Annotated in this window: 43 protein-coding genes, 1 pseudogene and 1 riboswitch; of the genes and pseudogenes, 42 read left to right on the top strand and 2 right to left on the bottom strand. The window is 56.5% G+C overall.

Features of this window, described 5'->3' with window-relative positions; translation table 11 throughout:
• Positions 1-394: 394 nt before the first annotated feature.
• The 18 genes and pseudogenes from PACILC2_RS07915 (at position 395) to PACILC2_RS26570 (ending at position 18,557) form a co-directional block, all read left to right on the top strand.
• Complete coding sequence (locus PACILC2_RS07915; RefSeq protein WP_213528464.1) at positions 395-1,414, top strand: substrate-binding domain-containing protein; 1,020 nt, start codon at positions 395-397, stop codon at positions 1,412-1,414.
• Positions 1,415-1,435: 21 nt separating this feature from the next.
• Positions 1,436-3,235, top strand: a complete 1,800-nt coding sequence (locus tag PACILC2_RS07910; RefSeq protein ID WP_213528463.1) for a cache domain-containing sensor histidine kinase — start codon at positions 1,436-1,438, stop codon at positions 3,233-3,235.
• Positions 3,236-3,238: 3 nt separating this feature from the next.
• Positions 3,239-4,459 (top strand): response regulator, encoded by a 1,221-nt coding sequence (locus PACILC2_RS07905; RefSeq protein WP_213528462.1) that lies wholly within the window; start codon positions 3,239-3,241, stop codon positions 4,457-4,459.
• A 102-nt stretch (positions 4,460-4,561) separates the two neighbouring features.
• Entirely contained in the window at positions 4,562-5,686 is a 1,125-nt protein-coding gene (chvE, locus tag PACILC2_RS07900; RefSeq protein ID WP_213528461.1) for a multiple monosaccharide ABC transporter substrate-binding protein, read from the top strand.
• Between the two features lie 78 nt (positions 5,687-5,764).
• A pseudogene (gene mmsA / locus PACILC2_RS07895) lies at positions 5,765-7,296 on the top strand (multiple monosaccharide ABC transporter ATP-binding protein).
• Positions 7,296-8,459: a multiple monosaccharide ABC transporter permease gene (mmsB, locus tag PACILC2_RS07890; protein ID WP_213528472.1), complete on the top strand. Its 1,164-nt coding sequence runs from the start codon at positions 7,296-7,298 to the stop codon at positions 8,457-8,459. The pseudogene mmsA and the gene mmsB overlap by 1 nt, the downstream one beginning before the upstream one ends.
• 309 nt (positions 8,460-8,768) lie before the next feature.
• The gene (locus tag PACILC2_RS07885; RefSeq protein ID WP_213528460.1) at positions 8,769-9,089 is read left to right on the top strand and encodes a PfkB family carbohydrate kinase; all 321 of its coding nucleotides are present in this window, start codon (positions 8,769-8,771) and stop codon (positions 9,087-9,089) included.
• Positions 9,086-9,700, top strand: coding sequence for a carbohydrate kinase family protein (locus tag PACILC2_RS07880; RefSeq protein WP_372447076.1), 615 nt, complete (start codon positions 9,086-9,088; stop codon positions 9,698-9,700). The genes PACILC2_RS07885 and PACILC2_RS07880 overlap by 4 nt, the downstream gene beginning before the upstream one ends.
• A gap of 33 nt (positions 9,701-9,733) precedes the next feature.
• Positions 9,734-10,588, top strand: coding sequence for a class II fructose-bisphosphate aldolase (locus PACILC2_RS07875; protein ID WP_213528458.1), 855 nt, complete (start codon positions 9,734-9,736; stop codon positions 10,586-10,588).
• A gap of 27 nt (positions 10,589-10,615) precedes the next feature.
• Positions 10,616-12,199 (top strand): xylulokinase, encoded by a 1,584-nt coding sequence (locus tag PACILC2_RS07870; protein ID WP_244863349.1) that lies wholly within the window; start codon positions 10,616-10,618, stop codon positions 12,197-12,199.
• Positions 12,123-13,166: a galactitol-1-phosphate 5-dehydrogenase gene (locus PACILC2_RS07865; RefSeq protein WP_213528457.1), complete on the top strand. Its 1,044-nt coding sequence runs from the start codon at positions 12,123-12,125 to the stop codon at positions 13,164-13,166. Before PACILC2_RS07870 ends, PACILC2_RS07865 begins: the two co-directional genes overlap by 77 nt.
• Before the next feature lie 104 nt (positions 13,167-13,270).
• Entirely contained in the window at positions 13,271-14,059 is a 789-nt protein-coding gene (locus PACILC2_RS07860; protein WP_062490106.1) for a DeoR/GlpR family DNA-binding transcription regulator, read from the top strand.
• Positions 14,060-14,328: 269 nt separating this feature from the next.
• The gene (locus PACILC2_RS07855; RefSeq protein WP_244863348.1) at positions 14,329-15,762 is read left to right on the top strand and encodes an ABC transporter substrate-binding protein; all 1,434 of its coding nucleotides are present in this window, start codon (positions 14,329-14,331) and stop codon (positions 15,760-15,762) included.
• A 30-nt stretch (positions 15,763-15,792) separates the two neighbouring features.
• Positions 15,793-16,698 (top strand): carbohydrate ABC transporter permease, encoded by a 906-nt coding sequence (locus tag PACILC2_RS07850; RefSeq protein ID WP_213528456.1) that lies wholly within the window; start codon positions 15,793-15,795, stop codon positions 16,696-16,698.
• Between the two features lie 19 nt (positions 16,699-16,717).
• Positions 16,718-17,509 carry a carbohydrate ABC transporter permease gene (locus PACILC2_RS07845; protein ID WP_244863347.1) on the top strand — a complete coding sequence of 264 codons (792 nt, stop codon included), beginning with the start codon at positions 16,718-16,720 and terminating at the stop codon, positions 17,507-17,509.
• A gap of 27 nt (positions 17,510-17,536) precedes the next feature.
• Positions 17,537-17,836, top strand: coding sequence for an alcohol dehydrogenase catalytic domain-containing protein (locus PACILC2_RS26575; RefSeq protein WP_244863346.1), 300 nt, complete (start codon positions 17,537-17,539; stop codon positions 17,834-17,836).
• Positions 17,770-17,952, top strand: coding sequence for an alcohol dehydrogenase catalytic domain-containing protein (locus tag PACILC2_RS29260; protein ID WP_372447075.1), 183 nt, complete (start codon positions 17,770-17,772; stop codon positions 17,950-17,952). The genes PACILC2_RS26575 and PACILC2_RS29260 overlap by 67 nt, the downstream gene beginning before the upstream one ends.
• Positions 17,949-18,557: a zinc-binding dehydrogenase gene (locus PACILC2_RS26570; protein ID WP_244863345.1), complete on the top strand. Its 609-nt coding sequence runs from the start codon at positions 17,949-17,951 to the stop codon at positions 18,555-18,557. The genes PACILC2_RS29260 and PACILC2_RS26570 overlap by 4 nt, the downstream gene beginning before the upstream one ends.
• 89 nt (positions 18,558-18,646) lie before the next feature.
• On the opposite strand, the gene PACILC2_RS27940 is transcribed toward PACILC2_RS26570, so the two are convergent.
• Together PACILC2_RS27940 and PACILC2_RS27935 are read right to left on the bottom strand one after the other, a co-directional pair.
• Positions 18,647-19,351: an extracellular solute-binding protein gene (locus PACILC2_RS27940; RefSeq protein ID WP_213528455.1), complete on the bottom strand. Its 705-nt coding sequence runs from the start codon at positions 19,349-19,351 to the stop codon at positions 18,647-18,649.
• The gene (locus tag PACILC2_RS27935) at positions 19,249-19,890 is read right to left on the bottom strand and encodes an ABC transporter substrate-binding protein (protein WP_213528454.1); all 642 of its coding nucleotides are present in this window, start codon (positions 19,888-19,890) and stop codon (positions 19,249-19,251) included. Before PACILC2_RS27935 ends, PACILC2_RS27940 begins: the two co-directional genes overlap by 103 nt.
• A 245-nt stretch (positions 19,891-20,135) precedes the next feature.
• Here PACILC2_RS27935 and PACILC2_RS07825 point away from each other — a divergent pair, with 245 nt between their 5' ends.
• The 24 genes from PACILC2_RS07825 (at position 20,136) to PACILC2_RS07710 (ending at position 46,046) form a co-directional block, all read left to right on the top strand.
• On the top strand, positions 20,136-20,708 hold the full coding sequence (locus PACILC2_RS07825; RefSeq protein WP_213528453.1) for a response regulator: 573 nt from the start codon (positions 20,136-20,138) through the stop codon (positions 20,706-20,708).
• Positions 20,705-21,478 carry a hypothetical protein gene (locus tag PACILC2_RS07820; protein WP_213528452.1) on the top strand — a complete coding sequence of 258 codons (774 nt, stop codon included), beginning with the start codon at positions 20,705-20,707 and terminating at the stop codon, positions 21,476-21,478. The genes PACILC2_RS07825 and PACILC2_RS07820 overlap by 4 nt, the downstream gene beginning before the upstream one ends.
• Positions 21,373-21,711: a helix-turn-helix domain-containing protein gene (locus tag PACILC2_RS07815; protein ID WP_244863344.1), complete on the top strand. Its 339-nt coding sequence runs from the start codon at positions 21,373-21,375 to the stop codon at positions 21,709-21,711. Before PACILC2_RS07820 ends, PACILC2_RS07815 begins: the two co-directional genes overlap by 106 nt.
• Positions 21,712-21,815: 104 nt before the next feature.
• Complete coding sequence (locus PACILC2_RS07810) at positions 21,816-23,438, top strand: sensor histidine kinase (protein ID WP_213528450.1); 1,623 nt, start codon at positions 21,816-21,818, stop codon at positions 23,436-23,438.
• Positions 23,439-23,572: 134 nt separating this feature from the next.
• Positions 23,573-24,646 (top strand): sorbitol/xylitol/iditol dehydrogenase GutB, encoded by a 1,074-nt coding sequence (gene gutB / locus PACILC2_RS07805; RefSeq protein ID WP_244863343.1) that lies wholly within the window; start codon positions 23,573-23,575, stop codon positions 24,644-24,646.
• A 59-nt stretch (positions 24,647-24,705) separates the two neighbouring features.
• On the top strand, positions 24,706-25,443 hold the full coding sequence (locus PACILC2_RS07800) for an FGGY family carbohydrate kinase (protein ID WP_213528449.1): 738 nt from the start codon (positions 24,706-24,708) through the stop codon (positions 25,441-25,443).
• A complete protein-coding gene (locus PACILC2_RS07795) occupies positions 25,431-26,204 on the top strand; it encodes an FGGY-family carbohydrate kinase (protein ID WP_213528448.1) in 774 nt (257 codons plus the stop codon). Before PACILC2_RS07800 ends, PACILC2_RS07795 begins: the two co-directional genes overlap by 13 nt.
• A gap of 70 nt (positions 26,205-26,274) precedes the next feature.
• Positions 26,275-27,270, top strand: coding sequence for a zinc-dependent alcohol dehydrogenase family protein (locus PACILC2_RS07790; RefSeq protein ID WP_213528447.1), 996 nt, complete (start codon positions 26,275-26,277; stop codon positions 27,268-27,270).
• Positions 27,271-27,478: 208 nt separating this feature from the next.
• Entirely contained in the window at positions 27,479-28,609 is a 1,131-nt protein-coding gene (locus PACILC2_RS07785; protein WP_213528446.1) for an L-threonylcarbamoyladenylate synthase, read from the top strand.
• 205 nt (positions 28,610-28,814) lie between these two features.
• Positions 28,815-29,330, top strand: coding sequence for a manganese efflux pump MntP (locus PACILC2_RS07780; protein WP_372447078.1), 516 nt, complete (start codon positions 28,815-28,817; stop codon positions 29,328-29,330).
• A 93-nt stretch (positions 29,331-29,423) separates the two neighbouring features.
• Complete coding sequence (locus tag PACILC2_RS07775) at positions 29,424-30,176, top strand: low molecular weight protein arginine phosphatase (RefSeq protein WP_213528466.1); 753 nt, start codon at positions 29,424-29,426, stop codon at positions 30,174-30,176.
• A 42-nt stretch (positions 30,177-30,218) separates the two neighbouring features.
• A riboswitch (ZMP/ZTP riboswitch) is annotated at positions 30,219-30,300 on the top strand.
• Between the two features lie 129 nt (positions 30,301-30,429).
• Complete coding sequence (gene rpiB, locus PACILC2_RS07770) at positions 30,430-30,888, top strand: ribose 5-phosphate isomerase B (protein WP_062490149.1); 459 nt, start codon at positions 30,430-30,432, stop codon at positions 30,886-30,888.
• Positions 30,889-30,904: 16 nt separating this feature from the next.
• Positions 30,905-31,501 (top strand): TIGR01440 family protein, encoded by a 597-nt coding sequence (locus tag PACILC2_RS07765; RefSeq protein ID WP_213528445.1) that lies wholly within the window; start codon positions 30,905-30,907, stop codon positions 31,499-31,501.
• Between the two features lie 69 nt (positions 31,502-31,570).
• Positions 31,571-32,818, top strand: a complete 1,248-nt coding sequence (gene glyA / locus PACILC2_RS07760; protein ID WP_213528444.1) for a serine hydroxymethyltransferase — start codon at positions 31,571-31,573, stop codon at positions 32,816-32,818.
• A 109-nt stretch (positions 32,819-32,927) separates the two neighbouring features.
• Positions 32,928-33,269, top strand: a complete 342-nt coding sequence (locus tag PACILC2_RS07755; protein ID WP_213528443.1) for an MmcQ/YjbR family DNA-binding protein — start codon at positions 32,928-32,930, stop codon at positions 33,267-33,269.
• Positions 33,270-33,335: 66 nt separating this feature from the next.
• A complete protein-coding gene (locus tag PACILC2_RS07750; protein ID WP_213528442.1) occupies positions 33,336-33,788 on the top strand; it encodes a hypothetical protein in 453 nt (150 codons plus the stop codon).
• 550 nt (positions 33,789-34,338) lie between these two features.
• Positions 34,339-35,262 (top strand): ArsR/SmtB family transcription factor, encoded by a 924-nt coding sequence (locus tag PACILC2_RS07745; protein WP_213528441.1) that lies wholly within the window; start codon positions 34,339-34,341, stop codon positions 35,260-35,262.
• 282 nt (positions 35,263-35,544) lie between these two features.
• Positions 35,545-36,951: an ABC transporter substrate-binding protein gene (locus PACILC2_RS07740; RefSeq protein ID WP_244863341.1), complete on the top strand. Its 1,407-nt coding sequence runs from the start codon at positions 35,545-35,547 to the stop codon at positions 36,949-36,951.
• A gap of 99 nt (positions 36,952-37,050) precedes the next feature.
• Positions 37,051-37,947 carry a carbohydrate ABC transporter permease gene (locus PACILC2_RS07735; protein WP_213528440.1) on the top strand — a complete coding sequence of 299 codons (897 nt, stop codon included), beginning with the start codon at positions 37,051-37,053 and terminating at the stop codon, positions 37,945-37,947.
• A gap of 15 nt (positions 37,948-37,962) precedes the next feature.
• A complete protein-coding gene (locus tag PACILC2_RS07730; protein WP_213528439.1) occupies positions 37,963-38,802 on the top strand; it encodes a carbohydrate ABC transporter permease in 840 nt (279 codons plus the stop codon).
• A gap of 5 nt (positions 38,803-38,807) precedes the next feature.
• A complete protein-coding gene (locus PACILC2_RS07725; protein WP_244863340.1) occupies positions 38,808-41,174 on the top strand; it encodes a glycoside hydrolase family 43 protein in 2,367 nt (788 codons plus the stop codon).
• A gap of 32 nt (positions 41,175-41,206) precedes the next feature.
• On the top strand, positions 41,207-42,970 hold the full coding sequence (locus PACILC2_RS07720; protein WP_213528437.1) for a glycoside hydrolase family 2 protein: 1,764 nt from the start codon (positions 41,207-41,209) through the stop codon (positions 42,968-42,970).
• A gap of 72 nt (positions 42,971-43,042) precedes the next feature.
• Complete coding sequence (locus PACILC2_RS07715) at positions 43,043-44,638, top strand: sialidase family protein (protein WP_213528436.1); 1,596 nt, start codon at positions 43,043-43,045, stop codon at positions 44,636-44,638.
• A gap of 10 nt (positions 44,639-44,648) precedes the next feature.
• Entirely contained in the window at positions 44,649-46,046 is a 1,398-nt protein-coding gene (locus tag PACILC2_RS07710; protein ID WP_213528435.1) for a glycoside hydrolase family 32 protein, read from the top strand.
• Positions 46,047-46,253: the final 207 nt, after the last annotated feature.

The following is a 46,253-nucleotide window of genomic DNA, read 5'->3' as shown; positions in this document are numbered from 1 at the left end:
GTCGTTTATCCGCAGCTTGTTCGTCTAAAAAGAATAGCAAGCCGCTTGAAGCTGTCCCGGAGGTTGGGTAAACCTGCGGGGCAGCTTTTCTTTTTGTCCCATCAAGGATTAACGCGAAACGAGGACGATTTACATCCTTGACGGCCGGTGAAAAAGTTTTCCAGGCAGGCCTTTCCCGCGATTTTATCGAATTACCAGTAACATGACTTGTGAATGATCATAAGTAGAGCATGATTTTCCCATCGTTCCGACAGCACTTCGAAGCCGTCCTGCAACCGATTTGCAAGCGCTATCATTCGTTTGCCGAAAGCAAAGTCGCTGCCGGTTTAAGAAAAAGCGATCTCAAACCGGTGCTTCGGCATGCCGAAAAATAACCGCTCGAGGAGGTTTTCCCTTGAAAAAGTCTTTGTTGCTGTTCGTGTATGGATTACTGACGTTGTCCTTTTTGCTTTTTCTTTGGCAATACGGCATCCGGAACAGCGGAGAGGACGGCCTTGGCAAGCCGTCCGACGGTCTGGTCGGCGACGTGGAGGAGCAGTACGTGATGGTGACGTTTCAGTCGAACATCGACTATTGGCGGCCCGTTATGAAAGGGTTCGAGGATGCCGCCGCAAAGCTGAATGTCGCGGTCGATTTCCGGGGGGCGACGCAGTACGATCCGATCGAACAAATTACGGTGCTTGAACAGGTGATTGCCAGAAAGCCGGCCGGAATCGCCGTCACGGCGATCGATCCGGAAAAGCTGAACGAAGCGATCGGCAAGGCGGCGAAGGCGGGCATTCCGCTTGTGCTGTTCGATTCGGGAGCGGAAGGAAGCGGCGCGCAGTCCTTTGTCGGAACGGACAACTACCGCGCCGGGGCCGTCGCCGCCCGCGAATTGGCCAGGCGACTCAGCGGCCGTGGAACCGTCGCGGTCATTACGCAGCCAAACCAGTTGAACCACCGGCAGCGGACCGAAGGTTTCCAGGACACGATCGCCAAGGAGTTTCCCGGCTTAAGCATTGTGGAGGTGGCCGACGGGAAAGGGACGATCGACGCCTCCAGGCAAGCGGCCGAAGACATCGTCGCGCGCCATCCGGAACTCGACGGCTTCTTCGCCACGCAAGCCAATGGCGGCGTCGGCATCGGCCAGGCGATGAAGAAGCTGAAGCTGCCTAGCCGCAAGATCGTAATCGGCTTCGATACGGACAAGGGAACGCTGGACATGGTCAAGGACGGGACGATCGACGCCACGCTCGCGCAAGGCACCTGGAATATGGGCTACTGGTCGCTGCTGGGTCTGTTTCATCTGCGGCACGGGATTGTCCAGCCGAGCAGCGAGGAGAAAGGCGGCGTTCACCCGCTCCCTCCCTTTATCGATACCGGCATTACGAACGTCACCCAAGACAACGTCGAGCTTTTTTACGCCAGGTAGACGGGAAAGGAACGGGAAGATATGAACGGATATGAAGGTGTCCCTTTTTTCCAGCGTTTGCAGATGAAGCATTTGCCGATCCGCTACAAGCTGCTTATTCATTTTCTGTTCATCACGATCGTCCCGTCGCTGATGCTCGGCGTCCTGACGGACTGGGTCGTCAATCGGGTCATCGAACGGCAATTGAACGAAAATACGCTGCAGCTCATTGCGAAAGTGAACAAGTCGCTCGAATTTTACATGAGCAGCGCCCAAAACACGACCTATCTCCTTTCCTACAACCCGGAAATTCGCCAGTTTCTGAGCCGGGAACCGCTTGATACGGCCGCCAGAGAGAAAGCGCTGCAATTTCTGCGCGGCTTTCCGACGCTGCAGACCGAAATCGCCGGACTGATGGTCGTCAACGCGAGAGGGGAGTATTTGAGCAACGACATGTACGCCAAAGCTCCGGGAGATCTGACGCTGGAGACATGGTACCAGGAGGCGGTAGCCGCAAGAGGCATATTCAAAATCGTCGGCCATCCGTACAAGCGGAGCGTGACGACGCACGCCAACTACAAGGACAGCGAAGTCGTGTCCGCCGTCAGGGCGATTCTGGACCCGGAGACGCAGAAGGTACTGGGCGTCGTGTTAATCGACCTGAAGCTGCGGGTCGTCGCGGAGACGGCGAAGGATGTTCGCTTGGGCAAAACGGGGGTGCTGATGGTGCTGGACGAAAAAGGCGATCCGATTTATGTGCCGAAGCAGCTCGGGTTTCAAAACATTCCGAACCAATGGCTGAACGGGCAGCTGTCCGGCGAATTCGTGAAATCGGTTAACGGGCGAAAGCTGCAGTTTATTTTCCGGAAATCCCCGTTTACGGGCTGGTCGACGATCGGCGTGTTTTCGACGAAAGAGGCGGCTCCGGAAGCGCGGCGGATCCGTCTGTATGTCGGAACGTTCGTGTTCGTGGTCTGCTTCCTCGGCATAACGGCTTCATTCGCACTGTCGCATTCCATCTCAAGGCCGATTCATCGGTTGATGACGTTTATGCAGCGGGCGGAGGCAGGCGACTTGACGACGCGTTATTGGGGGGACAGCCGGGATGAAATCGGGATGCTTGGCCGCAGCTACACGAGCCTGCTGACCAAAATTAACGATTTGCTGCAATTGACCGAGAAGCAGGAAAAGCAGAAACGGGAAGCGGAGCTCCGCATTTTGCAGGCGCAGATCAAACCTCATTTTCTTTACAATACGCTCGATACGATCCAGTGGATGGCGCGCAAGCAGGGGGCGGAGGATGTCTCCGAGATGGTGCAGTCGCTGTCCCGCCTGTTCCGGATCGGGCTGAGCAAAGGAAACGAATTCGTCCCGCTTGCCGAGGAGTTCGAACATGTCCGCAGCTATTTGCAAATCCAGAAGCAGCGGTACAAAAACAAACTGCAGTATACGCTCGATCTCGATCCGAACATTGCCCATTGCTCCGTGCCGAAGGTCATCCTCCAGCCGATTGTGGAAAACGCCATTTACCACGGTATCAAGGAACGGAGAGGGCCGGGAAGCGTCGCGGTCAAAGGCGAGCGGCAGGGAGACCGCATTGTGCTGACGGTCGCCGACGATGGCGCGGGAATGGACAAGGAAACGCTCGGAGACATTCGCCGCAAGCTGGATCGCGGGACGGACGCGCAAATGGAAACGTCACGTTCCGGGTACGGGCTGGCCAATGTGCAGGCGCGGCTTAAACTGACTTACGGCGCGGAAGCGGCCGATCTGTTCATCGAGAGCGAACGCGGGAAAGGCACGGCGGTCAAACTGGTCTACCCGCTGACGGAGGAGGAATGACCTGTGAATGGATATAAATGGAAGGTTATTATTGCAGACGACGAACCGATCATTCGCGAAGGGCTGCGGGATGCCGTCGATTGGGACGAAATGGATTTTGCCGTGGCCGGCGAGGCGGAGGACGGCGAGGAGGCGCTGGAGCTGGCGCTAGAGTGCAGAGCGGATCTGATGCTCGTGGACTTGAATATGCCGATCATGAACGGCATGGCGCTCATTCAGGAGGTCAGGCGCGAGCTGCCGGACTGCCGGATCGTCATCGTGACGGGGCATGACGAGTTCGGTTATGCGCAGCAAGCGATTCGTTACGGTGTGGACGATTATATTTTGAAGCCGGCAACCCCGGAGCAGCTTGCCGAAGTGCTGCGCGGCATCCGGGATCAGCTGGAGCGTTCCCGGACGCAGGAGAAGCATCTGAAGCTGGCGTCGCAGCAAATTCGCAAAAACATTCCGCTGCTGCGCGAACGGTTCTGCCACGAATGGATCGAGAACGCGATCAGCGTTCAGGAAGTCGAAGAGCAGCTCCGTTTTTTGCTGCTGCCCGACTCGCCCCCGGCGATGGTCGGGATCGTACGCTGGCCGGAAGTGGACTTGGGGCAGTCCGTCCGCTCGGAACGCGACCGGCAGCTTATGCTGTTTGCGATCGAAAATATCGCCGAAGAACTGATCGCCCCGTCCCCGCACGTGCTGTTCCGCGATGATTTCGGATTCATCTGCGCTATCGTATGGGAATCATCCGATACCGCTTTGTTCGCTTCGGTCGAGCAAGCGGTCGTCCGCTATCTGAAGCTGCACGTGGTGGCGCAGGCCGTACCGGTGGAAGGCGGCTTTCGGGGAGTGGAGTCCGCCTATCGGAAAGCGCGGGGAGGCGTATACAAGGAAACGTCGATCTCGCCGGTCGTTCGCAGGGCGCGGCAATATTTGCGCGACCATTATGACGATCCGCAGCTGTCGCTGGAAAGCGTGGCGAAGGCGGTCGGGGTGTCTTCCGTCTATTTAAGCCGCCTGTTCAAGCAAGAGCTGGGCACCACGTTCGTGGCCTTGCTGACGCAGATTCGCATTTCGAAAGCGATCCAGCTGCTCGGGTCGACAAACCGCAGCATCGCGGACATCGCGGAAGCGGTCGGTTACGAATCGCAGCACTATTTCAGCACGGCGTTCAAAAAAGCGGTAGGCGTATCGCCGAACCGTTACCGGAAAGGCGAAGCCGCCGGCGAGGATGCATAAGAAAAGCTATATTTTCTTAAAAAGGTGTCGTTTTAGTCGAAAGACGATGGAAGCGCTGCCATGATAAAGTTTTCTCAGTCAAAACGAAAGGGGAGTTTTGAAGTGAAGAAAACATTACCGGCAGCAGTATGGATCATCGCGCTCGCACTCGTACTCGCGCTCGCCGCTTGCGGAAGCGGCCATGACGGCGGCGCTCAAGGGACCGCTTCGGACGGCTCTTCCGGCGGCAAGAGCGGCGGCAAGGGCACCATCGGGATTGCGATGCCGACCAAGTCGTCGGAACGGTGGGTGAACGACGGCGCCAACATGGTGAAGGAGTTCGAGGCGCTCGGCTACTCGACGGACCTTCAATATGGCGAAGACATTATCGAAAACCAGGTTTCCCAGATCGAAAACATGATCACCAAAGGTGTCAAGCTGCTTGTCATTGCCTCCATTGACGGAGAAGCGCTTACGGACGTCATTCAGAAGGCGGCCGATCAGAATATTCCGGTCATCGCTTACGACCGGTTGATCAAGAAAACCGAGCATGTCAGCTATTACGCCACGTTCGACAATTTCAAGGTCGGCGTGCTGCAAGGCTCCTATATCGAAGAAAAGCTTGGCCTGAAAGAAGGAAAAGGGCCGTTCAACATCGAGCTGTTCGCCGGATCGCCGGACGACAACAATGCGTACTTCTTCTTCGACGGGGCGCTGAGCGTGCTTCAGCCGTACATCGATTCCGGCAAGCTGGTCGTCCGCAGCGGACAGACGAAGTTCGAACAGGCGGCCACGCTGCGCTGGGACGGCGGCGTTGCGCAATCCCGGATGGATAACCTGCTCAGCGCCAACTACACCGCGGAACGGGTCGACGCGGTCCTGTCCCCGTATGACGGCATCTCGATCGGCATTCTGTCCTCTCTCAAAGGCGTAGGCTACGGTTCCGCCGACAAGCCGCTGCCGATCATCACCGGCCAGGACGCGGAGCTGGCTTCCGTCAAGTCGATTATTGCCGGCGAGCAGACGCAAACGGTATTCAAGGATACCCGGGAGCTGGCCAAAGTCGCCGTCAAAATGGCCGATGCGATTCTGAACGGCCAGACGCCGGAAGTCAACGACGAGAAGACGTACGACAACGGCGTCAAAATCGTCCCCTCCTACCTGCTCACGCCAGTATCCGTGGACAAATCCAACTACAAGGAAGCGCTTGTCGACACGGGTTACTATACCGAAGACCAATTGAAATAATGCAGGAAGCTGCGGGCCGGGGTTATTTCCGGCCCCGTTTTAAATCATTTCCTGAAGGAAGAAAGGCCGGGTGACGAGATGATGGACGCGATCCTGGAGATGCGGCGGATTACGAAAACATTCCCCGGCGTCAAGGCGCTGGAGAATGTCAACCTGAAGGTTAGGGCAGGCGAAATTCACGCGCTCTGCGGCGAGAACGGCGCCGGCAAGTCGACGCTGATGAAGGTGCTGAGCGGGGTATACCCGCACGGCTCCTACGAAGGCGAAATTCTGTTCAAGGGCCGGATTTGCCAGTTTAAAGACATCAAGCAAAGCGAACAGATGGGCATCGTCATCATTCATCAGGAGCTCGCGCTCATTCCGTATCTGTCGATTGCGGAAAACATTTTTCTCGGCAACGAGCAGAAGCGCGGCGGTTTTATCGACTGGAACGAGACGTTCGTCAAAACGAAGGCGCTGCTGGAAACCGTCGGTTTGAAGGAGCATCCGAACACATTGATTCAAAGCTTGGGCGTCGGCAAGCAGCAGCTGGTCGAAATCGCCAAAGCTCTGTCCAAAAAGGTGCAATTGCTCATTCTGGACGAACCGACGGCCGCGCTCAACGAAGAAGACAGCGAAAATTTGCTGAAGCTGATCCTGCAGCTTAAAGCGCAGGGCATCTCCTCGATTATCATTTCGCACAAGCTGAACGAAATTGCCAAAGTGGCGGATTCGATCACCATTATCCGGGACGGAAAAACGATTGAGACGTTGGATATGCGGGCGGACCATGTAACCGAAGACCGGATTATTAAAGGGATGGTAGGCCGGGATTTGACGAACCGTTATCCGGAACGAACGCCCGACATCGGAGAAACGATCTTCGAAGTCCGCAACTGGAATGTCTATCATCCGCAGCAGGACCGCAAAGTGATCGACGACGTCCATTTTCATATACGCCGGGGCGAAATTGTCGGCATTGCCGGGTTGATGGGAGCGGGACGAACCGAACTGGCCATGAGTATATTCGGCAGGTCGTACGGCCGCCAGATCAGCGGACAAATCTACAAGAACGGCCGGGAGCTGCGGATTCGCACCGTCAGCGACGCGATCGACAACGGGATCGCCTACGTAACCGAGGACCGCAAGCAATACGGTCTTATTCTGATCGACGACATCAAGCGGAACATAACGCTCGCCAATCTGGTCCGGATTTCCCGCAATACGGTCGTGAACGAAAACGAGGAGTTTGTGGTCGCCGAGACATTCCGCCGGAAAATGAACATCAAAACGCCCTCGGTGCTGCAGAAAACGGGCAACCTGAGCGGCGGCAACCAGCAGAAGGTCGTGCTCAGCAAGTGGATTTTTCCGAACCCGATATCCTCATGCTGGACGAACCGACCCGGGGGATCGACGTCGGCGCCAAATATGAAATCTATACGATTATGAATCAATTGGCCGCGGAAGGAAAGGGCCTGCTGCTCATCTCCTCGGAGCTTCCGGAAATTCTCGGCATGTGCGACCGGATTTACACGATGAGCGAGGGCCGCCTCACCGGCGAAGTCCGGCGCCAGGACGCAAGCCAGGAATTGCTGATGAAATATATGACGAAAGGCAAGGGGAATGAATGATGGACGTCATCAAGAATGTGTTCCGAACGAACATCCGGCAATACGGAATGATCGTCGCGCTGGTGTTGATCACGCTGCTGTTTCAGTTTTTGTCGGACGGCATTTTGCTGAAGCCGCTCAACGTGACGAACCTGATTCAACAGAACAGCTACATTCTGGTGCTTGCCATCGGGATGGTCATGGTGATCATTACCGGCCACATCGATTTGTCTGTCGGTTCGGTCGCCGCATTCGTCGGCGCGCTGTCCGCTATTATGATGGTGGATTACGGCATGCCGTTTTACGCCGCGACGGTGCTGTCGCTGTTGATCGGGGCTGCCGTGGGCGCTTGGCAAGGGTTTTGGGTCGCCTATGTCAGAATTCCGTCCTTCATCGTTACGCTTGCCGGCATGCTGCTGTTCCGCGGCCTCACGATGATCGTGCTGAACGGCCAGTCGATCGCGCCCTTTCCGAAGGCGTTTCAGAAGATCAGCACCGGTTTTCTTCCGGATTTCGGCAGCAACTCCGTTCATATGCTGACGATTGTCGTCGGCGCTGCGCTCTCGCTCGTGACGGTTGTCCAGGAACTCCGCAGCCGGCGCACCCAGCAAAAGTACGGGTTCGACGTGCTGCCGATGCCGTGGTTCGTCCTGAAGCTGGCGGTTATGGTAGCGGTGATCAATATTTTCACGTTTGTCCTTGCCCGGTACAAAGGTATACCATTTATTCTGATTCTGCTGTTCGCGCTTGTCGTGGTATATACGTTCGTGATGAAAAGGACGGTCATGGGGCGGCACGTCTACGCGATCGGAGGCAACGAGAAGGCCGCGAAGCTGTCGGGCGTCAAAACGAAGAAGGTGACGTTCTGGGTTTTCGTCAACATGGGCGCGCTGGCCGCGCTTTCCGGCCTGATCTATGCGGCAAGGCTGAATGCCGCCACGCCCAAGGCGGGCGTCAACTTCGAGCTGGACGCGATTGCGGCGGCGTTTATCGGCGGCGCCTCGGCTTCCGGCGGCATCGGAACGGTCGTTGGCGCCATTATCGGCGGTCTCGTGATGGGCGTCATGAACAACGGGATGTCGCTGATCGGCCTCGGCATCGACTGGCAGCAGGGAATCAAGGGGCTCGTTCTGCTGCTTGCCGTCAGCTTTGACATTTACAATAAAAACAAGAGCGGGGCTTAACGGCATACTGGAACAGCTGAACAAGCGGGCGGTTTCGAGGTCTGGACAGACCGGCGGAACCGCCCGCTTTATTGCGATCCAGGAAGAACTTTCGAAAATATTTTTTTCGAAATAAAACGTAATTGTTGACAGAGGTTAACGTGCAGTCTTATTATAAAATCGAAACAAATCGAAATTATTTAAAATGATTCGTAACTTTTTGACCGCGATTGATCAAGTTCGCGATATCGCGAACATCGATCTCGCGAACTTACGGCGAACGGCGATATCATCAAAGGCGCCGTCAGGCAGCCTTGAGGGGTGATGGGCGTGAATCGGGTGTTTACAATCGGCGAGATGCTGGTCGAAATTATGCGGACCGAGACCAATTGCCCGCTTTCGGAGCCGGGGCTGTTTGCCGGGCCTTATCCGAGCGGGGCGCCGGCGATCTTCATCGATGCGGCGGCCAAGTGGGGATTGCAGGCCGGCATCGTCGGGGCGGTAGGCCAGGATGCGTTCGGACGCTGCCTCATCGATCGGCTTGAGCGAGATGCCGTGGACTGCTCTTGCGTTTACCGCAGCGCCAGGACGACCGGCATGGCATTTGTCACGTATTTCGACGACGGCTCGCGCGAATTTTGTTTCATATGAAAGATTCCGCCGCCGTGGACGTCCGGCATCCCGCGGACGCCCGATATTTGGCCGGAACGAAGGTATTGCATATCAGCGGCACGAGCCTGACGGTCAACGAAGCTTACCGCAGCCTCATCTACGATGCGATCGGTCAGGTCAAGCAAGACGGCGGCATAGTGACCTTCGATCCGAATTTGCGGCCTGAGCTGGCCGAGGACCGAAGCTGGCGGAGCTGGTACGATCCGGTGCTTCAACATACGGACATCCTGCTGCCGAGCGGGGAGGAGCTCGAATGGCTAACGGGCTGCGACCGTGCGGATGAAGCGGCCGCCCGGCTGCACGAGCAGGGGATCGGCACGGTCGTCAGGAAGATGGGGGAGAAGGGCAGCATGGTCTATCTCGACGGCGCCGCTTCCGTATCGGCGCCGGGATTCCGGGTCGATTGCGTCGATCCGACCGGGGCCGGCGACATCTTCAACGCGGGAGTCGTATACGGTTATTTGCATGGCTGGTCCTGGGAAACGACGCTCCGTTTCGCGAACGCGGCGGCCGCGCTCTCGACAACGGCGAGGGGGCCGATGGAGGGCATCCGGGATATACGGTCGATCCAAGCCTTTGCCGGCCTCTAAAAAAATCGAATTGCAGAAAGGAAGGCATCCGCCATGGCTTTGGTTTCTTCAACTCCGTTACTGATCGAGGCCAGACAACGGGGCTACGGCATCGTCGCCTTCAACGTCCATACGCTTGAAATGCTGCAGGCTGTCGTGGAAGCGGCCGAGGAGAGCCGTTCTCCATTGATCTTGCAAACGACGGTCGGAACGGTCAAACATTTGGGCATCGAGTATATTGTCGGTGCCGCGCAGACGGCGGCCAGGAGGGTCAGCGTGCCGATCGCGCTGCACCTCGATCATTGCCAAGACTTCGAGCTGATTTTGCAATGTATGCGCGCAGGCTACACTTCGGTGATGATCGACCAGTCGATGCATCCGTTCGAGCGGAATGTGGAGATGACCCGCAAGGTCGTCGAGGTCGCGCGCGCGCTGAACGTCAATGTGGAGGCGGAGCTGGGCAAAGTCGGCGGCGTGGAAGACGACATCCGTGTGGAAGACGATAAGGCCACGCTGGCCGATCCGGAGGAGTGCCGACGATTCGTCGAACTGACGGGGGTTCCGACGCTGGCTCCGGCCATCGGCACCGCGCACGGCATTTATAAAGGCGAGCCCGACATCGATTTTCGAAGGATCGAGGACATTGCCGGTAAAGTCGAAGTCCCGCTGGTGCTGCACGGCGGCTCCGGCATTCCGGAGGCGCAGATCAAACGGTGCGTATCGCTCGGTATGGCCAAAATCAATGTGGCGACCGAACTGAAGAACGCATTTTCATTGTCGCTGCAGCAATCGTTTGCCGCAAACCCCGACGATCTCGATCCCCGTTCGTATATGTCGGCAGCCAAACAAACCGTCAAACGTTTGGCGCAGGAGAAAATGCGGTTGAGCGGATGCGCGGGCAAAGCGTAGCCGGCCCGGTAATCGGGAAAGGGGGCGATGGACATCGCGAATTCTTTTTTGGTCGGCATCGACGTCGGGACATCGGGCTGCAAAATCGCATTGTTTACGCCGGACGGCGACATTCTGTTCCAGGGAACGACCCGCTATCCGACGCATTACCCGCAGCCCGGCAGCGTCGAGCAAAATCCCGGGGACTGGTGGAAGGCCGTTTGCGACGGCCTCCGTCAAATGTTTCACCGTACCGGTATTCATCCGGCACATATCAAGGGCATCGGCGTGGACGGCATGAGCGGGGCGGCCGTTCCCGTGGACCGGCAAGGCCGGGCGCTGCGCAACGCCATGATTTGGCTGGATCGGCGAACGGTCAGGCAGTGCGAAACGATCGCGGAGCGGATCGGTGCGGAGCGATTGTTCGCGGTATCGGGCAATCCGATATCGCCTTCGTACGTTACGGGCAAAGTGCTGTGGATCAAAGAGAACGAGCCGGATATTTACAGCCGGACGGAGAAGGTGCTTCAATGCAACGGCTATATCGTCTATAAGCTGACCGGCCGCTATTCCCTGGACGTATCGCAGGGCAACGGGTTTCATGCGTTCAACATCGAAACGCTCGCATGGGACGAGACGCTGTGCGAGCGGATGGGCATCGCCCCCGAGCTGCTCCCGCCGATCTATCGGTGCAGCGATGTAGTCGGCGAGGTCACGCTTGCGGCAGCTGCGGAAACCGGACTGGCAGCCGGGACGCCTGTCGTCGCGGGCGGATTGGATGCGGCATGCGCCGCACTGGGAGCCGGCGCGGTTCTGCCGGGCGAGGTGCAGGAGCAAGGCGGGCAAGCCGGCGGCATGAGCATTGTGATGGATCGCCCGGTCAAAAACGACAAGCTGATTCTCAGCGGCTATGTGCTGCCGGACCGATGGATTCTTCAGGGCGGAACGGTCGGCGGCGGCAGCCTGAATTGGCTGAAAAGGGAGTTTGCCGGCGATGCGCAGGACGATTTCTTCGCAGCGGCGAACGAAGCGGCTTCGCGAATCCGCCCCGGCAGCGAGGGGCTGCTGTTTCTGCCCTACATGGCGGGCGAACGCTCGCCGATCTGGGACCCGCATGCTCGCGGCGTGTTTCTCGGCTTAAGCTTCGAAACGACGAAAGGCCATATGATCCGGGCGATCATGGAAGGCTGCGCCATGGCGCTGAGGCATAATCTGGTCACGGCCGAAGCGTCCGGCGTTCCCGTGAATGCGCTGCACAGCGTCGGCGGAGCGGCCAACAGCACGCTGTGGACGCAGATCAAAGCGGATGTCACCGGCAAGACGTTTAAAATTCCGTCCTCCGATTCGGCGGCGGCCTTGGGCGCGGCCATTTTGGCCGGTATCGGCTCCGGCGTTTACAAGAACGGCGAGGATGCGGTCGCAAGGACGGTTCGGATGCAGCGCGAACAGACGCCGATCGCGGACAACGAACGGATTTACCGCGACGTCTTCGAGCTTTATCTGGAATGCTACGAACGGCTGAAAGATCTTTTCCAAGGATGGGTGGGTGACGCATATGAAAGCAGCGGTGCTGCATGCGCGGAATGTAATCCGGGTGGAGGACGTTGCGGTTCCGTCTCTTCAGCCGCATGAAATTTTGGTGAAGGTGAAGGCGACAGGCATTTGCGGTTCGGACCTGCCGAGAGTGCTCGGCAATGCGGCCCATCATTATCCCATCGTGCTCGGTCACGAATTTTCCGGCGTGGTGGAACGGATCGGAGCAGGCGTTTCCAGGGTGAAGGTCGGCGATCGCGTAGCGGGCGTGCCGCTCATGCCTTGCTTCCGCTGCCACGATTGTCAGGCCGGAAATTATGCGCAGTGCAAATCTTACTCGTTTATCGGTTCGCGGGTGAACGGAAGCTGGGCGGAATACGTCGTCCTGCCGGAAATGAACGCGATCCCGCTCGACGATGCGGTCAGCTTTGAAGAAGCCGCCTTCGTCGAACCGTCCTCCGTGGCGCTTCATGCTCTGCAGCACATTCGTTTCGAAGGCGGCGGACAAGTGGCCATTCTCGGCGGCGGCAATATCGGCCTGCTGGCGTTGCAATGGGTCAAACTGATGGGCGCCCGGGAGGTCACCGTGTTCGATATTGACGATGACCGGCTGGCACTGGCCCGAAAGTTGGGCGCGGACTATGTGCTGAACAATCTGCGGGCTGCCACTGAGGAAAGCTGGAGACAGATTACGGGCGGCAGAGGTTATGAGGTCGTTCTCGAAACGGCCGGTTCCGATGCGACGATAAAGCAAAGCTTCGAGCTCGCCGCGAACAAGGCGAAAGTTTGCTTTATCGGGACGCCTGTGCGGGATTTGACGTTTTCTCCGAAACGGTTTGAGCTGATGAACCGCAAGGAATTTACGCTGACCGGCTCGTGGATGTCCTACAGCGCCCCGTTTCCCGGCAAGGAATGGGAGACGACGCTGCATTTTCTGAAGCAAGGCAAATTGAATTTCAAGGATCTGATCGACCGGACATTTCCGCTTGATGAAATTAACGCGGCCTTCGATTTGTACCGGACGCCCGGCGGCGTCAAAGGCAAAATGATGCTGCTTCCCGGCTGATTGCCTGCCTGCTTCAAATTTCCTATACTAGAAACTGTGCCGCAACGAAACCCTCCGGAGCCGATCGATGGCGTCAGCTCGGATCATGGAAAGGAAAATCAGCGATGGGCGAGCAGCGGAAGCAACGAAAGATGCGCAGCCTGGAAAGGCAGCAGTTTATTCTCGATTATTTGAAAAGCCATAAAAGCGTCGATGTGTCGTTTCTCAGCTCCGCGCTGTCGGTGTCCGAGGTGACGGTGCGAAAAGATCTCGAGAAGCTCGAGCAGGACAATTGGCTGATCAGAAGTCATGGCGGGGCTGTGCTCAACGAGAAGCTGTTTATCGAACCGTCCTTTGTCGAGAAGGAGGATCGGCTGGCGGCCGAGAAATCGGCGATTGCCGCCGAGGCCGCCAAGCTGATTCGGGACGGAATGGTCGTGGCGATCGCTCCGGGAACGACCGCCGGCCGGATAACCGAGCATATTCGGGACCGTTCCTCGCTGACGGTCGTCACCAACGCGGTCAACGTGGCCACGGCGCTTATGGGCCGCCCCGGCATCGAGTTGTTTATGACAGGCGGCCGTTTGCGGCCCAACACGTTCGCGCTGATCGGCGAAACGGCCGAGAAATCGCTTGACGGCGTCTATACGGAGTATGTGTTCTTCGGCGCGAACGGCTTCGGTGTGGAGAAAGGCTTTACTACGCCCAGCATGGAGGAGGCGAGAGTGGTGCGGAAGCTGATCGATAACGCCAGGCATGTCGTGGCGCTTGTCGATCATAGCAAATTCGACACGTTCGCCTTTTACCGGATCGTGGACTCCCATCAAGTACACACCGTCATTACCGACTCGAAGGCGCCGCCGGATCAGCTGGACCAGCTTCGAGAGCGGGGCATTCGGGTGATTGTAACCTGACATACTTACTTTCAAGACTCTTTCCTGGCGTCGTCCAACGATAGAAAGTGGCGATGACCCGAAAGGGTCTTTTCTATTATTTGGTAAAATATTTTTGGATCATTGATGCACTTCATGACGCACTCCAGTATACAAAATGTTAAATAAAACGCTTTCATTTTATAAAAAAATCGTATATCAATTCCAAAACGCGTTCATTTCAACCCCTTTCATCCTAAATTATGATGGAGCTAAGGTTAACGCCTTAATTAAGCTATGGGGGAATGAAAATGGTGCAGAGATTCAAAATGTTAAGTGCGTTGCTGCTCGTGTTCGTCCTGGTCCTCGCCGGTTGCGGCACATCAGGCGGCGGCAACGGAGGCAGTAGCGAAACGAACGCGGGCGATCAGGCAGCAAACCAATCCGCCGCGAATAAAAGCGATAACAAGAAGGAATTCGAAGGTGTGACGCTAACTCTTGCAACCGTTAACAATCCGGATATGAAAATTATGCAGAAGCTGACTCCCGTTTTCGAAGAACAAACGGGCATTAAAGTCAACTATGTCGTCCTGCCCGAGAACGATCTCCGCAAGCAAGTGACGATGGACGTCTCTTCGGGAGCCGGCAAATTTGACATCGTGACGATCGGAACCTACGATACGCCGATCTGGGCGAAAAACGGCTGGATCGAAAATATGGATCCCTATTTGTCCAATATGTCGGACGAAGAGAAACAAGCGTACGATCTGGAAGACATATTCCCTTCCATCCGCGACGCGCTCTCCTATGACAACCATCTTTACGCCATTCCGTTCAACGCGGAGAGCAGCATCCTGTACTACAACAAGGAGAAGCTGGCGAAAGCCGGTGTCGAAATTCCGAAAAATCCGACCTGGGAGCAAGTGGCCGAAGCCGCAAGGCAAGTGAAAGCGGCAAACAACGAACCGGGCATTATTATTCGCGGTCTCCCGGGCTGGGGTGAAATGCTGGCGCCGGTCAACACGATTATCAATGCGTTCGGCGGCCGCTGGTACGATGAAAACTGGAACGCGCAGCTGGACAGTCCCGAAACCGTAGCGGCGATCCAATTCTATGTCGACCTTCTGGCTGCGGCCGGACAGCCGGGGGCGACGACGACCGGCTTTACGGAAGCGTTGACGCTGATGCAGCAGGGAAAAGCGGCCATGTGGTACGATGCGACGACCGCTGCCGGCTTCCTTGAAGACCCGAAGGTTTCCACGATTGCGGGTAAAGTAGGCTATGCGCTGGCGCCGAGCCAGGCCAAAGACAACAACGGCTGGCTGTGGTCCTGGGCGCTCGGCATCGAAGCATCCAGCAAAAACAAAGAAGCCGCGTTCAAATTCGTGACGTGGGCAACAAGCAAAGAATACATCCAGCTGGTCGGGGAGTCGGAAGGCTGGGTGGTCGTTCCCGGAGGAACGCGGAAATCGACGTATGAGAACGAGAATTACAAGAAAGCGGCTCCGTTTGCCGACATCACGCTGGAAGCGATGAACAGCACGAACTATAAGGAACCGTCCCTGAAGCCGGTGCCGTATGTCGGCATTCAGTATGTCGCGATCCCGGAGTTTCAGCAATTGGGCACCGAGGTCAGCCAGGATATCGCCGCAGCGATCGCAGGCAGCAAAACGGTGGAGCAAGCGATGAAGGATGCGCAGGCCAGGGCGGAACGAGTGGCCGTTGACGGCGGATACAAGAAATAGTGTAAAAATAATGAACCAGGGTTGATGAATATGCATAAACCAACAGGCATCCCGGACAAAAAAGGGTTCGCTCCGCCGGTGAGGCGGCTGCTGTGGCCGAGCATTATTTTCGTTGCTCTCATTACGCAAATCCCGTTTTTGGTCACCATTTATTACAGCTTGCACGATTGGAACCTGATGCGGCCCGACAAAGGGATCACCTTCTCAGGTATACGCAACTACTCGAAAATTTTGTCGGATGCGGCTTTTTATGAGGTATTGGGGAACACGTTTCTGTTGACGGGCGGAGCGCTGATCGTATGTCTCGTCGTAGGTCTTGTTTTCTCGCTCTTGATGAACCGGGATTTTTTCGGCAAAGGAATCGTCCGCACGATGCTGGTGTCGCCATTCTTTATTATGCCGGCCGTGGCAGGCATTGTGTGGAAAACGATGCTTTTAAATCCGAGTTTCGGATTGACGGCTTACTTTGCTTCGCTGTTTCATTTTCCGTTGATCGATTGGCTGGCGTCTTATCCGTTAATGACGATCGTATTGATGGTCGCCTGGCAATGGATTCCGTTCTTTATGCTGATTTTATTGGCGGGTCTCCAGTCCGTGCCGGATGACGTCATGGAAGCCGCTCACCTGGATGGGGCAAACGCCTTGCAGCGGTTTCAGCATGTGATATTGCCGCACCTGCTGAAATATATCGAGGTTGCGGTGCTGCTCGGATTGATCTTCATTATGCAAACCTTCGGCGAAATTTACGTGACGACGGCCGGGGGGCCGGGCTATGCGTCCACGAACCTTCCGTATTTCGTATACCGGGTCGGGTTCCAGGGCTGGGACGTCGGCGGAGCATCCGCAGTCGGCGTCATCATCGTGCTGATGACCATCGTGCTGATGACAGCGCTGTTCAAGTTTTTACGCAAAACGTTTCAAGGAGAGCTGACATGAAAAAGTCGTTGCCCCGCTGTTGACGCTGCTGACCTATGTCATGGCCGTCGTTTACTTCTATCCGGTGCTCTGGATGCTCATGACCGGGTTCAAATCGGAGGGCGATGCCGTCAAAATGCCGCCTTCGCTGCTGTTCTCTCCGACCATGGAGAACTACCGGCTTATTTGGGACAGCGGAGTGGCGGCCTTCTTCGGCAATTCCGTCATCGTGACGCTGACCTCGACGCTGTTCGCGTTGCTTTTGGGTGTGCCGGCGGCTTACGGTCTGGCCATGTTCAAGCTGAAACGTTCCGAGGATGTGTTGTTCTGGTTTATGTCCACGAAATTTTTGCCGGTGGCGGGCATTATTATCCCGCTCTATATGCTGCTTAAAGAAATACGTCTGCTGGACAATTTGTGGGCGCTGTTTTTCCTATACACGGCGATGAACGTACCTCTTGTAGTATGGATGATGCGCTCTTTCTTCAAGGAGGTTCCGCTCGAAGTGATGGAATCCGCGCGAGTGGACGGCGCATCCGATACGCGGACATTTTTTCAGATTACGCTGCCGCTCGTCAGACCGGGCCTGATTTCGACGGCGCTGTTGTCGTTTATTTTCGCCTGGAACGAATTTTTCCTTGCCGTCAGTTTAACCGCCACGAATGCGGCGACGATGCCGGTTCACATGGCATCCTTCATGACCCAGCAGGGGCTCTTCTGGGCCAAAATGTCGTCGGTCGCGTCCATTGCGGTCGTTCCCGCGCTGCTATTGGGGTGGTTCACGCAAAAACAGTTGGTTCGCGGGATGACGATGGGAGCTGTAAAAGGGTAATCAAATAGCGATGCGGAGGTAACGGAAATGACCATTCGAACGATGAGAGCGCTTGTGATTGAGGAACCGCGAAAGGCGATCGTGAAGCAGGTTCCCTACCCGAAGCCCGGCAAACATGAGGTCACCATCAAGGTAGACAGCGTGGGGATTTGCGGAACGGATATTCATATTTTCGAAGGCGATTTTATTTCCCCTTATCCGATCATTCCCGGGCATGAATTTTCCGGTACGATTCATGAACTGGGGGAAGGCGTATCGGGATGGGAGATCGGGGAGGCGGTGAGCGCGGATCCGTCGCTGTTTGCGGTTCCTGTCCGTTCTGTCTGACCGGCCGCGGCAATCAATGCGAGAACTGGGGAGCGCTGGGGAATACGACCGCCGGAACGATGGCCGAGTATGTTGTCGTTCCGGCCAAAATCTGGTGCGGATTCCGCCGACGATGACGATGTCGGAGGCGGCGTTTATCGAGCCGCTCGCCTGTGTCGTGCATGGGATGAATCGGCTGCAGATCAAGGCCGGAGACCGGGTGCTGCTGTTCGGCGCAGGCGCGATGGGGCAGCAGCTGGTGCAGGCGATCGCCCGCTCGGGGGCATCGGAGCTTGTCGTCGTGGATGTCGCCGAATCCAAGCTGGAAATGGCATGCCGATACGGCGCAACCAAAGGGGTTCTAAGCCGGGATGTCGGAGATGCGCTGTCCAAAGCGAACTATCCGCACGGCTTTGACATCGTCGTGGATGTGACCGGCATCCCGGCCGTCATCGAGCAGGCATTCGATTATTTGGGACCGGCAGGAAAATTTCTGCAGTTCGGCGTGACGCCGGAAAAGGCCAAGGTGCAGGTAAGCCCCTTTAAGCTTTACAACAAGGACTGGACGCTGCTCGGCTCGATGGCGATCAACAACACGTTCATTCCGGCGTATCACTGGCTGAAAGATAAACGAATCGAAGTCCGGCATCTGGTTTCCAAACAGATCTCGCTGGAAGAAACCGTATCCTTTTTCCACTCTGTCCGCGATCCGAACCTCTTCAAAGTGCAAATCAAAATCTGACCGGCGGGCAGTGCCCGAAACCCGCGGCATGACGGTCAGTTTGGGTCTCTTACCGGACTGACCGTTTCATGCTTTCCGGACAACTGCCTTTACTGCGACGTTCCGGCTTTGTCCAACAGGTTGTCGATTTTTCGCTTCAGCTCGTCCAGACCTTGCCGGGTGTCGGCATACTCGCCGTTGACCATCTTCTTCAAGGCGGAGGCCCACTCGTTCGTCGTATCGAAGAAGGAAGCGTGCGGCGTAAACAGCGTCCTCGCGTTCTCCAACTGCTCATTCAACGTTTGTTCCAAACCTTCGACTTTTCGGATATGCCTTACATAATCTTTGTCCGCCATAACCGATCGGCGTGCGGGATGAACGAGGTTGGCATTTAGTGCGGCCCAACGGATAAAGTCTTTCGAGGTGAAGTACTGCATGAACAGCCATGAAGCTTCCTTGTGATTGGACGCATTGTTCATTCCGAGTCCCCATGCCCATAAATTGGAGGCGACCTTGACGTTCGGATTGACTAACGGAGCCGGAGTAAAGACGATATTGCCCGATTCTTTGGAGTAACCTTCGACATTTTGCATATAGGCGTTGATGTCGGCGTCGAACAGCATGGCGACCTTGCCTGCGCCCAGATCGGCGCTCGCCTCATTCCATGGATTTTGCCGCCAGGAACTGACGGAAGAACAGCTGTGAACCAGCTTTACCCACATCTCGGTAGCTTCCACGGCTTTGTCCGAATTAACCGCCGAACGGAGCCGGCCGTTCTCCATGACGAAATCGTTTGCGCCAAAGTTCGCAAACATCGTAATAAACGAGGAGGAAAGACTGTTCCATTTTCCGAGATGCGCAGCGATAACCCGTCGATGCCGTTGCCGCGGAGCGTTTCGCACCGGTTCAGCAGGTCGTTCAGCGTGTGCGGCGCCTCAAGGCCGTATTGCCCGAATATCCGCTTGTTATAAGCGAGGGAGCTTAGCTCAAAACCGATCGGAACGGCCCACAGGCTGCCCGTCCCGGCCGGATCGCCGTCCAGCAGATTCCATTTGAGCGAATCGACGACCTTCGGCACGAAATCCTGTGGATCGTAATCCGGCACCAGCGTCGCCGGATCCGCAAGAAACTCGTCGAGTGACTGCATCAGACGCTTCGGCGCATGCTCCCATATGTAATGGGAACCGGTCATAAACACATCGGGGCTTCCTCTGCGGTCGTTTAAAGCCAGATCGAGCTTGTCGACATAATAGTCTTCCGGTGTTATGATATAATTCACCTTTATGCCGGTCATGCTCTCGAATTGGCGAAGCTGCTGCACGACGGCCGCCGAGTATGGATGTTGGCTGAGCATAACGTTAATCCGCTCGCCCTGGAAGGCCCTCCAATTATAGCTATAGTCTGGTTTCGTCTGCGTTCCGCAACCGGCAATAAGAAGGAGCAAACATGCACAGATCCGTACGGTAAATTTGTGGAAGCTTGAGCCGAGCACCAAACCATAACCTCCTATTTATGAAGAAATGTCAGGTTTATCGACGGTATTTTCATCCGGTCATCATTTTCGTCCATTTTTTTGCGAACGTTGGAGGTAGCTTCACGATGAAAGTATTAATCGTCGACGATGAAATATTGGTTCGAATGGGCCTGAAATCGATCATTCCTTGGGAAGAGAAAGGCTATACGTTGTTGGGCGACGCCAAGAACGGGGCGGAAGCCATCGAAATTTTCAACGAAACCGAGCCGGACATTTTGCTGACCGACATCTCGATGCCGTTCATGGACGGGTTGGAGCTTATCCGGATACTCAAGAGCAGACGCCCGTCGTTAAAAGTCATCATTCTTTCCAACTATGACGATTTCAAATATGCCCAGAAAGGGATTCAACTGGGCGTCAATGCGTATATTCTGAAGCATGAGATTTCGGCGGAAAAAGTTTTGGAAGCGCTTGAAAGTTTGGCCGGACCCTTTCACAGCGAACGGCCGCTGCCCGTCAACGACAAGAAAAACGAAGGCTTCCACGCCAATTTGTACCGTCTTTTTAAGGATAATCTAACGGAGCGGGAAAGGGAAGGCATTCTTGCGGCCTTAAGCGGGAAGCTGCAAGGCCCCCCGTTCGCCGTTATTTCCATGCTGCTGAATTTCGCTGAACCGGAAGCGGAAAATGGGATTTGACCAAAGAAGAGACGATCGAATCGATGGCTTTGGAGACGCTCAAGAGCAAGGAGTTTCAGGTGTTTTCCGTCTTGTGCAAAAATGAAATCATTTTCATTTTGAGCGGCGGCGAAACGATGGACGGCATGCCGGAGCGGATCAAAAGGATGGTGCAGACGGTCCGAAACAATACGAAGCAGTTTTTGAACCAGCATCTCTTCATCGGCATCAGCAGCATCGGCTTCGCGCCCGACCAATTGCGCCTGCTCTATGATCAGTCCCGCTGCGCCCGGGAGCAGAGCTTCTTCACAAACGAGATCGCGATTTATGCCGAAGACCGGACGAATGCGCCTGACGGATGCGGAAGCCTTCATCTCGATATGGAACAGTTGAACAAGCTGGTTCGGCTGAAGGACGCCGAGCGGGTGGAGAAGTTTCTGGAGGACGTGTTTCATTCGCTGTACAATCGAAAATCTGTCGATACGGTGCAAAACGCATTCGGCAAGCTGATCCGCGAGAATGCGGAGCTGTTCGACTCGAACAACCTGATTTTGAATCAGCAGTCGTTTGCCGACTTTTCCGGATTCGACGAAGTGAAAAACTATGTGATCGACGTTTATAAAAAGATATGCCAGCACGGCGAGCGCAACATCTGCTCCGTCCATATCGCGAAAAGCCTCCGGTTTTGCAGCAACATTATGACGAGAATATCTCGCTGTCGCAATTGGCGGATTATTTGCAGATCAACAAGAGCTATCTCAGCCTGTTGTTCAAGCAGGAAATCGGCGTGAACTTTACGAGCTACCTGAACAATATCCGTATCGAAAAAGCGAAGGAGCTGCTGCTTCATACCAACTACAAGGCGTACGAAATCGCGAAAATGGTCGGCTTCGACAATCCGTATTACTTCAGCAAGGTGTTCAAGGAAACGACGGGGATGAGTTGCCAGGAGTTCAAAAATCGTCCGCTCCGCTCGAACATAACGGGTAAGCGACCAACATCCCAAAAGCAGGTGGCAGCTTGATTCAAAAAAGATTTTCTCTATATTTCATCCCTGGTCGTGATGATGCTGATCTCGATCAGCGTCATCGTCTACTTTTACTTTTTCAAACGATGCGGGAAAAGGAAATGGACAGCGCTGTCCGCTATTCCAACGGGACCAAGCAAAGCGTCGAGCTGATTCTAAGTTTCATGAACAAGACGGTGAGCTCGATCAGCAGAAATGCGAATGTCATCCATGCGCTAAGCGGCGCCTCTTACCTTGGCGCGGAAGAGGAGGAGAACTCGCGTACGGTCGTCAATTCCCTCATTTACAATCTGGTTTCCGTCCACGAGTATATCCGGAAAATCGAGATTATCGGAAACCGCGAGAATGGCGCCTACTTCAGCACCGTCTTCGACGACGTGGAGGGACGGATCGGCGAACGAAATGCGGAGATTGAGGCCATGCTGAAGAATTGTTACAAGGACGCGGCGGAAGCCTATTATTTCTTGTGCGTAAACGACAAAGTGATTTCGTTTGTCGTCCCGATCTTCCAGCCGCAGTCGGGCTATCGGATCGGTTTTCTCGTGATCGATATCAACCGGTCCTATCTGGAGGAGATTGTGGCGACGACGACGGGCGGAGCCGACGAAAAGGTGCTGATCGTCACAGCCGAAAACGAAACGGTCCTCAGTTATCCCTACACCGCTAACTTAAGCGAAATCATCGAGCAATATCCCCAGTTGTTGGACATGAATCAAACCCGGATCAACGGCAAGATTTTCGGCAAGGAAAGCATTATCGTCTCCGATTCCATCAGCTACAGCAATTGGCGAATTGTGCGGATGATCGATACGGCCAAAATTAATACGTCGATGAATCAATTGGGCCAAATCGGGCTGTTCGCGCTGCTGTTCTTTCTAATCGTTTCGTTTCTCGCTTCGTACCGGTTGTCGATTTACTTTACGACTCCGATCATCGAATTGAACCGCAAGATCAAACAATTCGAGAAAGGTGATATGGATACGAGAATTGAAATTACCCGGACCGACGAATTGGGGCAATTGAGCAACTCCTTCAATAAAATGGTCGTGAAACTGGATTCTCTGTTGAAGACCGCGATCGAGCAGGAACAGAAGAAAAGCGAAATGGAATTCCAGTTGCTTCAATCGCAGATTAATCCTCATTTTCTATATAACACGCTGGATTCGATCCGATGGCTTGCGGTCATTCAAAACGTGGAAAATATCGGCCATATGACTACCTCGCTCATCCAATTGCTGAAGTACAGCATTTCTCACAAGGGCCGGGTTGTCACCTTGGAGGAAGAAATCAACATGATCAAAAATTACATCACCATTCAGAAATACCGCTATGGCGATATTTTTGAAGTGGTGTATGATATTGAGGACGAGGCTTGGGAGTGCTGCGTTTTGAACCTGATTCTGCAACCGCTGGTCGAAAATGCGATTTACCACGGGATGGAGTCGAAGGAAGAAGGCGGCCTGATACGAATCGAAGCGCATGTCCGAAACGGCGTACTTTTAGAAATCAGCGTCATCGACAACGGGGCGGGCATGGACGAGAAGGAGTGGAAGAGCGGAGCAGGGAAAGATAAAAAGATGCATACCGGAATCGGCCTCAAAAATGTGGAGGAGCGAATCAAGCTGTATTTCGGCGAGCCTTACGGCCTTCGAATTCGGAGCGTTAGCGGAAAGGGGACGGAAATGACGATCGTTCTGCCTAAAAAGTATCGCGAGCAAGTATAAAAAGAAAGCGCAACAAACTCAAAGATTTTTCATTTTTATTCCCGATGGCAAAAGCTAAAATGATAACAGAATCAATATGTAAGCGCTTTTGAACCTTTGCTTACGAATTTCTTTGGAGAAAGGAACTGGGAGCGATGACGACGAGCCAATTGCCCGCGGCGATGAAAGCGGCTGTGATGCATCAAACACGGGAAATTCGCATTGAGGAGATGGCAGTCCCCGCCATCGGACCTGACGAGGTGCTGATCAAGGTGATGGCGGTCGGGATATGCGGATCCGACTTGCATTATTACGCACATGGCCGTATCGGGAAATATGTGGTGGACAAACCGTTTATTTTGGGACACGAGTGCTCCGGCGACATTGCCGCGGTCGGTGAGAACGTCCGGAAATTCCGGGTAGGCGACCGGGTTGCGGTCGAACCGGGCGTGACATGCGGACGTTGCGACGCTTGCAAGAGCGGCCGATACAATCTGTGTCCGGATGTAAAGTTTCTGGCAACCCCTCCTTACGATGGCGCGTTCGCGCAATATATTAAAATGCGGCAAGACTTCGTTTTTCCGATTCCGGATCATTTGTCCTACGAGGAGGCGGCTTTGGTGGAGCCGTTTTCGGTCGGCTTGCATGCGGCCGTCCGCACGCGCCTGCAGCCCGGCTCCACCGTCGCGATCATGGGAATGGGGCCGGTCGGACTGATGGCTGTGGCGGCAGCGAGAGCATACGGTGCGGGCACGATCATCGTGACCGATCTTGAGCCGTTGCGGCTGGAAGCCGCAACACGGCTCGGCGCAAGCCACGCGATCAATATCCGGGAACAGGACCCGGTCGAGGAAATCAGACGGTTAACGAACGGTGACGGGGTTGATGTCGCATGGGAGACGGCCGGCAATCCGAAAGCGCTTCAAGCCGCCCTGGCATCGCTTCGGCGGGGAGGCAAGCTTGCGATCGTCGGATTGCCGGCCCAAGCCGACATCGCGCTGAACATCCCGTTTATTGCCGACAATGAAGTGGATATTTACGGCATTTTCCGCTATGCCAACGTCTATCCGAGAGGCATTGCGTTTCTGTCGTCCGGCTTGGTGGATGCGAGCGCGATCGTCACGGACAAGTTTCCGCTTGAACAGACGCAAGCGGCGATGGAGCGGGCGCTTAACCACAAGAGCGAATGTCTGAAAATTGTCGTGTATCCGAACGGCGCAATCGAATAGGTTGCCCATTTATGCGCAGCGTGTGCAAAGGAACGTAAAAGACAAAGGGGGTCATGCATGTGACTTTCTTGCTCGGGATTGATTTGGGCACATCAAGCGTGAAAGCTTTGTTAATGGACGTAACCGGGAAGACGTACGGCATTTGCCATGAGCAGTATCCGATTGAAGTTCCCCAAGAAGAGTGGGCGGAGCAGTCGCCAGACAGATGGTGGTCTGCGACGACACGGGTCATACGGAAGCTCTTGTCCGAATCGGGGGTCGAAGCGGAGCGTATTCGCGGGGTAGGGCTGTCCGGCCAGATGCACGGTCTGGTTGTCCTGAACCGGAGCGGGGAACCTATTCGGCCCGCCATCATATGGTCCGACCAACGAGCGAAAAAGCAGGTCCGATCGATCAACGATTTGCTGCATGAGCAGCAGCTTGCGTCGCAAACGATGAATCAGGCGTCCGCCGGCTTTGCGGCTGCTTCGCTGCTGTGGGTGAAGGAGAACGAACCGGAAGTTTTCGCGGCCATCGACAAGGTGCTGCTGCCGAAAGACTATATCCGGTACAAATTAACGGGAAGAATCGCGTGCGAAGCGACTGACGCTTCAAGCACGCTGGCATTTAATACCCGGGAACGGCAGTGGTGCCATCCGCTTATCGAGGCGCTTGGCTTGCCTCCGTCCATTTTCCCGAATGCTTCGAGCCCATGGATATTGCCGGTGACATTCAGGAATCGGCTGCACTTGAAACCGGGCTGCGTCGGGGCACACCCGTTGTTTTCGGCGGTTCCGACCAAACGATGCAAGCGGTAGGCAACGGGGTGATCGAGCCGGGATGGGTCATTTCCAATATCGGCACGGGCGGACAGGTCTCCTCGATGACGGCCGAACCGCTCTATGACCTTCAATGGAGACTGAACACGTTTTGCCATGTCTTCAAGGGCTCCTGGGTCATACAGGGCTCCAACCTGAACAGCGGCCTTGCCTTGAAGTGGCTGAAGGAAAATGTGCTTCAGACATCCGACTTCAACAGCCTGTTGGAACTGGCGACGCGCGTCCGTGCGGGCAGCGAAGGTGTACTGTTCCTGCCGTATTTGATCGGGGAACGGACTCCGCATATGGATCCGAACGCGCGGGCTTGTTTTTTCGGCATGACTCTGAAGCACCGCAAGGAGCATATCGTGAAAGCGGTGGTGGAAGGGGTGGTTTACGCGCTTCGCAGCTCGCTCGAGACGATCGAGGAACAAGGGATTAAAGTTGACCGCATTCTGGCGTCCGGCGGAGGCTCCAAACACGAGGTATGGCTGCAAGCTCAGGCCGACATCTTCGGCAAGCCGGTCTATACAACCCGAATCGAAGAGGAAGCCTGTGTCGGCGCGGCGATCATAGCCGGAACGGGAATCGGTGCATATCGGTCATTGGCGGAAGGCTGCCGTCAAGCGGTGTCCATGACCGGCCGACAGTTCGAGCCCGATCCGGCGGCGCAACCGATATACGAGCATGATTACGGCTTGTTTAAAGAAGTGTACGCTCGCAACAAAGAGCTGTTTACCGTCTGGACCGGCAAAGGCTGAATGGCATTCAAATGTCTTATCGGCGCTCGGCGCCGCCATAAACGGACAGTCGTTCAACGGAGGGACAAAAATGAAAGCTTTCGTGATCGAAAAACCGTTTCATGCGACAATCAGGGAAGTACCCTATCCGAAGCCGGGATACGGGGAAGTGACGATAAAGGTGCACAACGTCGGCATTTGCGGCACAGACGTACATATCTACGAGGGGAAATTCATTGCTTCCTACCCGATCGTACCTGGCCACGAGTTTTCCGGCGTTATCCATGAGGTTGGCGAAGGCGTGCCGGATCTGAAAGTGGGCGACCGGGTTAGCGCCGAACCGAATATTGGTTGCGGGCGTTGTGCGTATTGCCTGACCCGCCGGGGAAATCTGTGCAGCAACTGGAAGGGGATCGGGGTCAGTCTGGACGGAAGCATGGCCGAATATGTGCGCGTGCCGATGCAAAATGTGCTCAAGCTGCCGGATGCCATGACGTTCGAGGAAGGCGCGTTTATCGAACCGATGGCTTGCGTGGTGTACGGGATGAACCGGTTGCAGCTCCAGGTAGGGGAGCGGGTGATCCTGTTCGGCGCGGGAGCGATGGGCCAGCAGTTGGTGCAGACGATCGCGAGGTCGGGAGCGTCCGAACTTGTGGTCGTCGACGTATCCCGGGAAAAGCTCGATCTTGCGCTGCGATTCGGCGCGACGAGAGGCGTGCTCAGCCGGGATTTGTCGCCGGATGACTTCCCCGGAGGCTTCGACGTCGTCGTCGAGGCGACAGGGATTCCGTCCGTTATTGAACAGGCGTTTGCCTATATGGGCCCCGGCTCCAGGTTTTTGCAGTTCGGCGTGACGAACAACGATGATCGGATCCGGTTCAGTCCGTTCGATTTGTTTAACAAGGATTGGACGATTATCGGCACAAAAGCGACCAACCAGACGTTTTATCCCGCCTTTCACTGGATTAAGGAAGGGCGGGTCGACGTGAAGCCGCTGCTTTCCAAAGTTATCGCGCTGGAGGATGCGCCGGCATTTTTCAGCGGCCATAAAGATCCGGGCTTGTTGAAGGTCCAGATCAAACTGTAGGGGGAGGCGGCGATCAAGCAATAGGAATTGTTGGCCTGCAAATCACAGCGTATGCCCGCGCTGCCGAACGTCCCGGTTTCAACGTCTTCGAATTGAGGTTTTTTGGCTGCAATATGATATAATAAAGCAGGCATGATGCGACGCCGCCCCGAATCGGGCGGCTCGCTTGACGTTTGGCGAGAAACGACAGACAAGGATTGACGTTGGTATGACTGCAAATACGAAAATATGGCGGGCGCTCGAGCCGGGCGGCCGGGAGCGGGCGATCGCGGAAGCGGCCCGCATGCTGCGGGACGGCGGAATTGTCGCCTTTCCGACGGAAACCGTATACGGGCTTGGCGCTGATGCGGCCGACACGGCGGCGGTGGAGCGGATATTCGCGGCCAAGGGGCGTCCGGCCGACAATCCGCTTATCGTCCATATTGCCGATACCGGGCAACTGGATGCGCTTGTCCTGCCGTACGGCGAATTGGCAAGCCGGCTGATGGAGCGCTTCTGGCCCGGCCCGCTGACGCTGGTGCTGCCCGTCCGTCCCGGTGCGGTTTCGCCGCGCGTAACGGCCGGTCTGGATACGGTGGCGCTGCGCATGCCGCACCACGACCTGGCGCTGCGGCTCATTGCCGAGGCGGGCAGGCCGATTGCCGCTCCGAGCGCCAACAGCTCCGGACGGCCCAGCCCGACGGAGGCGGCGCATGTCATCGACGATTTGAACGGCCGGATCGACGGGATTGTCGACGGCGGTCCGACGGGCGTCGGCGTGGAGTCGACGGTGGTGGAAATCGCCGGACCCGGCTCGGTCCGCATTTTGCGCCCGGGCGGGGTAACCGCGGAGCAGCTGCGGGAGACGGCGGACGAGGTGCTGCTCGATCCGGCGCTCGGTCTTGGCCTCCCGAGTGTCTCGCTGCAGCCGGGCGAGGAGCCGTCCGCGTCATGGCGTGAAAACGAAGCTGCGGAAGCCGCGCATGGCGCGCCGCGCTCCCCCGGCATGAAATACGCCCATTACGCTCCCCGGGGCGTCATGGAGCTCGTGCAGGGGGAACCTTCCGCCGTTCGGGCCTATATTCTTGAGGCGGTCGAAGAAGCGCGGCGGCGAGGCGAACGGACCGGCGTGCTCACGTACGAGGAAAGGGCGGCCGGATACGACGCCGACGCCGTGATCGTCTGCGGCAGTCTGGCGCGGCTGGAGACGGCGGCCCGGCGTCTGTACGGCTCGCTTCGCGAGTTCGACGCGCGTGGCATCGACCGGATATGGGCCGAAGCTTGCCCGCAGACGGGCATCGGACTTGCCCTTCTGAACCGGCTGGCCAAGGCGGCCGCCCACCGGATCGTCCGGGTGTAACCCGGTCCGTATCCGGTATGCACAGCTCTCCTGTGCGTCGGAATCCATTCCGTTGCTTATGGCCGGTTTCCATTCCCATTGCCGAAAGCTTGGTCATCTTTCCTTGCTCGTCCGCATATGTTGGGTAGTGAACGCCAACGGGAATCGGGGGAGATGGACTTTGGACGTCGCCAATTTGCAAAGCGGTCATTTTGTGACGCTGCTCATGATGGCGTTCGCGCTCGGAATGGACGCCTTTTCACTCGGCATTGGCATCGGTCTGAAGGGGATCCGGCTGCGGGATATTCTGAAACTCAGCTCCGTCATCGCGCTGTTTCATGTGTGGATGCCGCTCGCCGGAATTGTGGCCGGCCGCTACATGGGAGTATTGCTCGGCCATGTCGCCACGATGGCGGCAGGAGGGCTGCTGCTGGTGCTTGGCGGACATATGATCTACAGCTCGATGCGCGGCGATCACGCCCGATCGTTCAATCACCGCAGCGTTTGGGGGATGACGCTCTTTGCGTTCGGCGTAAGCGTCGATTCGTTCTCGGTCGGCATTTCACTCGGGCTGTTCGCCGCGGATATGATGATGACCATTTTGCTGTTCGGGGCATTCGGCGGGCTCATGTCCGTTCTCGGCTTGCTGCTCGGCCGACGCGTCAGCGTCAACCTCGGGGATTACGGCGAAGCGTGCGGCGGAGTCATTTTGCTTGCTTTCGGCATACTGTTTTTGGTATAAACGGAGTAACCGCAGTAGAAGCGCAAATCCATCACAAGAACGGCGGCATCGGTCAAGACGTCGCCGGTTTCGAAAAGGAGCTCTGCATTGGCTATGCGTATTCTGTTTGTATGTACCGGTAATACGTGCCGCTCTCCGATGGCCGAAGCGATGCTTCGAAGCATGGCGGAAGGCCGGGGGTTTCCGGTGGAGGTCCGCTCGGCGGGCGTATCGACGGTGAACGGCCTGCCGGTATCCGCTCACGCGTCCAAGGTGCTGGCCGACCGAAAAGTGGCTTACGATGGCCGATCCTCCGCAATCAGCGGAGAAGCCGTCGGCTGGGCCGATCTCATTCTGACGATGACGGTCAGCCATAAGCGGATGCTGCTGGAGCGGTTTCCGGAAGCGGTGAACAAAACCCATACGCTCAAGGAATTCGTCGACCGCGATTCGTCAGTCCTCTCCGATCTGGAGGAGGTGGAGCGGCTTTATTCCGAGCTGCATATGAAAGCCGCGCTCGGCGAGCAACTAGGCGAAGCGGAGCGGACGCGGCTATTGGAGCTGGAGCGGCGCATTCCGAGTTTTGATATTGCCGATCCGTTTGGCGGTTCGCTAGAGGAATATCATAGCTGCGCCAACGAAATTGAGGACGCCTTGCGCCGGTTGCTCGACAAGCTGCAGGAAATGCAGGGGCAGGACGAGGGCGAAGTCGAGGGTGCAAACGAAGGTAAAGATGAAGGCGGCAAAGACGAAGGTAAAGATAAAGGTAATGAAGGTAAAAACGAGAGCGAAGTTGAAGGCAGCGAAGGCAACGATAAGGGCGAAAAGGGCGAATTCGAAGGTAAAGACGGGAACAAAGACGATTGATTTTTTCACAAACTCGGGTATGATTAACTCGATTCGACAAATGGGTTCCGATGTGACTGGCGACGAAGTGGGCGAAACCACGGTGGAGCATCGGAATATACGGCCGGTCGCCTGGGCAAAGAGCAGCATGCAGCGATGCATGTCTTGCTCTTTTTTCGTCTTTTAAGGCGAATTCAGGTATACTAAAGGTAACGTATTTCGACACTTTCCGTTCTTAGCAAAAGAACGGTTTACCTTGAAGGAGGATGTGGATATGAAAATCGCCATTGGCGCGGACCACGCCGGATACCGCCTGAAAGACGTTCTGGTACCGTTTATCGAATCGCTCGGCCACGAGGTGCATGATGTCGGCTGCAATTGCGAGCAGTCGGTCGATTATCCCGATTACGCGCTTCCCGTATGCGACGCTGTCGTTGCCGGAGAAGCCGACCGCGGCATTTTGATATGCGGCACGGGCATCGGCATGACCATTGCCGCCAACAAGGTGCCGGGCATTCGCTGCGCGCTGGTGCACGATCTGTTCTCCGCTCAAGCGACGCGCGAGCACAACGATTCCAACGTGCTGGCTATGGGCGAGCGGGTTATCGGCCCCGGCGTCGCGCAGGAAATTATCCGCATATGGCTGGAAACGCCGTTTTCGGGCGGCGAGCGCCATGTCGGGCGCATCGGCAAAGTGAAGGCGATCGAAGACCGTTATGCGGTTCGCCCCTGATCCGGGAGGCGCGGCCATGAGCGGAATATCGTGGAGCGGCGTGACGGCGGATGTCGAGACGATCGTCCGCGAGTTGGCGGTTGCGGCAAAGCTGCGGCCGGGTCAACTGCTTGTGCTGGGCGTCAGTACGAGCGAACTGATAGGAGCGAGAATCGGCACGGCCGGAACGATGGAGGCGGCGGCTGCGGTCTTCGCCGGGGTGGAAGCGGCGCGGCGCGACTTTGGCTTCTATCCGGTATACCAGTGCTGCGAGCATCTGAACCGGGCGCTCGTGATCGAGCGCGAGGCGGCCGAACGTTACGGCCTGGAGCCGGTTGCCGCTATTCCGGTACGGAAGGCCGGCGGTTCGATGGCCGCCTATGCGTACCGGCATTTGCCCGACGCCGTGCTGGTGGAGACGGTATCGGCGCATGCCGGCATCGACATCGGCGACACGCTGATCGGGATGCATCTGCGCCGCGTTGCGGTGCCGGTGCGGCCGACGGTGCGCGCGATCGGAAGCGCGCATGTGACGATGGCGCTGACGCGCCCGAAGCTGATCGGCGGCGCACGCGCCGTCTATTCGCTCGAAGCGGCGGATGCGGCGGAACGTGCCGGTAAAGCGTGTGAATGACGGGCGCCGCGAGCGGGCGACAAGCAGATTGCTGACCGTTGAGTATTCAATTCGGAGGAGGAGAAGAGAATGGAACATTTGCGCAAGCAAGATCCCGAACTGGTTCGCGCGCTCGGCCTCGAACTGCAGCGCCAGCGTGACAACATCGAGCTGATCGCGTCCGAGAACATCGTGAGCGAAGCCGTTCTGGAAGCGATGGGCACCGTGCTGACGAACAAATATGCGGAAGGCTATCCGGGCAAGCGGTATTATGGCGGTTGCGAGCATGTCGACACCGCCGAGGACATCGCGCGCGAACGGGCCAAAAAGCTGTTCGGCGCCGAGCATGCCAACGTGCAGCCGCACTCGGGCGCTCAGGCCAATATGGCCGTATACCTCGCGACGCTCAAACCGGGCGATACGGTCCTCGGCATGAATCTCGCGCATGGTGGACATTTGACGCATGGAAGTCCGGTTAACGCGTCCGGCCTGCTTTACAATTTTGTCGCGTACGGCGTAAGCGAAGACACGTTTACGATCGATTATGAAGAAGTCCGCAAAGCGGCGTTCAAGCATCGTCCGCGTCTGATCGTCGCAGGGGCGAGCGCGTATCCGCGCATTATCGATTTCGAGAAGCTCGGCCGCATCGCGCAGGACGTCGGCGCGCTGTTCATGGTCGACATGGCGCATATTGCGGGTCTTGTGGCGGCTGGTCTCCATCCGAATCCGGTCCCGCACGCCCACTTTGTCACGACGACGACCCACAAGACGCTTCGCGGTCCGCGCGGAGGCATGATTCTGTGCACCAAGCCATGGGCCGCCGCCATCGACAAGGCGGTTTTCCCCGGCACGCAGGGCGGCCCGCTTATGCATATTATCGCGGCCAAGGCGGTGGCGTTCGGAGAAGCGCTTGAACCTTCCTTCAAGGAATATGCCCAGAATGTGGTGAACAATGCCAAGACGTTGGCAGATGCGCTGCTCGGTCACGGTCTGAACCTCGTTTCCGGCGGCACCGACAACCATCTGATGCTTGTCGATACGCGCAACTTGAACATTACCGGCAAAGACGCCGAGCATGTGCTCGATTCGGTCGGCATTACGGTTAACAAAAACGCTATTCCGTTCGATCCGACGAGCCCGTTTGTGACGAGCGGCATCCGGATCGGCACGCCGGCGGTGACTTCCCGCGGTATGGATGAGACGGCAATGAAGACGATCGCCGATATCATCGCCATGACGCTGAAAAATCCGAAGGACGAAGCGACGCTCGCCAAAGCCAGAGGTTTGGTGCGTGAGCTGACGGCACAATACCCGCTGTATCCGAATTTGACCTATTAAACAGAGACAGGCAGCCTCGGCAACCGTTTCCGCGCGTATGCGCCGGATCGCCGGGGCTGCTTTCCCATGAACGTAACAATTCGCGTGAAGTATGGGGAGGCGGCGCTGATTGATTTCCAGACTGGAAAACTATTGCTTGTCCTTGCCCGGTGCTCGGGCGGAGTTCCCGTTTGGACCGGACCCGAAGGTCATGAAGGTCGGGGGCAAAATGTTCGCGCTTTTATCCGGCGACGGAGATGCCGTCTCGCTGAAATGCGATCCGGCCATCGCCGAGCGTTTGCGGGAGCAGCACGCTGCGGTTAAGCCCGGCTATCATCTGAACAAAAAGCACTGGAACACGATCGCGCTCGACGGCACCTTCACGCTGTCCGAGCTGACAGATATGGTGCGCCACTCGTACGACCTCGTCGTAAGCGGACTGCCCAAGGCCGAACGGGCCAAACTGAAATAAGCGGCGATTTGCTTTAAAAGCGGCGGCGTTGCTCAAAGGATCGACGATTGTTCATAAAAGCGGCGATTGGGGCAAAAGGCGGCGACTCCTCAAAGCGGTGACTGCTCCATAGGTGGCGATCGCTCAAAAGACCGTCAATTGTTCAAAATAGCGGTCATTGCGCAAAAGGCGACAAATCCTCAAAAAAAGCTGCAATTTGCTCAAAAAGACCGGTGGTTCTTCAAAAAGCGGCGATTGCTCGAAGGGCGACTAATCCTCAAAAACACGGCCATCGTTCAACAGACCGGCGATTGCTCCCAAGATCGACAATATTTTTCAAAAAAATGTAAAGAGACCACTCGGTTCGTAATGGCAGACGGAAGCTCCGTTTACGAAAGGGTGGTCTTTTCGGTTTCCGACGTAAGCGGATTTTGGAGTGAATTGTACATTGTACAGTTATGTGGCAGAAAAAAGGCGATACTAAGGCATTTTATTGCAAAACGTACAATGAAACTCGTCGGAATCGCTCAAATCGCTTGAAATGGGGGCATTTGACTGTACGGAGTGCAATGAATGAGCCCGAGAAAGGCGGTATAGAAGTATTTCATTGCACAGAGTACACTTGAATGCCATGGTTGCGTTCGACTGCTTCGTCAAACACGATGCCAGTCGTTTTTCAACATGCCACTGGTCGTTGCGCCGACAACGCCGCGCAGTCGAAAGCGAATAGGGCCCTGCAGGTGCGCAAAAGGCAAAGCAGCCGCGTAGGCGAGGACGAATAGGGCCCTGCAGGCGCACAAGTGGCCGTGTGGCCGAGGAGGCGATAGCGAATAGGGCCCTGCAGGTGCACAAATGGCCAAGCCAGCCGCGAAAAGCGATAGCGAATAAAGCAATGCATGTGCACAAGTGGCCGAGCGGGGCGGCATCTAAGCACGCCGGCCTTTCGCGGGACGGCGATCCTGCGAATAGGATAGATGGAGATCGGATATTGCATGGATGATCTGTTTTATTACAAAAATGATGGACGTAATCAACAAATCATGATTAAATCAAGTTACTGTATTCACGATTATCCGGAGGTGCCGTCTTCATGCTGGAATTATCGATCAATGAACCTGACCGTCTCGTGAAGGTCGCCCATGCCTTAAGCACGCATACGAGAATCGGGATTATCAAGCTGTTGTTGACCAAGCCTAACGTAAACATCATCGAAATCGCCGAAGCGCTGGATATCCCGGTTTCGACGGCCGCGACGAACGTAAAGGTGCTCGAGGAGGCGGAGCTGATCCTGACCGAGCTGCAGCCCGCGACGCGGGGAGCCATGAAGGTGTGCAGCCGCAATTTCGACGACGTCCGCTTTATCCTGAATCCGATTGCCTACTACCAGAACCGTGACAAGACGTTCGAAATCGAAATGCCGATCGGCCACTTCATTCAATTCGACATCCAACCGACGTGCGGCATCGCCAATTCGACGCAGATGGTCATTCCCGAGGACGAACCTGAAAGCTTCTATCACCCGGACTGCCGGACGGCGGAAATCATTTGGTTCCGCAAAGGCTGGATCGAATACCGCTTTCCCAAAAAGCTGCCGCAAGACGCAAAGGTGAAATCGCTTGAGTTTTCGATGGAGCTATGCTCGGAAGCGCCGAATTACAACAACGACTGGCCATCGGAAATTACGGTTTGGGTCAACGATGTCGAGGTCGGCTCATGGATCTCCCCCGGCGATTTCGGCGACCATCGCGGCAAGCTGAACCCCGATTGGTGGGCCGATTCAAGCACGCAGCACGGCCTGCTCAAAACATGGTCGATCAATCACGACCGAAGCGCCGTCGACAACGAAAAGTGCTCGTCTGTGACGCTGGCCGATCTTCGTCTGGAGGATAAGCCTTACATCACGCTGAGAATCGGGCTGAAGCCGGACGCGAAGCATCAAGGCGGAATCAATCTGTTCGGCAAAAACTTCGGAGATTATCCGCAGGGCATCATCATGAGAATACGGTACGAGTAAGGAAATGTTACAGTTTTCATGTAATAAAAACAGAATATCCGTAAATTTTGTTGAATCATTCAATAAAAATGAAAGAAAACGTTGACATTCAAACGATAAGAATTTATATTTTGATCATAAACAGAATATTTGTAACAAAACAACGATTTTGCATCATATGGAACGTTTGTCCGGCGCAGAATGTCCTTCGGCAAGCTGGAGATGTAAGCGTTGTATTGTTCAGTATTCGTTTGGAGTTACAGGGTTTGCTTATTCCAAATTTGGGGGGAAAGCGATGAAAGGTTGGAAGAACAAGTGGGCCGTCGGCATGATCGCGTTGTTTTTTCATTTTCATTCGTGCTTTCGGGATGCGGATCGAACAATGATAACGGAACGGGCGAGTCAAACGCCCCGCCGACGGTATCGACAAAAGAGCCTGAGTCATCCGAATCACCGTCTGCGGAAGCGACGGGCGGCTTCGATCCGGAAGCGAAAGCCGAAATCGAGTTCATGGGCTGGGGCGGCGACAGCGAAAAAGCCGTATTCCAAAAGCTGATCGACTCGTACATGCAGAAGTACCCGAACAAAAAGGTCAAATATACGGTTGTGCCTCCGGGCGAGTACTACCAGAAGCTCGACACGCTGATCGCGGCCAAGAAGACGCCGGACGTTTTCTATGCAGGCGGCGCTCAATTCAACAAATTCGTGAGCAGCGGCATTCTGATGAACTTGCAGCCGATGCTCGACAGCGGCGATATCGTCGATCCGGGCAACGTCTGGCAGGCGGCGCTGGACCGGTACCGTTTTGACGGCAAGCTGGTCGGCAGCGGAGACTTGTACGGCTTGCCGAAGGATGTCGGGCCGTGGGCGATGGCGTACAACAAGGATTTGTTCGATCAGGCGGGCTTGTCCTATCCGAGCGCCAAAGCCGGCGAATATACGTGGGACGACATGCTCGCCGACGCCAAAAAGCTGACGGTCGTGAACGACCGCGGCAAAATCGACACGTTCGGCGTCGCGGGCTACAGCCTCGAATCCGCGGTATGGGCCAACGGCGGCGACTGGATCGACTACTCCACAGGCACGATCACGATCGACACGCCGGAGTTCGCGCAAGCGCTTCAATTCGTCGCGGACCTCAGCCTCGTCCACAAAGTAAGCCCTTCGCCGGACGACGAAAAAGCGCAAAACGGTTATTCGAGATTCGTGGCGGGCAAAGTCGCGATGTTCCCGATGGGACCCTGGGACCAGCCTGCCTTCTGGGATCTTCCGTTCAATTGGGACATCGCGGCATGGCCGGCGAGCCCGAACACGGGGAAAACGGCGACTTGGCTCGGCTCTCTCGGCTTCGTCGTCTCCAAGGACACGAAATATCCGGACGACGCGTTCTCCCTCGCGGCGTACCTCAGCTTGGACCGCGATTCGCAAAAGCAAAACTACGAGCTCGGCCAAGCGGTGCCGAACTTGATCGACATTGCGAAAGGCGAGTTTCTCCAAATGGAAAAAGCGCCGCAGAACCGGCAAGTATTTCTCGATATTATCGAAGACTACGGCCGTCCGCCGATCGAAGTCGGCTCCAAAAACACGAAATGGCTCGATACATTCTGGCAAGATGTCAGCCAAGTGTGGACGGGTAAAAAGTCTGCCGCGGATTTCTTGAAAGAAGAACAGCCGAAACTTCAAAAGTTGTACGACGAAGGCAACAAGTAATCGCTTAGGAAACGCCCCGCGGGCGGGAAGGCGAAAGGCGGCGGGCAACCGCGATTCGTCTTTTGCCTTTTCGCCGCTTGCGGCCGGGAGGAATTGCGGATGAAACGGAATAAAACGACGGGATACCGTCGCAAGGAGATCGCGTGGTCGCTGTTGTTCGTCACGCCTCCGGTCCTCGGCTTTTTGATTTTCGGGCTTGCGCCTCTTCTGACGTCGCTCGGGCTGAGCTTTACGTCTTGGGATATGCTGACGCCGGCAACATTCGTCGGTACGGAAAACTTCAAAAAGATGCTTCAGGACGAAAAATTTTACAAGTCGATCTACAATACGTTCTATCTGCTCATCGGCATCCCGATCGGCATGGTCATTTCGCTGCTGCTCGCCATTATGATGAACCGTCCGCTCAAGGGCATCTCCGTGTTCCGGACGATTTACTATATTCCGGTCATCAGTCCGATCATCGCGGTATCGCTGCTTTGGCAGTGGATGCTGAATTACGATTACGGCTTGATTAACGAATTCATTTGGACCATTTTCGGCGTGCAGGGACCGAACTGGCTCGGCGACCCGAACTGGGTGAAGCCTTCCTTTGTTATGATGGGGCTTTGGAGCGGGATCGGGGGGACGATGGTGCTCTATTTGGCGGGTTTGCAGGGCATCTCGTCGGTTTACTACGAGGCCGCGCAGGTCGACGGCGCCAACCGATGGCACCAGTTCAGGCATATCGTGCTTCCGCTGCTGACGCCGATTCACTTCTTCGTAATCGTCATGGGCGTCATCGGCACGTTCCAATCGTTCAGCCAAATGTACATAATGGCCACGGACGGCGGACCCGAGTACAGCGGAGCGACGATCGTGTTCTACATTTTCCAGGAAGCGTTCAAATATTTCAGCATGGGATATGCCAGCGCCGTGGCGTGGGTGCTTGGAGTTATTATTTTTATCATCACGCTGATCCAATTCCGCTTCTCCAGGCGGTGGGTCTACCAGGACTAGAGAGGAGCCGCAGGGATGGCAAGAGAAAGGACGATCATGAACGTATTGAATTACGCGCTGCTGATCGCCGGCTCGTTCGTCATGCTCGGGCCGCTGGCTTGGACGGTATCCACCTCGCTCAAGCTGCAGCAGCACGTATTCGATATTCCGCCGAAGTGGATCCCCGATCCGCTGACTTGGGCGAACTATATCGACGTTTGGACGAAAGCGCCGTTGTTGCACGGCTTCATGAACAGCGGCATTATCGTCGTCACGGTGCTGTCGGTCGGCCTGTTCGTCTCCGCGATGGCCGCCTACGCCTTTTCCAAATTCGAATTCCCGTTTAAAAATGCGATCTTCATGTCGCTGCTCGGCACGATGATGATCCCGTACTCCGTCGTCATGATCCCGCAGTACATCGGCTTCTCCGAGCTCGGCTGGGTCGACACGCTGCTGCCTCTGATCGTTCCCGGATTGTTCGGAAACATCGTCACCATTTTCTTTTTCCGCCAATTCATGCAGGGCTCCATTCCAAGCGATCTGATCGACGCGGCGAAAATCGACGGAGCGGGCTACTTCCGCACCTTCGTCACGGTGGCGCTTCCGATCGCGAAGCCTGCAATCGCGGCGCAGGCGGCGCTCGGCTTCATGGGCATCTGGAACGATTTCCTCGGGCCGCTCATCTACCTGCACACGCCGGAAAAGCAAACGATCCAGGTGCTGATCGCGAGCATGCAATCCAACTACATTTCGACTTCCAATTACCCGTCGATGATGGCGGCATCTTTGATTGCGCTGCTTCCGGTTCTTATCGTCTTTTTCTTCGCCCAACGGTACTTCATCGAATCGATGGCCATCAGCGGCATTAAAGGATGAACCGAATGAACAGGCGCACAAGCATCGGGATCTTGCTCTCGGCCGGCGCGCTCGCGGTCATCATCACCGCAGCCGCCGCCCTGTGGGGGCCCGCGAAGAAAGAAGGAGCGGACAATATGACGATCGCCATCGGACAGACGATGCAAAATCCGCTCGTCTTGGAGCAGGAATGGGAGGATTACGGCATCGGAGATCCGTTCGTGCTTCGGCACGACGGCAAGTATTATTTGTATTGCAGCACGAAGGACTGGCGCGTCGGCGTCAAAGCCTGGAGCTCGGACGATCTCGTCACCTGGCGCTACGAGGGCCTGGTGACGGAAGAGCCGCTGACCGAAGGAGCTTACGCGCCCGAGGTCGTCTATTGGAACGGCTCGTTCTACATGTACACGTCTCCCGCGGGCAAAGGGCATTACGTCCTGCAAAGCGACAAGCCGACGGGGCCGTTCGTCGTCAAGACGGAAAACCTGGGCTTGACGATCGATGGCTCGGTGTTCATCGACGACGACGGGAAGTGGCTGTTCACCCACGCGGAATCGGGCGGCATTATGGCTGCCCCGATGACCGATCCGTTCACGATCGAACCGGGGAAGAAGCTGAACACGTCGCTCGGCCATTGGACAGAAGGCTCGATGATCGTCAAGCGGAACGGACGTTACTTCATCACGTATACGGGCAATCACGTCTTCAGCAGAGGCTACCGCGTGAACTATGGGGTGAGCCGCGAAGCGCCGGACGGCGTGTACGCGATTCCGGAGAACAATCCGCTGCTGATCTCGACCGCCGACGGCTTTAGCGGACTCGGCCACAGCTCGACGGTCATGGGACCGGATATGGACTCTTATTACTTGATCTATCACGACTTGGTCGGAAGGTCGGCGGAAGGCCCTCCCGTTCGCCGGCTGAACATCGACCGGCTGGCGTTCAACGGCGACAAGCTGAGCGTGCTCGGACCGACGCACGGAACGCCCGTGCAAGCGCCCGCGCCGCCGGCTTTCGCCGACATTCCCGAATACGCGCCGCCTGCGGACAAGTGGGAGCAAGTCGGCGACGGCCGGGGCTGGCTGTCCCGATCTGCTGCGGAAGAACGCCATACGGCGGAATTTAATTTTGTGCTCCGCGAGGAAGCGGGCGACGGCGCGCGGGAAGAGGCTACGCTCGATATGATATTCGCCTACGAGAACGAAGGCGACTATCGCGCGGCGCGGCTGGACGAAGCGAGTATGACGCTGTCGTTGGTCGAAGTCGAAGACGGCATCGAGAAGATCGAGGCGAGCGGACCGCTGCCGGACGGCATGGATTTGACGAAGCTGCATACGGTTCGGGCCGAATCGGACGGCGATTCCGTCAAGCTGTATTGGGACGGATTGCTGCGAATCGAGCGGAAGGGACTTCAGGCGCGCGGCGGAAAAATCGGTTACGCGTGGAACGAAGGGGCGAATCCGCGGCTGCGCTATACGGCTTTCTCGAACGAAGCGGGGGGCAGCAGCGACCGCAAGGCAATCAAGCCCGTCCCCGGCTCGATGGAAGCCGTGCACGGGACGCCGATCGGCAGACCGGAAGAACGTTCCGGCATAACGCCGGACGGCAGCGATGCGCTCGTGCTTGCGCGCAAAGGGGACGGAGTCTCGTTCCCGGTTCACGTCGCGCGTTCCGGCGATTACTTGCTGTCGGCTTCCGTCTCGAACGCTTCCGCGGGCTCTCTGCTTGCGATCGAAGCGGGAGGGAAGACGATAAAGCGCAAGCTGGAGCCTTCCTTATTCGCGGACGACGGGGAGTGGACCAAAGTATCCCTCGGCTTGTTCGAGTTGGAGACGGGAACCCGGCGGATTACCGTGCGGCTCGCCGGCGGCAGCGGGGAAGTAGCTCTTCGTTACGTCGAAGCGGCCGAAGCGGCCGCCGTGCCGGACAACGCGATCGTCGAACCGTCGGAAATCGGCACCGACAAGCGGTTCGGCGGCGATGCCGGCTGGACGGATTATGACGTCTCGTTCGACTTGACTCTGAACGAAGAGACGATCGACGAGACGAGCGTGCTGCTGCGCACGACGAACGAGTCGGAATTTCCGGACCAGGTGGCGGATTCGTTCATGGGCTATCAATTGACGTTCCGCAACGGCAGGGTCGTTCTGTACCGGGTGAGCTACGAAAACGTGGAAGAAGTCGAGTCGGGCTTGCTTGCGATCGCCCCTGGCGAGACGAAGCGCGTCGTTGCGAAGCTTCGCGGCGCGGCGCTGTCGGTGTTCGCGGACGGCGGCGAGGAGCCGATCCTCACGTGGACGGATCCGAACGCCTTTCTTCACGGCCGTGTCGGAAAGCGCGGCTTATCGGAAGCTTGGACGGTTTCGCCGTTAACGATTGCGTCTTTTAAATAGAAAGTGAAGACAAGAGGAGCGGGAGAAAAAAGATGACAACAAAGATGTATATCCCCGGCTACCCGAGGCCCCAATTCGTGCGGGAGCGGTGGGTTGACTTGAACGGGGAATGGCGCTTCGGCTTCGACGATAATGATCGGGGGGAGGCGGATGGGTGGCCGTACAATTTCGGCGGCGACCGGAAGATCGTCGTACCGTTCACCTACGAGACGAAGGCGAGCGGCATCGGGGAGGAAGCCCATCATCGAAGCGTCTGGTACAATCGTTCGTTCGTCGTGCCGGCCGCCGAGGAAGGCAAACGCGTTCTGCTCCATTTCCAGGCGGTAGACTATACCGCGAAGGTGTGGATCAATGGCAGTTATGTCGGACGCCACGACGGAGGCTATACGGCGTTCTCGTTCGACATTACGCCGTACGTGACGTTCGGCGGCACCAACGAGCTGACGGTGAAGGCCGAGGACAGCACGGATGCGACGCAGCCGCGCGGGAAGCAAAGATGGGTGCCGGACAACTTCGAATGTTTTTACGTGCAGACGACCGGCATTTGGCAATCGGTATGGCTGGAATTCGTCTCGCCGGTCCACATCGATTCCGTGAAAATTACGCCGGACGTCGACGCTCAATCCGTCCGTTTCGAATATCAGGTCAATGGAGGCGAGCATGCAGGCGGAAGATATCGGCTCGAGACGCTCATTACGCTGAAGGGCCGCCAGGTCAAGCAAGCGAGCCTCGCGATCGACCGGCAGTGGCTTCAACTCGACGTCGATCTCGTACACGAGATGAACGGCCCCTGGAAGCATTGTCTCTGGTCGCCGGCCCACCCGAATTTATACGATGTGGAGTTCGTTCTTTATCACGGCGACGAAGAGGTCGACCGCGTGTACTCTTACTTCGGGATGCGGAAAATTTCGATCGAAAAAGGCAAAGTGCTGCTGAACAACGTGCCGATCTACCAGCGGCTCGTACTCGACCAAGGCTACTGGCCGGACAGCCATCTGACGCCTCCGTCGGACGCGGCCATCATCGAAGACATCGACAAGCTGCTGGAGATGGGCTATAACGGGGTCCGCAAGCATATGAAGGTAGAGGACGCGCGCTTCCTGTACTGGTGCGACGTCAAAGGGGTGCTCGTCTGGTCGGAGATGGCCGCGACGTTCGAGTTCAACGACAACGCGATCCAGAAGTTCACGTCGGAGTGGATGGAAGTCGTCCGGCAGCAGTACAACCATCCATGCATCATCACATGGGTCCCGTTCAACGAGTCGTGGGGCGTCATGAACATCCTGTACGACCGTAGGCAGCAGAAGCTGACGGAAGCGGTGTACCATTTGACCAAGGCATTCGATCCGAACCGTCCGGTCATCGCGAACGACGGGTGGGAGCATACCGTTTCCGACATTTTGACCTTGCATGATTATGTCGAGACGAAGGAAGAGTTCCTTCGAAACTACGCGAACAAAGACGAAATCGTAAATAACGAAAAAGCGTTCAACAGATGGAAGTACGCTTTCGCAAAAGGTTATTCGTACGCCGGGCAGCCGATCATCGTCAGCGAATTCGGCGGCATCGCCTTCCGGTCGGACAAAGGCTGGGGTTATGGCAACCAGGTCGCTTCGGAAGAGGAGTATCTCGCGCGTTTTCGCGGCATCCACGAGGCGATCAAGGAAACGGACTATATTGTAGGCTACTGTTATACCCAATTGACCGACGTGCAGCAAGAGGTGAACGGGCTGCTGACGGAAGACCGAAAACCGAAGGTGCCGCCGGAGAAAATCCGGGACATCAATTTGGGGTAAAGCCGTTCGGAAAACCGGAAGCCGGTCTCCCGGAAGGTCGGCTTCCATATAAGCAGGGGAGAGGGGAAAAGGATGGGGAAAAGCGTTCAATCCGTCACGCGCATTCTGTTGCTTGTCGCCTTGATCGCGGGAATGCTTCCCGCGGGTTTCGCTGCCGCTTCGACCACGGGTATGGCTTGGCCGACCGATTCGATCACGGCTTACGCGCCTTCTTCCGGGGGCGTGTGGTACCCGAGGCTTCTGAAGCTGAACAACGGCGATTGGTTGTTGTCGTTCGACTCGAACGAGGGCGGCGGACGTGTCAAGGTGAAGGTCATCCGCAGCACGGACGGCGGACAAACCTGGAGCTCGCCGGTCGACGCGGCTTCGAATCCGTCCGGCGACTGCGCCAACGGTCAAATGATCCAGCTGGCGAACGGGCATATTTGGCTCGCGTACCGCGATGTCGTAAAGTCCGGCGGCACGTATTATACTTATCTTAAAGTGCGCGTCAGCACGGACGGCGGAAGCACGTGGAGCGACCTGGCGAACGGGCAAATCGCGGCCGAAACGGCGAACTCGTTTCAGGGGGTATGGGAGCCCCATCTGGGCATGATCGGGAACACGATCACCGTCATGTACGCCAACGACAGCCCGAACGTCGCCGGTTCGAGCGGCAAACAAAATTTGTACATGAAAACGTGGAACGGCTCCGGATGGAGCTCCGCTTCTTTGGTCAGCGACGGCGTCTCGGCCGGGTCGCGTGACGGCATGCCGGTGTGGACCCGCATGAGCGACGGACGTTACATTCTCGTTTTTGAAGCGTCCGACCAAAGCGGATACCCGTTCGTCATTCGCTACAAGATTTCGAACGACGGCTACAACTGGTCGGGCCCGAGGCAAACCCTGTATATTCCGACGCGGCCGGGCAAAAAAGCCGGTGCGCCATTCGTCGTCCAATTGGGCGACGGAAGGCTGATGGCTTCGTTCCAGACGGACGAGGACAGCCCGAATACCGGCGACGCCTATTCTTCGATGCGAACGATGATCAGCGCGGATAACGGCGCGACCTGGGGCTACAAATTCAACCCCTATCCGGTATCCGATACGACGAGCGCCAACTGGAACGCGCTTATGGCGATCGATTCGACCCAGGTGGTGGCCGCGACGAGCGCGGATTTTCCGTCCAGCCGCATCGTCCTTCGTTTCGGCAACGCCGTTACGCCATTCCATGTGAATCTCGCGAATAACTGGGGGTTCGAAACGGCGAGCGTCAACGGCTGGACGACGTACGGGGACGATTATCCGAATCGGATTCTCATTCACGGATTGAATGACGGCATCGCGAGGGCGCCCGGCGGCGGCGATTATTTCGTGGGCCTTTCGGGAACGAGCGGCCCCGCAACCGCCTACGTCGGACAGACGATTACCGGACTGGACAACGGCGTATATATGATGAGAGCCTATTTGCGCAGCAGCGGCGGTCAGAACGCCGCGTATATGGAGGTCAAGGACTACGGCGGAAGCGCGCAAACCGTCAATTTTCCCGTGACGACGACATGGACGCAAATCTCCATTACGGGAATCAACGTGACGAACGGGCAAGCGACAATTGGTTTTTATGCCTCGATGAGCCATCCGAGTCAATGGGCGGACATCGACAACGTCGAATGGATCAGAACAAACTAGGAGTGATCAGATGGATCGCTACAGACCGAGGTATCACTTTACGCCGCCGCGCAACTGGATGAACGATCCGAACGGCCCCTTTCAATCAGGCGGCGAATATCATTTGTTCTACCAGCATAATCCTTCGGCTACGGAATGGGGCGATATTCACTGGGGACACGCCAAAAGCCGCGATCTGGTGAACTGGACGCATCTGCCGGTCGCGCTTGCCCCTTCCCGCGAGCTCGGGGAGCGCCATTGCTACTCGGGTTGCTCGGTCGTAAACGGCGGCGAGGTGACGTTGTTTTATACGAGCATCGGCGAAGGAGAACGGAACGCGACGAGCGGAGCCCAGCAGTGGATGGCCAAAGGGAACGATCTGCGCACCTGGCGCAAGCCGGACATCAATCCCGTGTTGACCGCCGAGCTGCACGGGGAGCTGCAGATAACGGAATGGAGAGACCCTTACGTCTGGAAAGAGCAAGACGGATGGCGCATGCTGCTCGGAGGGAGAGTCGACGGCAAAGGCTGCGGCATGATTTATCGATCCGACGATTTGGAACAGTGGAGTTTCAAAGGGATTTTCCATCGCGGCGACGAATGGATCTGGGAGTGTCCGCACCTGTTCCGCTTCGGCGATAAAGCCGTTCTGTTCTACTCCCCGAGCGGGCCGGTTCGCTATGTCTCCGGCACGATCGAGGGGGACAGATTGACGGACGTTCTGCGGCACGGCACCGTTGACTACAGCGGCTGGGAAGGCTTCTACGCCTCGACCGGCTTCGTCGACGAGAAGGGGCGGCACGTGCTGCTCGGATGGGTGCCCGAAGGAAGAGGCAAGGACTTCCCGGCAAGCCTGGACTGGTCGGGGGCGCTGGCGCTGCCGCGTCTTGTCGATCTGAAGCCAAGCGGCGCGCTCGCGATGTCGCCGGTTCCCGAGCTGGAGACGCTGCGGGGCGAGGAGCGAAGCTTTGCGGATGTGCGCGTCGGGCCAGTTCCGATGAATACGGGGGTTCGTTCGACGTCCTTCGAATGCTCGCTGGAAATCGACAGACGGACCTTGAAGACCGGCGAGCTGACCGTTTCCGTTTTCGCTTCGCCGTGCGGCCGGGAACGTACCGATGTGCGCCTGGATTTGGCGACGAATTCGATCGTCATCGATCGTTCGAATTCGAGCTTGTTCCCGAACGTCCATAAATCTCCGATCAAGGGGGACTTGCCGCCTGCGGGCGGCGCCGGGCTGCTGAGACTGCGGATTTTCGCGGACCGGTCGATCATCGAAGTGTTTGCGGATGACGAAACTTGCCTCACGGCGAGGGTGTATCCTTCCTTGGAAGACAGCAACGGCATTGAGCTGCGTTCGAGCGGCGAAGCGGTCGTCTCCAGTATGAAAATATGGGAGATGAAGGCGGCGGAAATCCGTACCGAGTAGGGACGCTTTCTTCTGTCAACGGATTCGAAAATGGGACTGTCTCACATATTCATGGCTCATTTATCAGCTTGGTGTGCGAGGGGTATTCGAAAAGTTTTCCCGGTTCAAAACCAATACTGCAAAAGTGCAGTTTTTCCTGCTATTGACAGCCCAAATGTTCAAATTCCTGCGATAATACAGTATTTTAGGCCTCCAAACGGCGTGTAA

The sequence above is a fragment of the Paenibacillus cisolokensis genome, assembly GCF_018403665.1.
GTDB classification, from domain to species: Bacteria; Bacillota; Bacilli; order Paenibacillales; family Paenibacillaceae; genus Paenibacillus_AH; species Paenibacillus_AH cisolokensis.
Note: the sequence above shows the minus strand (reverse complement) of the source record. Positions and strands in the feature narration are given on the sequence as shown.

Bases quoted from the DNA above. Each gene is read 5' to 3' on its own strand.
- PACILC2_RS26575 (WP_244863346.1), top strand. From the start codon at position 17,537: ATGACCATTCGAACGATGAGAGCGCTTGTGATTGAGGAACCGCGAAAG.
- PACILC2_RS07785 (WP_213528446.1), top strand. From the start codon at position 27,479: ATGACTGCAAATACGAAAATATGGCGGGCGCTCGAGCCGGGCGGCCGG.
- PACILC2_RS26570 (WP_244863345.1), top strand. From the start codon at position 17,949: ATGACGATGTCGGAGGCGGCGTTTATCGAGCCGCTCGCCTGTGTCGTG.
- PACILC2_RS07855 (WP_244863348.1), top strand. From the start codon at position 14,329: ATGGTGCAGAGATTCAAAATGTTAAGTGCGTTGCTGCTCGTGTTCGTC.
- PACILC2_RS07790 (WP_213528447.1), top strand. From the start codon at position 26,275: ATGAAAGCTTTCGTGATCGAAAAACCGTTTCATGCGACAATCAGGGAA.
- PACILC2_RS29260 (WP_372447075.1), top strand. From the start codon at position 17,770: ATGGGAGATCGGGGAGGCGGTGAGCGCGGATCCGTCGCTGTTTGCGGT.
- PACILC2_RS07865 (WP_213528457.1), top strand. From the start codon at position 12,123: ATGAAAGCAGCGGTGCTGCATGCGCGGAATGTAATCCGGGTGGAGGAC.
- PACILC2_RS07910 (WP_213528463.1), top strand. From the start codon at position 1,436: ATGAACGGATATGAAGGTGTCCCTTTTTTCCAGCGTTTGCAGATGAAG.
- PACILC2_RS07710 (WP_213528435.1), top strand. From the start codon at position 44,649: ATGGATCGCTACAGACCGAGGTATCACTTTACGCCGCCGCGCAACTGG.
- PACILC2_RS07780 (WP_372447078.1), top strand. From the start codon at position 28,815: ATGATGGCGTTCGCGCTCGGAATGGACGCCTTTTCACTCGGCATTGGC.
- PACILC2_RS07715 (WP_213528436.1), top strand. From the start codon at position 43,043: ATGGGGAAAAGCGTTCAATCCGTCACGCGCATTCTGTTGCTTGTCGCC.
- PACILC2_RS07795 (WP_213528448.1), top strand. From the start codon at position 25,431: ATGCAAGCGGTAGGCAACGGGGTGATCGAGCCGGGATGGGTCATTTCC.
- PACILC2_RS07720 (WP_213528437.1), top strand. From the start codon at position 41,207: ATGACAACAAAGATGTATATCCCCGGCTACCCGAGGCCCCAATTCGTG.
- PACILC2_RS07850 (WP_213528456.1), top strand. From the start codon at position 15,793: ATGCATAAACCAACAGGCATCCCGGACAAAAAAGGGTTCGCTCCGCCG.
- PACILC2_RS07730 (WP_213528439.1), top strand. From the start codon at position 37,963: ATGGCAAGAGAAAGGACGATCATGAACGTATTGAATTACGCGCTGCTG.
- PACILC2_RS27935 (WP_213528454.1), bottom strand. From the start codon at position 19,890: ATGCTCAGCCAACATCCATACTCGGCGGCCGTCGTGCAGCAGCTTCGC.
- PACILC2_RS07810 (WP_213528450.1), top strand. From the start codon at position 21,816: ATGGACAGCGCTGTCCGCTATTCCAACGGGACCAAGCAAAGCGTCGAG.
- PACILC2_RS07775 (WP_213528466.1), top strand. From the start codon at position 29,424: ATGCGTATTCTGTTTGTATGTACCGGTAATACGTGCCGCTCTCCGATG.
- rpiB (WP_062490149.1), top strand. From the start codon at position 30,430: ATGAAAATCGCCATTGGCGCGGACCACGCCGGATACCGCCTGAAAGAC.
- PACILC2_RS07880 (WP_372447076.1), top strand. From the start codon at position 9,086: ATGAAAGATTCCGCCGCCGTGGACGTCCGGCATCCCGCGGACGCCCGA.
- PACILC2_RS07825 (WP_213528453.1), top strand. From the start codon at position 20,136: ATGAAAGTATTAATCGTCGACGATGAAATATTGGTTCGAATGGGCCTG.
- glyA (WP_213528444.1), top strand. From the start codon at position 31,571: ATGGAACATTTGCGCAAGCAAGATCCCGAACTGGTTCGCGCGCTCGGC.
- PACILC2_RS07870 (WP_244863349.1), top strand. From the start codon at position 10,616: ATGGACATCGCGAATTCTTTTTTGGTCGGCATCGACGTCGGGACATCG.
- PACILC2_RS07745 (WP_213528441.1), top strand. From the start codon at position 34,339: ATGCTGGAATTATCGATCAATGAACCTGACCGTCTCGTGAAGGTCGCC.
- PACILC2_RS07765 (WP_213528445.1), top strand. From the start codon at position 30,905: ATGAGCGGAATATCGTGGAGCGGCGTGACGGCGGATGTCGAGACGATC.
- PACILC2_RS07735 (WP_213528440.1), top strand. From the start codon at position 37,051: ATGAAACGGAATAAAACGACGGGATACCGTCGCAAGGAGATCGCGTGG.
- PACILC2_RS27940 (WP_213528455.1), bottom strand. From the start codon at position 19,351: ATGTTTGCGAACTTTGGCGCAAACGATTTCGTCATGGAGAACGGCCGG.
- PACILC2_RS07860 (WP_062490106.1), top strand. From the start codon at position 13,271: ATGGGCGAGCAGCGGAAGCAACGAAAGATGCGCAGCCTGGAAAGGCAG.
- PACILC2_RS07875 (WP_213528458.1), top strand. From the start codon at position 9,734: ATGGCTTTGGTTTCTTCAACTCCGTTACTGATCGAGGCCAGACAACGG.
- PACILC2_RS07725 (WP_244863340.1), top strand. From the start codon at position 38,808: ATGAACAGGCGCACAAGCATCGGGATCTTGCTCTCGGCCGGCGCGCTC.
- mmsB (WP_213528472.1), top strand. From the start codon at position 7,296: ATGGACGTCATCAAGAATGTGTTCCGAACGAACATCCGGCAATACGGA.
- gutB (WP_244863343.1), top strand. From the start codon at position 23,573: ATGACGACGAGCCAATTGCCCGCGGCGATGAAAGCGGCTGTGATGCAT.